Genomic DNA, 57671 nt, shown 5'->3' with positions numbered 1-57671 from the left:
GATTGGAGAAGTGGTAATAGAAACACCAGGAGGCTTTATTGACGAAGACGAAGACTTTGAGCAGGGCATGAGACGTGAGCTTCTCGAAGAAACCGGCTACGAATTTTCGCACATTGAACATCTTAATAAAACGGCCGCCAATCCCGGTGTGTTAAATAATTTCACACATTTGTTCCTGGCAACCGGTGGTAAAAAAGTGGGAGAACAACAACTCGATCACAATGAGGAAATAGACATCATGCTGGTAGCGATCGATGAAGTAATTGATCTGTTAATGCGCGGGCAGTTCAAACAATCCATGCACAGCAACTGCGTATTTTATGCATTGTTGAAGATGGGAAAATTGAAGTTTACAGACGACGAAAAACAGTAGGGGCGAATCGCATTCGCCCTCATGCACATTCAGCATGCAGGCAAAACATCCCGCCTTCACCCCGCATTTGCGCGTAACCCTTTCTGGACAAGTGTTTCGTGCCTGTAATGACAAGGGCGTTTGTGATGCGCCAATACGAATGCCCATACAATTAAAAAAATAGTATTAGTTTTACTTTAATGGGTAACATCAATATAATTAAGCTGGCGGAAGAACTGAACTTATCCAAATCCACCGTTTCGAGAGCGTTCAGAGGAGGAAGTGATATCAATCCACAAACCCGCGAGAAGATTCTTGCGAGAGCGAAGGAGCTTAATTTTTTGCCAAACCACCACGCCAGCAATCTCCGCAATCAAAAGAGCAAAACGATCGCCGTAATCGTTCCTGAGATTGCCAATAACTTCTTTTCAAAAGCAATTAACGGTATAGAAAAAGTTGCAAAAGACAAGAGCTATCACGTTTTGATCTATCTCACCGATGATGATTTTCAAAAAGAAGTAGCCTTTGTTACCAACCTCAGCAATGGAAGGGTAGATGGCATTATCATGTCTGTATCAGGTGAGGATCAGGACCACAGCTATTTGCAGGTTTTGAAAAGAAAAAAGATACCACTTGTTTTCTTTGACAGAACATACGAAGACGTTGAAACTGCGAGAGTCACCACAAATGATTACCAAAGCAGCTTCGAAGCAACGGAACATCTCATTAAGAGTGGATGTAAAAAGGTTGCTTATCTTGTTGTGAACAAAAATCTTTCCATCGGTAAAACCCGCATGCAGGGCTACATTGATGCGCTGAAGAAGAATAATATTCCTTTCGATGATCATCTTGTTATCGACTGCAGCAATGAGCTGGAAAAAAACAAAGTCATTCTTCGCAACCTATTTGAAACGTTGAAGCCCGATGGAGTGTTTGCATCGGTTGAACGCCTAGCAATAGCGTCTTACTATGTTTGTCACGCAATGAATATTTCCATTCCTGATGATGTAAAAGTCATTGGCTTTTCAAGTCTTGAAATATCTCCACTACTCAACCCTTCGTTGTCTACCATCACGCAGCCGGCTTATAAAATGGGAGAGCGGGCCGCCGAGCTTTTGTTTGAAATTTTAGAAAAACACGAAGAAGAAAAAGAATTCATCACGAGGAACATTGTGTTGGATTCCGAACTCATCCAGCGTCAATCGTCGTCACTCGAGCCAGTAGCAATCAGATAATTTTTTTTAACTCAATAACTTATACGAATCACAACATCTTTGGATTCATACTAACGACCGTTTGTTTGTGTTCCGGGAACATTCCCGGAAATTTACGTTTTCAACTATCTATTAACCAATTATTTATTAATAATAAATAAAAATATATATATAAAATTTTCAAAAAATTTGTTTTTGGGAACGTTCCCGATTATTTTTGGCGAAGCTTTCACAATTGATTGCTAAACCAAAAAATTGGGCCAATGAAAAGTTTACACATGGGGAGACTACTGCTTCTCTCGCTCTTCACTTTAATCTATTCTGTTATTTATGCGCAAGACGGAAGCATTTCCGGACAAGTGGTTGATGAAACAAATCAGCCTGTGGCCTTTGCTTCTGTAACCATTAAAGGCGGCACAAGAGGTGCATCTGCCGATGACAATGGTCGTTTCAAAATTCCTGTTTCCAACGGTACTTACACAGTTGTTGTAAATGCAGTTGGCTTTTTACAAACCTCACAAAATGTAACTGTGAAAGGCAATGATGCAGCAGTTCATTTTGCTCTTAAACGTGCAACAACTGATCTTACAGAGGCGGTTGTAATTGGTTATGGTACTGCAAAGAAGAAAGATCTTACGGGATCGGTAACTGCCATAAACGCGAAAGATTTTCAAAAAGGAGCCATCTCAACTCCTGATCAGTTGATCTCAGGTAAAGTAGCCGGTGTGCAAATTAGCCCGGATGGCGGTGCGCCAGGCGGGGCAAGTACTATCCGTATTCGTGGTGGTTCTTCTTTGAATGCAAGCAATGATCCTCTCTTCGTGATCGATGGAGTTCCCGTTGACAACTCAAAAAAGAGCGACGGAACATCATCTATCTCCGGCTCTCCAAACCCACTAAGTCTTATCAACCCCAACGATATTGAATCCATCAACGTACTGAAAGATGCTTCTGCGACTGCTATTTATGGTAACAGAGCGTCTAATGGTGTAATCATCATTACTACCAAGAAAGGTAAAAAAGGTGGTCCTCTTCGTGTAAACTTCAACACCGTAAACTCTGTTGCAGTAAAGGTTAAAAACCTGGACGTATTAACTGCTGATCAATTCAGAAAAGTAGTTAAAGATCAGGCCGCTATTCAGAACAAACCTTATGCGGTAGATTCTTTAGGAAAGGCAAACACTAACTGGCAAGATGAAATATACCATCCTGCTTTCACTACAGATAACAATCTAAGTTTTAGTGGTGGTGTGAAAAATCTTCCATACCGTTTGTCTTTGGGCTATCTTCATCAGGACGGTATTTTGAAAACAGGTTACCTCGAGCGCGGAAGTGCCGCTCTTAATATAAGCCCAACTTTCTTTGACAACCATCTTCGTGTAGATTTAAATCTTAAAGGCGTAGTAAACGGAAACCGTTTTGCCAATTCAGGTGCTGTAGGTGATGCCATCAGATTTGACCCAACCAAGCCTGTGTATGACAGTAAATCACCTTACGGCGGATATTATGAGTGGCAGGATGGTGGTGTTCCTAATACACAGTCAACAAGAAATCCTGTAGCAGATTTGTATCTAAAGAACGACAAGGCCACCGTTTACAGAAGCATCGGCAATTTGCAATTGGATTATAAATTCCATTTTCTTCCTGATCTGCGTGCAAACCTGAATTTGGGATACGATATCTCAAAGAGCAATGGCTCTGTGCGTGAAGATCCAACCTGGGCCGCTGCTTATACAACAGGTGGTCGGTATCACGAGTATGAACAACGCACTCGCAACAAACTGTTGGATTTTTATCTGAACTACGTTAAAGAAATTAAAAGTATCAAGAGCCGCATTGATGTAATGGGTGGTTATTCTTACCAGGACTTCCTTCGCGGTGCGCCGGGATTTTGGACAACAAGTATAACCAAGAACAACCCCGGTAATCCTCCAACCTATACTAAGCCGGATTCTACACAACATACACTTGTTTCTTTTTACGGCAGGTTGAATTACACTTACAACAACAAATACTTATTGACCGCGACCATACGTCGAGATGGTTCTTCACGCTTCAGTCCTGACACACGTTGGGGTAACTTCCCATCCATCGCATTGGCATGGAGAATTAGCGAAGAAGATTTTCTTAAGTCTTCCAAAACCATCTCTAACCTGAAACTAAGATTGGGTTATGGTACAACCGGCCAGCAGGATATTACGGCTAGCGATTACCCTTATCTTGCTTCTTACAGCATAAGCACAGGTACTACAAGATATCTGTTTGGAGATAGCGCCTACTACATGTATCGTGGTGCTCCTTACGATCAGAATATTAAATGGGAAACAACAACTACTTCAAACATCGGGTTGGATTTTGGATTGCTTAAAGACAGGATCAGCGGTAGCATTGATGTTTACTACAAAAAAACCAACAACCTGATTTCTGATATTCCGGTTGCAGCAGGTTCAAACCTAAGTAACCACGTATTAACCAACGTAGGTAATATTGAAAACAAAGGAGTTGAATTTGTAGTGAACGCGATACCGGTTACCAACAAGGATTTTCAATGGAACCTTGGTTTTAACTTTACTTACAACGAAAGCAAAATCACAAAGCTTTCAACTGTTGATGATCCATCTTCTCCGGGTGTAATTGTAGGTGGCATCTCCGGTGGTACTGGTAACAAAATCCAAATACATTCTGTTGACTATGCGCCATATACTTTCTGGGTATACAAACAAGTTTACGACCAAACAGGCAAACCAATTGAAGGCGTTTATGCAGATGTAAACCATAAAGGCAACGGTAATCTTTTCTATCACTACAAATCTCCAGCGCCAAAATATATGCTGGGTTTCAATTCTCAGTTTAGCTACAAAGACTGGAACCTGAGCTTTGTATTAAGATCTAACATTGGCAACTATGTTTACAACAACGTTAAATCAAACCGTGCTGCATACTCAGTAGTTATTGATGCAAATAAATATTTAGGAAACACAATACCGGATGTGCTTTTTACCGGATTTAACAACACGCAGTTCTATTCTGACTATTATGTAGAAAACGCATCTTTCTTGCGTATGGACAATCTACAGGTTGGTTACAACTTTGGTAAAATAGGCAAAAATGTAAGCCTGCGTTTGTCAGCAATTGCCCAAAATCTTTTTGTGATTACGAAGTATACAGGTATAGATCCTGAAATATACAGTGGCATTGACAATAATATTTATCCTAAAACGAGAATCTTTTCTCTTGGTGCAAGTGTTGATTTTTAATCCTGAAAATTTAGAAAAATCATGACAAACAAAAACATATATAAACTCATAATAGCGGGAGCCATAGCGTTTTCATCCTGCACAAAAGATCTGGATCGTAAGCCTATTGTAGACGTTACATCCGACGTGGTTTACAGTAGCCCCGCAACTATTAAAGAAGCGCTCGCAAAATTATATGGCGGCCTTTCATTAAGTGGACAAGATGGTACCAATCCTGTGCCTGTTGCAGATATTGATGCACAGGACGTAGGTTCAAATGGATATCTCAGAAACTATTGGGAAGTGGAAGAGCTTACAACAGATGAAGCTATAATAGCATGGAACGACGGTGACTTGCAGAATTACAATACAAATAACTGGAACTCTAACAATACGTACATCAAGCTCACCTATAACCGTATTTACTTTAACATCAGCCAGTGTAATGAGTTCCTGCGCCAATTGCCTGATTCTAAAGTAAGCGGTTTCCCCGCTGCCGATGCTGCAAATATCAACGGATACAAACTAGAGGCACGTTTCCTTCGCGCATTGTTTTACTGGAACGCGTTGGATCTGTTTGGAGATGTTCCTGTTACCACAGAAAAAGATGCGGTGGGTAACTTCTCTCCAAAACAAATGTCAAGAGCCGATCTGTTCAAATTTGTAGAAACTGAATTGTTGGACATTCAGAATACATTACCCGATGCAGGAAAAAATGAATACGGACGTGCAGACAAAGGAACAGCGTGGATGCTGCTGGCAAAATTGTATTTGAATGCAAAAGTATATACCGGAACAGACCGTAGTACAGATGCGATTACTTATGCAAACAAAATAACTTCATCAGGAGCATATTCATTGGCTGCTACTTACAGGAATTTGTTTTTGACAGACAGCCGCGCAACTTCTAAAGAAATTATTTTCCCTATTCGCGCAAATGGATTGACCTCACAATCATACAGCAATACAACTTTTATAATTCACGGTTCTACGGGCGGAAAAATGAGCCCTCCAGACTATGGTATAAATGGATCATGGTCAGGTTTAAGAACAAGAAAGGAAATGGTTACCAAATTTCCTGATCTCGATTCAAGAGCGATGTTCTTTACAGAAGGACAAACAATAGACATCAACAACATTACAGATTTTACAAACGGCTATGCGGTAGTAAAGTATAAAAACGTTAGTTCAACAGGAGCTGCAGGCTCTGATAAAAACGGCACTTTCGTAGATACCGACTTCCCATTGTTCCGTCTTGCAGATGTTTACTTAATATATGCTGAAGCAGTATTGAGAGGCGGTGCCGGTGGAGACAGGGCTACAGCATTGGGTTATATCAATGCCCTTAGAAACAGAGCATATGGAGGCACATCTGGAAATATTACAGATGCGGCAATGACATTGGATCTGATATTAGACGAAAGAGTAAGAGAACTATATTGGGAAGCTCACAGACGAACTGACCTCGTTCGTTTTGGAAAATATACAGGCGGAACTTATTTATGGCAGTGGAAAGGCGGCGTACAGGCAGGAACAAGCATTGACAACAGATTCAATCTGTTTCCAATTCCAACAACTGACTTAACAGCTAACCCAACTTTAAAACCGACCCCTGGATACTAATTTAATTGCCAAAACAAAAAAATATACAGATGAAACTGATATATAAATTACTAAGTGTTGTTGTCGCTGCACTCGTGTTATTTGCCTCCTGCAAAAAGGATGAAGACAGAAGTGTGTTGACACTGCCAAAAGGTGCAGCAACAAAGCTCACCGCCAGTTCAACAAGTCTTGTGCTCACAGAAGCCAATGCCAAGGATACAGTAGTTACTTTCACCTGGCCTGCTGTGAACTATGGCTACAATGCACTAGCCACATACACACTCGAATTTTCTTTGCCGGCCGATACATTTAAGAAAGCCAACAAAGTGCTTGTTGGAGCCAATGTTTTGAAACAACAATTTTCAGGAGCAGATTTCAACCAGATCGCACTTTTGCTGGGCATGACTCCTGCAGTGCAGGGAACGATTTGGGCAAGACTAAGAAGCGATTTGAAAACAGATAAAGACGCTAACTCAAATGTGCCATCTTCTTTTTCTGACACAATTAAAATAACAGTAACTCCATACTCAACAAAGCCGGTGCCTAAGTATCCTGTGCCAGATGATCTGTTCATAGTTGGAAGTGCTACAGACGGTGAATGGAACAATCCTGTTCCTGTACCGAATCAACAGTTTACAAAACTCGATGATAACACGTTTGGTATTATTGTGCACTTAACCGGTGGACAAGAATATGTTTTCTTGCCTAAGAATGGCGATTGGGGCCACAAGTACAACGTAACAAGTAACACCGACCCTGCATTAAAGCATGGTGGACCTTTTGCTCCAGATGCCGGCGATAAGAATATCCCTGGCCCTGATGCAACAGGCAACTACAAAATAATAGTTGATTTCGTAGCGGGAACTTACACCGTTACACCATTTGATGTAAGTACGATCCCTGCAAATCTTTTCATCATTGGTGATGCTACTGCAGGAGGATGGACGAATCCTGTTCCTGCGGCTACACAGCAGTTTACCAAAGTAGGATTGTCAACATTCCAGATCACAGTGGGCCTTACTTCCGGTGGTGGCAAAGGTTACTTGCTCATTCCGGTGAATGGTAGCTGGGATCACAAGTATGCAGTTGCAGATGGCAAAAATGCAGCCTACAAAGCAGGTGGACCTTTCACCACAGATTCTGGTGACAACATTCCACCTCCTGATGAAAGTGGTAGTTACAAGATCACCGTAAGTTTTGTAAACAACACTTACACTGTTAGCAAATAAGCATGCCTGATTAATACTTCACAAGAAGCGCCGGCTGTCATCAATTGGTTTGCCGGTGCTTCTTAACAGAGTTTTATTTTTCAGCATCGTCAATAGCGATATTCAAACTACTTCCAAAAAGGTTTAATTCAAGAAGGACGCTAAGGATTGAACGCCGCTATTACGCTCAATTTTTATTGTCCGAATGTTAACTCTTCCTGGTGAAACAACAATAAAGCAATGAACAGACAGATCGTTTTTATTACATTCCTTACTTTTTTTGTTAGTCATTTAGCAGCTCAGACAATTGCGCCTCTTGATCGTGTGGAACCTATGAATTGGTGGACCGGCATGCAAAATCCGAAATTGCAATTGCTCATTCATGGAAATAACATCGCTGCACGGGAAGTGCAGTTGAGCAATTATCCCGGCGTAACACTTGAGAAAATAAACAAAGTCGAAAATGCCAACTACCTCTTCGTCGATCTTGCGATAGCTGCTAACACACAGCCAGGAAGTTTTACCATCACATTCTTATCCAAAAACAAAAAAGATAAAAAGCTCACATACAATTACGAACTGAAAGCAAAAAACACAGGTGCAGTAAGAGCACAGGGTGTTACCAACAAGGATTTGATCTACTTAATCATGCCCGATCGTTTTGCAAACGGCGATAAAGCAAATGATATTGTTAAGGGCATGCGCGAGACGATTATTAATCGCGACTCAATGTTTTACAGGCATGGAGGTGATATCCAGGGTGTAATTGATCATTTGGACTACATCAAGGACCTTGGTATCACAACCATTTGGATGACCCCAGAAATTGAAAATGATATGCCGCATGCTTCCTATCACGGATATGCTGCTACAGATTTCTACAAAATTGATCCCCGCTATGGCTCCAACGATTTGTACAAAACATACGTTGACAAATGCCATGAAAAAGGACTTAAAGTAATTAAAGACGTTGTGCCCAATCACTGCGGCAGTGAAAGCTGGTTCATGCATGACCTACCAATGAAAGACTGGGTGCATGTATGGCCAACATACACACAAACAACTTATAAAGATCAGCCGGCAATGGACCCGCACAGAGCTGAGATGGACTGGAAGTTACAGGTTGACGGATGGTTTGTTCCCTCAATGCCGGACATGAACGAAAGCAACCCATATGTTGCAAACTACCTTACACAAAACTATATCTGGTGGATAGAGTATGCAGGAGTAGATGGTTTTAGAATAGACACTTATGCATACAATGATCTGCAGTTTATGGCAAACTGGATGACAGCGGTAAAGAACGAGTATCCTAAGTTTACCATCTTTGGTGAAACGCTTGTGCACTCAATCCCCAGCCAGGCTTTTTATTGCGAAGGAAATGTAATCAACCAGGGATTTGATACGAAACTTCCCGGTGTTACAGATGTGGCTGTTAAAGACGGCATCTATGAATCTTTAAATGGAAAATTCGGATGGATGGAAGGCGTGTCAAGCATTTACAACGTGCTTTCACAGGATTTTCTTTACAAAGATCCTACACGCAACCTCGTGTTCATGGACAACCACGACATGAGCCGTTATTACTCCATGGTAAAAGAGGACCTTAATAAATACAAAGCAGGATTGGCCATGCTGTTTACCACACGTGGCATTCCGGAAATATATTATGGCACAGAGGTACTGATGAAAAATTTCTCTGACCCCGATGGTAAAGTGCGTGAAGATTTTAAGGGCGGATGGTCCGAAGACAAGGTAAACAAATTCACAGCGCAGGGAAGAGACGAAAAAGAAAACGAAGCTTTCAACTTCATAAAAAAACTGGCAAACTACAGAAAAACAAGTGAGGCATTGCAAACAGGAAAGCTAATGCAGTATGTGCCTGAAAATAGCGTGTACGTTTACTTCCGTTATACAGATAACAAAACAGTTATGATCGTTTTCAACAGCAACGATAAAGAAGTGTCTTTAGCAACAAAACGCTTTGAAGAAAGGATTGGCAATCATAAAAGTGCAATGAACGTAGTTACCGATGCGACTATATCGAATATCGAAACGGTGAATGTGCCTGCAATGACGACGTTGGTGTTGGAGCTTAATTGAAGATTCCTGCCCGACTAAGTCATTCAGGCGGGGAAAGTTGAAAATTGAAAATGCTTTGGGTGTTAAATTCCTGAACAGCTTCAGTTATTCAGTTAATCAGTTATTCAGTTATTAAAACAGCCTTTGCGTGAAACAAAAAAATAGACATACATGAGTGAAACAGTAGCGAACGGAAAATATCCGATTTCAAATTTTAAATCCCAAAACATTACTGCGTGCATTTTTGATCTTGACGGTGTATTGGTAGATACGGCAGGTTATCACTACCAGGCATGGCGCGTAATGGCAAATGATTTAGGATTTGATTTCACAGAATTACAAAATGAAAAATTGAAAGGAGTAAGCAGGATCGATTCTTTGAAACTCATATTGGGTTGGGGAAATGTTACAAAAAGTGAAGAAGAGATGCTGTTTTTGGCGCAGAAAAAAAATGATGACTACCTGAAAATGATCGAGCAGATGACGCCTGAAAATTTGTTGCCGGGTGCATCTGACTTGTTGAAATATCTGAAAGCGAATAGTTACAAAGTGGCATTGGGATCAGCAAGCAAAAATGCAAAACTGATTCTTGATAAAACGGGTGTTCTGCCTTTATTCGATGCCATTGTTGATGGCAATATCGTAACAAGCTCAAAGCCCGATCCACAGGTGTTTTTGAAAGCAGCAGAATTACTAAATGAGCAACCTGAAAACTGTGTGGTATTTGAAGATGCGGAAGCGGGTGTGGAAGCGGCGCTCAGAGGTAAGATGCATGTGATCGGAATAGGCGATAAGGAGATACTTGGCGATGCAGACTTTGTTGTAAAATCTCTTGAAGAAATAGAATACAATAATTAAAAAGTAAAAAATCAAAAGTCAAAAACTGAGGTCCGCTCATTTTTTACGGTAGCTCCATTTTTAACTTTTGACTTTTAAATTTTGAATTTATAGCGCATGAAAGACTATATCATAAAAGACGAGTGGAATATTATTGAAGAAGGGTTTGATCCGGCTTTAAATAAGATATCAGAAAGTTTATTTAGCCTGGGCAATGGCCGCATGGGACAGAGAGGAAATTTTGAAGAAAAATATTCCGGTGAAACGTTGCAGGGAAATTATATAGCAGGCGTTTATTACCCCGATAAAACACGTGTGGGCTGGTGGAAAAATGGCTATCCTGAATACTTTGCAAAAGTATTGAATGCTGCTAACTGGATAGGCATAGATGTAGCAGTGGAAGGAGAAACACTCGATCTGCATACAAGCGCGGTTAAAGATTTTAAACGTGTGTTGAATATGAAGGAAGGCTATTTGCAAAGAAGCTTTGTAGCAACATTGCAAAGCGGAAAACAGATTGCTGTTGAAGCAACCCGTTTCTGCAGCATCATTAATGATGAAGCAGGAGTGATCAAATATGCAGTAACGCCACTCAACTTCAATGGCACCATAACTTTCAAACCTTTTATTGACGGAGACATTGCAAACCAGGATTCCAACTACGACGAAAAATTTTGGGATGAGGTAAACAAGGAAGTGTTGGCAGATAGTGCCTATGTCACATTACGCACAAAGAAAACAGCGTTTGAAGTTTGTACAGGCTCGAAGTTTGCCGTGGTGCAAAATGGTAATTCGATAAATGTACAGGTACATCAAATCAGTAAAGAAAAATTCGTTGGTCATTCATTTGATGTAGCTGTTAAAGCAAATGAAGAGACAGTTTTGTATAAATATGCAGCGAACGTTTCTTCACAGAATTATGCGAAAGAGAAACTGGTAGACCGTTGTAAAGAAGTTGTAGAAGATGTGTTTGCGCATGGTTTTGATAAAATGCTTGCACAACAAAAAGAAGCATGGGCGTACAAATGGAGCGAAAGTGACATTGTGATCGAAGGTGATGTGGCCGCACAACAAGCCATCCGGTTCAATATTTTTCAGTTAAATCAAACTTACACCGGTGAAGATGCTAGATTGAACATCGGGCCGAAAGGCTTTACAGGTGAGAAATACGGCGGTTCTACATATTGGGATACAGAAGCATATTGCGTTCCGTTTTATTTATCAACGGCAGACGCACAGGTTGCGAGGAACCTGTTGTATTACCGTTACCAGCAGCTTGGCAAAGCAATTGAAAATGCCGAAAAACTTGGCTTTACCAACGGTGCGGCGTTGTTTCCGATGGTAACGATCAATGGTGAAGAGTGTCACAACGAGTGGGAAATTACTTTTGAGGAAATTCACCGTAACGGTGCCATCGTCTATGCCATTTACAATTACACCCGTTATACCGGTGATACAACTTACATTAAAGATTACGGACTGGAAGTGTTGATTGGCATTGCTCGTTTCTGGGCACAGCGTGTAAACTGGAGCACAGACAAACTGCAATACGTAATGCTTGGTGTAACCGGGCCAAACGAATACGAAAACAATATCAACAACAACTGGTACACAAATTACCTTGCCAGCTGGTGTTTGCAATATGCAATCGAATCTATTGACACTGTAAAAAGTGCAGATGCAAGTCATTTCAATAACCTGGCTAAGCGTTTGCAGTTTAACGAATCAGCTGAAAAAGAAAAATGGTCGCATATTATCGATCACATGTATTATCCAGAAGACAAGCGCCTGGGCATTTACCTGCAACAGGACGGATACATGGACAAAGAACAAGTGCTGGTGAGGGATATTCCTGCATCACAAAGACCGATCAACCAAAAGTGGAGCTGGGACAGGATTCTGCGTTCATGCTTTATCAAACAGGCAGATGTTTTGCAAGGCATCTATTTCTTCGAAGAGAAGTTTGACGAGGAAGCCATTCGCCGCAATTTTGATTTCTACGAAGCGAGGACGGTACATGAAAGTTCATTGTCGCCTTGTGTGCATGCTATTCTTGCAGCAAAACTTGGTTATGAAGAAAAGGCTTATGAAATGTACCTGCGAACATCCAGACTTGATCTTGATGACTATAACAACGATACAGAAGACGGTTTGCACATCACATCGATGGCGGGTACGTGGATGAGCGTGGTGCAGGGCTTTGCGGGCATGCGCGTGTATGACGGGAAGCTTCATTTTAATCCGTTTATTCCAGGCAAATGGAAGTCATTCAGCTTCAATATTAATTTCCGTGGGGCTGTGTTGAGTGTTGAGATTAAGAAAGAGTATGTAAGAATAATAAACAGATCGGGCGTCGAGGTGTCTATTGTAGTACTTAAAAATGAGTATGTGTTGAAAGGCAATGATACAGTGGAAATTCAAGTGAGAGAGGAGGAAGTCATTAGGAATTGAAGTTCAAAATTTACCACTAAGACACTAAGTCTCACTAAGGGGACTCTGACCATGAAATCAGTGTAGATCCCTGCCCGAATAAATTCATTTCAGGCGGGAGTAAAATCAGCGTCATCTGCGTGCCAATAAAAAAATGAAACGAATCAGCTCCATATTATTATTGATTGTAGTGCTTACTGCATGCAATACGCCCGCTTCGAAAAACGAAAAGCAAGATGCTGCAAAAGATAGCTTACACAACAACAAGCTTATTGTTTATCAAATGTTCACCCGTTTGTTTGGTAATAAAAATACCACCAACAAATACTACGGTTCGGCAGAAGAAAATGGTGTAGGTAAGTTTAGCGACATAAACGACAAGGCGCTGGATTCTTTGAAAACACTGGGCATTACACATGTTTGGTATACAGGAGTAATTGAACATCCTTCCATGCAGGATTATTCTTCAGCCGGCATTCGGCAGGATGATCCTGATGTCGTGAAAGGCAAAGCCGGCTCTCCTTATGCGATCAAAGATTGTTATGATGTTGACCCCGATCTCGCAATTGACGTAAAAAACAGGATGCAGGAATTTGAATCGCTGGTGAAGCGTACACATGATCATGGTTTGAAAGTGATCATTGATTTTGTTCCGAATCATGTGGCACGTACTTATCATTCAGATGCTAAACCCGCTAATGCTGCTGATTTTGGAGCGAATGATGATGTTACAAAAACATTTTCTACACAAAATGATTTTTACTACATCACGGGAAAATCATTTATCGTACCCAAAGGTGTAAATGCCGGCGGTAGTGATTTCAAGAGCCCGCTTAAGGACAATAAGTTTGCAGAAACACCGGCAAAAGCAACAGGTAATAATGTGTTTAGCGAAGCGCCATCAATCGACGACTGGTATGAAACCATAAAATTAAACTATGGTGTTGACTATAAGAACGGCGAAGCAAAACATTTCGATCCGCAGCCTTCAGTATGGCTAAAAATGCGCGATATACTGGTGTTTTGGGCAAATAAGCATGTTGATGGATTCCGCTGCGATATGGCCGAAATGGTGCCGGTTGAGTTTTGGGAATGGGTAATTCCACAAGTGAAAAAAGTGAATCCTCAAATCGTTTTCATTGCAGAAATATACAATCCGAAAGTATATCAGCAATACCTCACCCAGGGAAAATTTGATTATTTATACGACAAGGTTGGTTTGTACGACGCCGTGAAAAGGCTCATTAAAAATGATTCACTCGCAAACACAGAGGACATTGTAAACCTTGCCAACGCTGACAGTGCGATTTCAAACAACCTGCTGCGCTTCCTTGAAAATCACGACGAAGAAAGAATTGCGTCAAAAGGATTTGCCCAAAAAGGAGAGAGCGGAATACCAGGAATGATAGTGGCTGCAACACTTTCCGGTGGTCCTGCCATGATTTATTTCGGACAGGAAGTAGGAGAGCATGGTGATGGTAAAGAGGGGTTTGGTGGCGAAGATAGCCGTACAACATTGTATGATTATTGGGGCGTTCCAGCCCACCAGGCATGGATGAACAATGGGGCATTTGATGGCAAAGGTTTGTCGGAGGATCAAAAGAAATTGCGGTCATTTTACGCTACACTACTCAACTATAGCAAAAACAGTGATGCTATTAAATACGGCAAGTTATCAGTAGTTACAAGTGAAGGGCTTGACAAGAAATCGATCGCTTACGTTCGCAACGCGGGAGATAAAATTGTTTTGGTAGTCGTGAATTTTAACCGCGACAAAGCCCTCAGTCTGAATGTGCAGCTGCCAGCCAATTTGCTTGACAAAAAAAGCGGCAAAAGCACTATTCTAAAAGAAGTTTTGACTCATCAAAATATTGAAATAAATGATTTCTCAAAAGGAATTCCCGTAAAGGTTTCGCCGATGAATGGAGTTATATTTGAAGTAGAATAAAATCATTTAACGAAAAGCGCCGTATGAAACGAAGCATAACAATTTCTCACAACTTGAAATGTCTATGCGTAGTTCCATCCGACTAAAGTAATCGCCGCGACAGCGGCAATAAAAAAGATACGGATGAAAAATATAACAGAGAAACCGTTGCTAACAACCCGCCAGATATTCAACATGAGCGTTGGATTTTTGGGAATACAATTTGGGTTTGCCTTGCAAAATGGAAATGCCTCACGCATTCTTCAAACCTTTGGTGCCGATGTAGAACACCTTTCATTATTTTGGCTGGCAGCGCCGGTTACAGGCATGATCGTTCAACCCATCATTGGCCACTACAGCGACAGAACGTGGAACAGGTTGGGAAGAAGACGACCTTATTTTTTAGTCGGTGCAATTCTAACAGCATTGGCATTGATATTAATGCCCAATTCTTCTGTGCTCGCAACCTTTATGCCTGCAATATTCGTAGGGGCGGGTTTGCTTATGATCATGGATGCTTCTATCAACGTAGCGATGGAACCATTCAGAGCCCTGGTGGCAGACAATCTTCCAGATAGTCAGCGCAGTGTAGGCTTCTCGATTCAAACATTTCTTATCGGTATAGGCGCGATCGTTGGATCTGCGCTGCCTTATATTCTGGCAAAATATTTCCATGTTCCTGAAACGGACAATCCCGGCGTAGTGCCCACCAATGTTAAGTTGTCATTTTACATTGGTGCCGCTGTTTTGATCTCTGCTATACTCTGGACAATTTTTACCACTAAAGAATATTCTCCTGAAGAACACGCAAAGTTTTTTCCAGAAGAAGAAACACAACATGCTCAAGGGTTGTCTGCCATCTTCACGGATTTTAAACTGATGCCAAAAACCATGAAGCAACTTGGCCTCGTTCAATTCTTTTCATGGTTTGCATTGTTCTCTATGTGGGTGTACACAACACCTGCAATTGCGCAGCATTTCTACAATGTACAGCCGGGCGACACTTCTTCGAAAGCCTATGCAGATGCCGGCAATTGGGTGGGCGTATTGTTCAGCGTGTACAATGGAGTGGCAGCGGGTTACGCCTTGTTGTTGCCCGCCATTGCCAAAAGAACAAGCAGAAAAAAAACACACGCGTTTTCACTATTGATGGGTGGATTTGGGTTGCTTTCATTTTTCATTATAAAAGACCCCAAGTTTCTTGTTGTTCCGATGGTGGGAATCGGCCTTGCATGGGGAAGTATCCTTGCCATGCCTTATGCCATCTTAGCGGGTTCGTTGCCAGCGAAAAAGATTGGTGTTTACATGGGCATCTTCAATTTCTTTATCACGTTTCCTCAAATTATAAATGGATTTTTTGGCGGCTGGCTCGTAAAACACATTTACGGTGGACATGCAATTTATTCAATCATCATAGCCGGTGTGTCGCTGGTGCTGGGCGCTATTTCTGTGTTGTATGTAAAGGATGAAAAGAAGAAGATGACGGTAGTGCCGGGTGTGGTGCCGATTGAGATTAATTAAGAATTAAGAATTAAGAATTAAGAATGCAAGTATATCGCACCTAATTCATCACCATTGGTTTCTTTCAAGTGGATGAAGAAAAAACAATAACGATCAATTGCCAGCCTAACAACCAACAACTGCTAACGAACAACGAACAACGAACAACTAACAACTACGAACTCAAAACTTATAACTCACAACTCATCTGCCATGAAGAAATTTTATCTGCTCCTGTTAGTGTTTGTTCTTGCATATGCACCGGCTTGTAAAAAGTCGGATGCAGGTGGAGGCGGCAATCCGTCCGATACAACACATCCTTCGAACCCGGTAACGGAAACGGGTTTGCTTACTTGGACTCCGCCATTTCCAACTGATACGGGAGCCATTACCATAACATTGGATGCTTCAAAAGGCAATGCAGGTTTAAAGGGGTATGGTGGCGACGTTTACATCTATACGGGGGTAGTTACTGATCAAAGCAATGGCGGGTGGAAATACGTTGCAAGCTCTTCATTCAATACGGCAGATCCAAAATCAAAAACGACATCTCTTGGCAATGATAAGTACCAGATAACTTTAAGGCCACGCAGTTTTTACAACGTACCTTCAGGTGAAAAAATCTTAAAGCTGGCATTGTTGTTCCGCAATGCAGATGGCAGCCTTGTAGCACGCAATACGGATGGCAGCGACATGTTCATCAACATCTACGACGCCAGTAAGTTGCAGGTAAGATTTACTTCACCGGAATTTGCACCGAAATTTACACCAGAGCCCGTATTGCAGACGCAAATGACGGGCGATGAAATCAGTGTGTCTGCTGTTTCCTCTCAGGCTTCCAGTTTAACCATTTCATTAAACGGCGCAAGCTTTGCGACAGCCAGCAATACAACTACTGTAAGTGGCAAGACAAAGTTGACATTAGGAGGTACGCAAACGGTAAAAGTTACTGCGACTGCGAACGGACAAACTGCCGAAACAACCTATACATTTGTAAGTGCAGGAACAGTTGAGATAGCTGCGCTGCCTTCAGGCGCAAAGGATGGCGTTACCTTCATTAACAACGGAACCTCTGCAATTTTAAATATTTATGCACCTGATAGAAAGTTTGGCTACGTAATTGGTGACTTCAATAACTGGCAGGCAGATCCAAAATATTTCATGAAGAAAACACCCGATGGCACACGCTGGTGGGTGCAGGTTGATAACCTTGATGCAAACAAATATTACACCTATCAATACCTCGTAGATGGTACGCTGAAAGTGGCAGATCCTTATTGCGAGTTGATCCTGGATCCCGATAATGATAAATACATTAGTTCGGAAACGTTTCCCAATATGCCGTCTTACCCTACTGGAAAAGCAACTGGCATTGTAAGTGTGATGCAGGCAACTCCGCAGCAATACAACTGGCAGGTTTCCAACTTTACAAGACCCGATAAAAAAGACCTGGTTATTTATGAACTGCATGTGCGTGATTTTATTGGGGCACATAATTACCAGACGTTGAAGGATACACTGACTTATCTTACAAGGTTGGGTGTAAACGCAGTAGAATTGATGCCTGTTACAGAGTTTGAAGGCAACTCAAGCTGGGGGTATAATCCTGATTTTTATTTTGCTGCCGATAAATACTATGGACCCAAAACAGCGCTGAAAGCTTTTATTGATGAGTGTCACAAAAAGGGAATTGCCGTAATTCTCGACATGGTGTTGAATCATTCATTTGGTCAATCTCCAATGGTGCAATTGTATTTTGATGGTACTGCACAAAAGCCTGCAGCTAACAGTCCCTGGTTCAATGTAAACCCAACGCACCCGTACAACGTGGGTTACGACTTTAACCATGAAAGTGCGGCCACGAAATATTTTGTAAAAAATGTATTGCAGTTCTGGATGCAGCAATACAAAGTGGACGGATTCAGGTTTGACCTTTCGAAAGGCTTTACCGAAAACATGAGCTCCAATGATGCCGATTTTGCCAAGTATGACGCAAGCCGCGTAGCCATTTGGAAAGAATACAACAATTTTATAAAAAACATCGATCCAAACTTTTATGTAATTCTTGAACACTTTGCAGTTGATATGGAGGAGCAGGCTCTTTCCGCTGAGGGCATGATGTTGTGGAACAATACGAATTACAATTTTAACCAGGCAACAATGGGTTATACTACAGACTGGGATTTTTCACGCATCTTTTACGACAAGCATGGATTTACCCAACCATATAATCTTGTAACGTACATGGAAAGTCATGATGAAGAAAGACTGCAGTATAAGAACGAACAATATGGTAATTCTTCCGGCGCATACAGCACTAAAGATCTTGCAACAGGTTTGAAGCGCCAGCAAATGGCCGCAGCATTTTTGTTCTCCTCTCCAGGCCCTAAAATGATTTGGGAGTTTGGAGAAGTAGGCTACGATGTTTCTATCAACCAGGGTGACAGAACAGGAGAGAAGCCACCGCATTGGGAATACCAAGGTAATCCGGACAGGCAAGCATTGTACAATGTGTTTGCAAAAATGATACGATTGAAAACAAAGAACGCCGTATTTGCGACAAGCAATTTTCAATATGATTTGAGCGGAGCGGTTAAAAATATTAAACTCAATGGCACCGACGCCAATGTGGTTGTAGTGGGGAATTTTGACGTGAATCCACAAACAGCGAATATCACGTTCCCTTCATCTGGCACATGGTATGATTGCTTAACTGGTGCAACAATCACATTGGGCAGTACATCATATACCGCAACGTTAACGCCCGGCGAATATCATGTATACAGCAGCAAGGTACTGAACCAGTAAAATATTTGTCCCTATCTGGTTAGCTATTACCGTAGATCATTGGATCAGGTAATAGCTTTTTTGTTTTGAAGATAGGCACACAGATAACACTGATTAAACTGATTTACAGAGATTTTTGGTGTGCGTGTCTAACTCTCCACTCTCCACTCTCAATTCTCAATTCTCAACTCCCTTAAGAGTTTCCTCTTATTAATTAATCACTACGCCGGGAATATATTTGCAAATATTATTTGATGGCATGAGCAGAAAGCTTCTCAGGGAATTTTCGATCGTTGATTATTTTTTAAGTATCCTATACAGAGTAATGTTGGTGGGTGTTATGATATTGTCATCTATGCATTATGATGAAAATCCCACCGCGTTTTGGATAATTGGTTTTTTGTGTTTTCTGCCATTAATTGTCATTGGTAGCGATGAAATAATAGTGTATGAAAATAAGGTAGTGCAAAAGAAGAATTCGTTAGTGTCCTTGCTCAAAATACAGGAGAGGGTTTACTATATCGATGATATGAGTTTCGCCACATTAAGCGTTCCAAAAGAATCGACAACCGGCGAAATAGCTGGAGCCGTTGTAATGACGCTGCTCTTGCCCATGAATCGTGTGAGCAATAAAACCAGAAATCCGATCATATTCAGACTTGTCAACGGAAGAACCGTATACTTTTTGACCCGCATTTCTCCCGCACGGATGCAGAAGGTTGTAGACACCGTAAATGAACTCATCTATCAAAAAGAAAATGGATCCAGCCGCTGGGGAAATGTGGATGAGTATTTGAAAGATATAAATTGAATGCTAAAAATCTTGCATCACGCAACACTTTCTTTTTTTTAGCTGTCCTGCCTGAAATATCTCTAAACCATTTGCTGCAAAGCGCCCATGAAGTATATACAAATTGTTCTCTGTCTCATATTGTCGACAAGTGCCTTTTCTCAGAAACCGATTCAGTTAAAATTTTGTCCGCTTGCACTCGTGGATGACGTAAGTTTTCCAACGATTCAAGCAGGTGTAGAATACCGGTTGTCAAACACAATGAGTTGGTACAATGAACTGGGAGTAAAGTATCGTGAGAGTTACATTAACAAAACTGACACAACCTTTATTAACCCTCGAGGTTTTAAACTGAAAACCGAGCTGCGGTATTATTTTCCGGCGACAAAGCAACGGAGGTTAAAAAACGCTTATCTGGCAGTAAATGCATTTTATACAAACGATCACCACAACACACAAGTCGAATATGTTGTCGATAGCTTGAAAGAAGCCACTGATGTTTTTGCAGTTAAGAAAAACGTACTTGGACTTAATCTGGTTTTTGGACAACAAAAGATGCTCTCCAGGCGATTCGGCTGGGATTTTTATTGCGGTGTTGGTTTTCGTTACAGAATGATTAAAACCGAAAACCAGGAATTCAACAAAGATTACTATTCCATTATTACCCCGGTTGATGTCAATATTCCTTCGTTAAAGGAAGAGATAGACGCAAACGGCGGCAATACCTTTGCGCCCAATATCACGGCTGGAATCAGGTTGATTTATGTATTGAAATAAGTGCGTTCAACAATGAGTTTAAAGTAAGGTCACCTGTATCTTCGTTCCCACAACTTATACCAGTGTTTGTTCTTAGGGTATTTTCTATGACTCGTAAGGTTATTAAAAATCATGGCGACGGTAAACAGGATCAGAACACCTGTTAGAACAGGGCTCAACACATACAGGTAGCCAAGGCTGTGAATTTTATCGGAACCAATGTTTGCAATAAGTGCCGTAGCACCTCCGGGCGGATGCAGTGTTTTGGTGATCTGCATTAAAATAATGGCGAACGAAACCGACAAGCCTGCCGACAACCAAAGAGAATCCGGAAGCAATTTGTGAAAAGTAACGCCCACCAACGCAGAGACTACATGCCCCCCAATTAAATTTCGCGGTTGAGAAAACGGGCTATTGATGATGCCGTAGATCAGCACAGCAGAAGCTCCAAACGAACCGATAAGGAAGACGTTATCGTTGAGAGTGAAGTATTTACTGTGGATCAATCCAATCAAGCCTATTGCTGTAAAAGAGCCAAGAAATGTCCATAAGTGCTCCTTAAAATCAACCAGGGTTTCTTTGTAAACAATAAATCTCGCGAGCCTGTAATGTTTTTTTAATTTCTTTTTCATCTTTGGTAATGGGCACAAAAATAAATAAAGCCGGGAGTTTTATGATCAAAATCATGTTTTCTCTTTTACAACAAAGGCACAGCTTGAAAACTGTGCCTTTGAATGTTGCCTGTAAAAAAGGTTTATCAATGTTTTGAAGGATCATTTACGGCACCAGCGAATAAGATGCTGCCTGTTTGTTTTTCCATTATCAGGTACAGGAATGGATGATCCAACTTGAATTCCTGCGGCGGGCCGGCAGACATTATACCTGCACCTGCTGCTGTCACCGCTGCGGCCTCCGTTCCATCTTCGCTTACCTTGATATACGTTTTATGAACTACGCGAGTGAGCTGCACCGGTATGGGATACATTTTTGAAAAATCTGCACTGCTGGAAAATGCATTACCCATTCCCATGTCGCTTAAAATGTATTTGAAATTTTTCACTTGATACGAGTACTCCCATTTTGGTACGGTAATAAGAAGCTTCCAGCTTGGTGCGGTCTTCAAATTTTCGGCAAATGCATCCAGGTCGAAAGAAGCAGCAAAATTCTGGATGGATTGCTGGGGATCATGTGGCATTAATACAAACATACTAAAGCCTTTACCAGAACCGTAGGGTAACTCCAGGCCAGAGTATGTGTCTGAATGAAGGTAATTAGTTGTAAACTCGGCAGACATAAAAGGAACGGATGGTTTGCTTTTATCCGCGGCATAAAAAATATCGTTATGGGTGCTTGATGACTTAAAGCCATTTTTCCATGTGCCATAAAAGTAAATCGCGTTAATGAGGAACATCACCTCGCCAGCGTCTATTTGATCTATGATTTTGTTGATTTTGCCTTTTGTATTGCTTGAAACCCAATCATTAATTGTAGAGATAGCGGAAGGCGAAGAGAAATCAAGCCCTTTTGAAGTAGCCTTGTAATAAGTGGATGTTGCATCCAGGAACGAATTTAAAGGAGCAACCGTGCTATTTGTGTACCACACTGAGTTGGCAATGCTAAGAGCAACTTTGCCGTCTTCCTGGGGCATTTGTGTAACAACGGCCTGGCAAACTTTATTTACGTCATCAATAGTTATTCCTTTAATGGCGAGTGCTTGTTCAATTGCCGCTTTTGTTTGTCCGTCTGCGCCGTTGTACGCCATCGCAAGGCACAGGTAAACGCTCAGAGGAGAAATAAGTGTATTGGAATTGCTGTTTTCCGCTTGTAGCTGCCTGTTGAAAAGATTGAAGGCAAATTCGTTTTGCCCGGTCACAACGGTGGTTGTGTTTTCAGGCAGTTTCAGGTCATTGAAATAATCGGAAGAATCATCCTTTTTACATGCGGTAACCGCAACGACTGCAAATAGCAGGAGGGTAATTTTTAGGAGACTTTTTTTCATAACAAGGGCGTATTTGGGGCATGACCACGTTTTTGTCGAAAACGTTGCGCAGGTAAATTGAATCTTTGTTACACCCGAGTTTAATTTTCAACCAAGCCCATGATGCGGAAAAGGGCGAATTCGAATCGCCCCTAACCAATTTCATGTTTCATTTCGGCGGTGCAAAAGTCTGTTCATCCGCCGATGGGCCATAGATCGAAGGCACGGCGATATCGTTCAAACGCATGTACACAGTGAGTTGCCCGCGGTGGTGCACCCAGTGGTTGAGCGTGGTACTAACGTCTACAATTTTCGGCGCCGTGTATAACACGTTTCCATTTGTCTTTAGTGAAAAATTGGTTGAATTCAACTCTTCATCATTTGTGCCTTGCAATGCGCTTCTTGCCGCTTCCATATTCTTCTCGAAAAAATTTACCACTTCCTCTGTCGTTTTGGGAGATTCATGTTTGAAAGTAGCGAAATCAATTTCGCTGTCTACGATCATATGTTTGATCCACAAAGGAATTTCTGCTACCAGCAAAGTAAGGTAGCCTAACTGCATTGATTTAGGATGAGGTTTGAATTCAAACAAAGATTCAGGAATCCTTTCGAGGCAGGCGCGTGTTGCCTTATACTCACTGTTGAGCTCCTGCAAAAAGCCTTCTGTTCTTATCTTGCTCATACGTTTTTTCTTACAAAATAGAAAAAGGGCAAGAGAAATAAAAAGGCTATTTATACACCAAAACCTGATGTCGAAATGAAAATGTATGTGTTTGAAAATCAGTTTACTTCTTCCCTTAGCATTTTTTTTATCAAGGCAATTTGCCCTAAGTGGTAGTGGCAGTGCTCGATGATGCCATGAATATTTCTATAATAGTTTCCATACTTTTCATCTTCGAAAGCTTCGCCAAGTTTTTGCTCTGGCAATTGTTCAATTGCGGCCGCAAAATTCTCAGCGTCTTCAAAAGCTTTGCTCATCAGTTTTGCCCAATCTTCCGGCGAAGCAATAGGAGGGCAGTCAAAACTGAATTTATCGCTGGCATTTAATTTTTCTCCCTGAAAAACCTTCAGCACAACGTCTACATAATAGTTTGTGTGAAACACGAGTGTGGCAATGGTATTGAGAGAATTGAATTTGGTAATGGCTTCCTCCCAGGAAACGTCCGCAAGTGTGTCCTTGAAGTTTACCGAGGTCCAGTTACCTCCAAAATATACGTCTTTAAAGTGTTTGGCAATTTGTTGTGTAAAGTTCATAAGGCTAATGTTGAGCAATTTTTCGAGATTGTCAACAGTGATAATTTAAAAATGTAGAGACGCATTGAATGCGTCTCAGCAACGTTTTGCTGTAGCATTTTTGCGAACAGCATTTTGTGCAGGGAGACGCGTTCAACGCGTCTCTACAGCGAGCGTGGCTGTTACGCATTTAACAACGTCGCGATATCAAATTTAGACATCTTCATAAACGCCTCCACAACTCTTGGCGATTTTTCAGGATCGGCCATGAGCTTATGAAGCACCGTTGGCACTATTTGCCATGACACACCATATTTGTCATCCAACCAACCACATTGGTCGTATCTTCCGTCCTTGCCTAATTTTTCCCAGTAATGATCTATCTCTTCCTGTGTGTCGCATTCAACAACAAATGAAGTTGCAGGAGTGAATTTGTATTTCGGGCCGCCATTCAGTGCCATAAATTTATTGCCATTCAATTCAAACAAACTCACGAAAGGATTTTCAGAAATGATTTTGGAGTCTTTGAAAATAGAGCAATAATATTTTGCCGCTTCAGATGCTTTGCCATCGAACCAAAGACATGGATACATTTTGTTTGTCATTGTGTGTTGTTTTATTAATGCCAAAATTAGAACTGGCCGTAAAATAAAAATAGAACAAAGCCGACAAAATCAGATGAGTCAATCTGCTGTGCCGAAGTTCAAATATTCCTTTGGTGTAAGATTGGTAAATTCTTTGAATGCGCGGATAAAGTGGCTTTGATCCGAATAGTTGTTTCTGAAAACAATGTCTGACAAGCTTCTAAATTGTCTTTTGTTAAGTTGCTCAAATGCTGTGTTGAATTGGGCAATGCGGCGGTATTGATTAGGTGAAACACCAATGTTATTTTCAAACATTCGCTGAAAAGTCCGCTCGGTTATATACAACTCTTTTTGCACTTTGATCAACGCGTCCTTATTGGGATTTTGAGCAATTTTTTCGGTAACGTATTTTATAATCTGAGCATCTTTTTTTGATTTTGCAGCAAGGCCGAGCACATACTTGTTTATCAAGGCAAGCATTTCTTTAGTGGTAGTAGCGTTTAGCAATTGCTCTTGCAGATTATTTGCCACGGAAGATGTAAGGGATCGTAAATCGCCTGGTTTATCAGTAAGCTCGTTTGCTTCAATGTTAAATAAAGAAGTTAGTACAAATGGTTTAAAAAAATAAGCGATCAGCGTGAAATTTTCGGTAAGCGTAATAGTATCTGGCAATACTGTTTGCCCAAACAGGGTAAGATAATTTGAGTGGTTGTTTATTTTTCCTTTTGCAGATTGAAACAGCAGCGTAGGCATACCGTTGGCAAACAATGGTAAAATGAAAGGCGTCTTTACTTCATAATTTTCAATTACGAGAATGCTTTGCACATACTCCGCAATTTCTCTATCAGGTAAAAGATAGGCGACTTTCATGAAGACGAAGGTAGTGCGAATAGTCGAATAACTGAGTAACTGAGTAACTGAATAACTGAGAGGCTGTAGCGTCATGATGATAATGAATAAAGACAACTTTTAATTCAAAGCCTTTCTAATATCACTAAGGCACTAAGGGCACCAAGCTGCACTGAGAGAAACCCTTAGTGAAACTTGTGCCCTTAGTGCCTTAGTGGTGAAAGAAAATCTTAAGCATTGTGGCGTTCTTATTTCTCCAAAAACATTGCCGTCTGCTTTCGCAAAACGGCAATGTTTGTATTATTTCTCAAACTAATAGAAGATCCAATCTAGCAGTACATCTTCCCCTCTCAAGTTCAGTTATTCAGTTACTCAGTCATTCAGTTATTAATAATAGAACTGTTCCGAAATAATCTGCCCATCCCTTACTTCGTACATCATTAATTCATCGATAACAATTCTGCCAAATCCTTTTACTGTAATATCAACTTTACGTCCTACTACAAAATGATTCTCTGCAACAATAGGAGCGGTGGTGTAACGATGATGTGCCTGTTCCACTCTCGAAACCCAATCCATTCCTTTTTTGCGAACGGCTTCCTTGCCTTCCGCATAGCCAAAGTAAGGTGAGTTTTCCGGATCAATGCTTATCACATCATCGGAAAAAAGTTCCGTCTGAATTTCAAACCATTTCTCCTGTTGCGCCAGTTCATTGAACCTGGCTGCTATTTCTTTCGTAGTCATTGCTACGCCTATTTCTTCTTTCATAAAATTTGTTTGATGCTGGTTAATGGTGTTGTTATGTTTTCGTTTATTGTTGTGACTCCCATTTTTCAGTCAGCTCTGCATTAAAGCCACCTTCTTTGGGATTAGGTTCTCCCTTGCCTGCAGTGATCAGGTCATGCAGGCTCTCCTGTACATAGTGCGTCCATGCTTCCTGGCAAATGTCATAGCATTCACAGGCAGGCACCAGGCCCTCGTGCGTGAACGTAAGCTGTGTTTGATTACCTTTTGATGCAATGTCAAAGATGACCCTTGAGTCCGTTAACTCGCTTGTATCCTTTGTGAATTTGAAATAGTTTTTCAGCATATGCCAAACCACTCTTTTGTTGGGAACTACTTCTTCGAGTTTTATTTTAGCAGTGTGTGCATCTTCGTAATGATAGTCGAAAACATCATTCTGTTTTTCTGTACCTCCATTGATGTTTTCTGACCACCAGCCGCGAACATTGTTCACTGCATTGAAAACCTCTTTTGGCGTTTGTTCCACAAGAATTGTTGTGGTGAAATCTTTTGGTGTCATGGTTGTTATTTGTTGTTATTAAACTGGATAAGATTGAAGTGCCAGACGTGTAAAACCTAGTGTTGTGTTTGTTTTTCAGCTTCTTTCTTTTCTGGCTGGCCCTTGCCTGTGGTAATGAGGTTGTACAAGCTTCCATTGATGTACATGCCCCAGGCATTAGAGCAATCTTTGTAGCACTCTGCACCCGGCATCAGTCCAACGTGTGTGAACAGCAATTGTGTTTTGTCGCCGTGTTTAGAAATCTCAAAAATGATCTGTGTGTTTGTCCATTCTTGTTTATCGTGCACAAAACTGAGTTTGCTTTCTGTTACAAGCCATACAACTTTTTTGTCAGGAACAACTTCAATCAGTTTTTGTTTTGAATAATGAACGTCTTCGAACTGTACAGTGAACTCGTCGTTCAATTTAGAAGAGCTGCCTTTCAAGTTTTCCGTCCACCACTTGGTAACGGCGTTCACTGCATTGAAAACTTCATTCGGAGATTGATTGACCTCAATTGAAACGCTAAAATTTTTATTGTTCATATAGTGTTGATTTGTTGTTCCCAGTAGTATTGTCGGGAACGAAGTGATTAAATAAAGGATGTTGAATAATGTTATCATGATGATGAATTTTAATCCACAATCATTCCTGCTGTGAGGTTAAAAATGGTGCCGGTAATGGCGCCGCCTTCATCCGAAGCTGCGAATACTGCAGCATTGGTAAATTCGTCGAGTGTTGTTAGACGTTTTCTGTGCGTTGATCCAGACATCACTGCGTGAAACTGCTCAAAGCTGATGCCGTGTGATTTTCCCTGGATGTCCCACACTTCATCGATCAATGGCGTTTCGGGAATGGCAGTTGTGTGAAGGCAAACGGCACGCACACCTTGCTCTCCGAGCTCAACCGACAATGAACGACACAACGCTTCAATTGCGGCCCACGCAGGAATCATGCCGCCAACAAAAGGCCAGCTGATGCGGCTTGCATTTGGCGTGTGCATCAAGATAACTCCGCTGTTTTGTTTGACCATACGACGAGCCGCGACTTTTGAAGTGATGAAGTGTGATTGTGTGTAAGTGGAGATAGGCAAAAAGAAACTCTCTGCGGAAAGCTCCATCAGAGGAATGCCTTGTATGCCTCTTTGTGGAATACCAATTGCGTTGAATGAAATGTCGATGCGGCCATCAATTTTGATTACTTCGTTCATATGATCTTCTACAGCTTCTTCATCTAGGGCATCGAGTAACGCCGTTTTAATAAGTCCGCCCTCTGCTTTGACTTCCTGCGCAATTGCTTCCAGTTTTTTTGCAGTACGTCCGGTTAAAAAAACTCTGACGCCCTCACGGGCAAAGGCTTTTGCAACGGCGCTTCCCACGCCTCCGTCGCCGTAAATAACGGCCACTTTGTTTTCCAGTTTTTTCATTTTGTTTTTTGGTTTTTTGTTAATGTTGTTTAATCAGATTTCATCGGATAGTCACAGCAGGGAAGGAGTTGTTGGTTGATAGTTGATAGTTGATAGTTGTTGGTTGGTAGACATTATGTGCGACAGTGAGATAAGCTACCATCTTGTTTTGTCTGTTGCATCTTTAGCCAAACACCTAACAACAATCAACTAACAACTTTTCTCACATCAAAGCTATTGTCTTAACCAGAAACAAGCAGGGTGTGAAATAGACTTTCTGAGGGGTTGATTTGGCCAGTGCTTTTGTCTACATTTACGGAAATCTTTTTTATGAAACACATTACAATAGTTGTCCCGGATTGTGAGCTCAATCTAAACAGCATAGCGGGCGCGTGGGAAATTTTGACGAGGGCAAATGACTATTGGCAAAGTATTGGCAACCGGTCAAAACTTGATATTTGTATTGCGGGCTTTGTAAAAGAATCTGTGATAAGCAAAGGGTATTTCACTGTTCATCCAACCGACATTACAACGATCAAAAAGACTGATTTGCTCCTTATTCCATCCATATTTGGCGATTACAAAGAAACAATTGATAAGAACGACGCTTTAATCGATTGGATAGGCACGCAATACAAGAGTGGCGCAGAGATTGCAAGCATGTGCTCCGGTGCTTTCCTGCTTGCTGCTACGGGATTACTCGAAGGCAAAACCTGCTCAACACATTGGAACTCGACTGCTGCATTCAAAGAAATGTATCCCAATGTTAAGATTGCACAAGATAAGATCATCACTGATGAAAATGGTATTTACACTAATGGCGGCGGTTATTCATTTTTGAATTTAATGTTGTATCTCGTTGAAAAATTGTTTGACAGATCAGTAGCCATCTTTTGCTCAAAGATTTTTCAGATTGACATAGAGAGAACAACGCAATCGCAGTTCTCTATTTTTCACATACAAAAAGGGCATGGCGACGAATTGATTAACGAAGCGCAGAAATATATAGAAGACAACATCGATGAAAAAATTTCGTTTGAAAAACTCGCATCTCAACTCGCCATCAGCCGTCGCAACTTTGACAGACGATTTATCAAAGCCACCGGCAATACACCCGTTGAGTATTTGCAACGCGTAAAAGTGGAAGCCGCGAAAAAAGAATTGGAGAAAGGCCGCAAATCAATTTTCGAAATCATGAATGATGTAGGGTATGCGGATGATAAGGCTTTCAGAGAAGTATTTAAAAAAGTAACAGGCTTATCTCCACTGGATTACAAGAGCAAGTATAGTAAGGATAGGGTTGCTGTGTGAGCGAAATAACTGAATAACGGAGTAACTGAATAAACTGAAAGACGAATAATTTTATTGAGTGTAATATACAATTACGATGGTCAAAGTTCAACCACTCAGTTATTCAATTATTCAGTTATTCAGTTACTCAAATAACTTTCTACCTTTACATCGCTTAACATAAAAAAGCTAAACACCATGAAATCTTTATTGTTACTGTTAATCTTTCCCGTTTTGTTCGGCAGTTTTACTACTTACAACAAAAAGGGGCTTACCGACGCCGAAAGAAAGTTTGCTGTTGATCTTCTCAGCAAAACTAAAAATGATCTTGTTAGTGCAGTGCAGGGTTTGTCCGATGCACAATTGAATTTTAAACAAGCGCCTGATCGCTGGTCAGTGTTGGAATGTGTGCAGCACATCACACTCTCTTCGAAAGGAATTTTCGATTCTCAGCAAAAACTTGCAAAGGCGCCAAACGACAGCGCATTTAAATCAAGCTTTACTGATGAGCAATTTGTCGGAATGATTGAAGACAGAAGCCACAAAGCGCAAGCTCCCGAACCTTTCAAACCTGTGAATTCTCCTTACAAAACTTTAGATGCAACACTTGCCGAGTTTAATAAGGACAGGGATGATCTTATAAAATACGTGCAAGGCACCGATGAAGATTTAAGGAACCATGTTGCTAAACTGCCCTTTGGCAAAGCAGATGCATATCAAATGGTATTGCTGATAGCAGCACACACCAACAGGCACACGCAACAACTGAATGAAGTAAAAGCTGATCCTAATTTTCCAAAACAATAAGTTATTATTCTTACCTGCAGAGCCGCTCGAAAGAGCGGCTTTTTTGTTTCGGTGTTGAATTATTAGTTGTTGGTGTTTATGCTTTGATATGTACATCGTCCCTCTTATACTGCAGGCAGGTAAGAAAATTTCTAGTTCCTAATTCCTGATTTCTAATTCCTAAGTTTGCAGCATGATCCAAACCAACGAAACATTTACCATCATCGGCGGCGGTATTGCCGGACTTACAGCTGCCATAGCACTTGCACAGAAGGGGATAAAAGCGACCATTTTTGAAGCAGCACCGGAGGTGAAACCTGTAGGAGCGGGCATATTGCTTGCTGCAAATGCAATGCTGGCCTATCGGAGGCTGGGTATCGATTCGGACATCATTCCCTTGGGGAAACAATTGTCAGGATTTGATATTCTTTCTTCCGCTGGTAAATTGATCACTAGAACTGATACAACGTTTTTATCTGTTGACGATGCGCCGGATAATTTTACCATACATCGCGCCGTACTGCATAATGTATTATTGTCAAAAATTCCTGCCACTTCTATACACACCAGTAAAAGACTCAAATCTTTTGAGCAAAAGGAAAAGGAAATCGTATTGCATTTTGAAGACGGCACTTCACATGTAACCAATTACCTGATCGCTGCAGATGGCATTCATTCTCCTGTGAGAAAACAGCTTGTTGCTGAATCTGTGCCAAGATATGCGGGCTATACCTGCTGGCGTGCCGTTGTGAACACAAACCAATTCAACAAGGCGGGAAACTCGGAAACATGGGGCCCAAAAGGAAGGTTTGGTATTGCGCCACTTGCCGGTGATAAAGTTTTTTGGTTTGCATGTATAAACGCGCCACAAAATGATGCAAAGATGCGATCATTCAAAGTCGCTGACCTGCGGCGCGAGTTTGCATCCTATCATCAGGACATAAAGGCGCTGCTTGATCAAACTCCTGACGATGCACTGATATGGAGCGACATTAACGACATCCGGCCGTTGCAGCATTTCGCTTTTAACAACATTGTTCTCATTGGAGATGCGGCACATGCCACCACACCAAACATGGGTCAGGGAGCCTGCCAGGCTATCGAAGACGCGATTGTGCTAGCCGATGAACTATCCCGGCATACAGCACCTCAGGAAGCTTTTAAATGCTTTGAAAAAAGACGCTTGGCCCGTACCCGCGACATTACAAACACTTCATGGGTATTAGGAAGAATGGCCCAAATGGAAAACAGTTTACTGTGCCGCCTGAGAAATATCTTCCTGCGTTCGCTACCCGAAAAGTTCAAACAAACCCAGGTGCGGAGAGTGCTGAAGGTGGACTTTTGAGAGACTGAATAACTGAGTAACTGAATAACTGAATAACTGAAGGTTTCTGTGCAGCATACTTTTCGACTTCAGGCCTTCAATAATTCAATTATTCAACACGTCAGTTATTCAGTTACTCGGTTATTCAGTTATTCGACGTTGCTACCGCATGTGTTTTTGAGCTTGACTAAACAATTACGCACCCTGTTTGTTGTATCATTTCGGATGAGCTTATTCGTCATAAGTAACCCGCTCCGATATGAACGCAGTTGGCAAAAAAATTCAGTCACTCTGGGCCCAGGAAGCAAGCCTTACCGTTTTGCTTTGTATTCTTTTTGTACACATTTTCATCGTTATTCCGTTAGGGCAGGGTACTACATTTGGCAGGCTGATCTTCTTTGCTTTCTACATTTGTTTACTTGTAACCGGCATATTGATCTTTTTCGAGAATTTCATCTTAAAGCTAATTGTCTCTGTCCTGGTGGTCTTGATTATTCTCGGCGCAATATTCCGGTCGCCTTCGCTGGATGTTGTAAATAACTTGCTTACCGTTTTGTATTGCATGCTGCTTAGCTGGGTAGTATTGCTTCGCACGTTCCACGATGGCCCCGTAACCGTGCACAGAGTGTTGGGTGCAGTGGTGGTTTATCTTCTCATCAGTTTCATATTTGCTTTATTGTACCAAACAATTTACTTAATTGAGGGGGGTGTTGCTTTTAAAGGATTGGCCTCATCGGATAGAAAAGAGTTCATGTATTTCAGCCTTACAACATTGACAACGGCGGGTTACGGTGATATTAACCCGGCACTGCCTTTCAGCAGATCGTTTGCAAATATGGAAGCGTTGATAGGACAGCTGTATCCGGCGGTATTGATAGCGCGGCTGGTGTCCATGGAATTTGAATCGTCAAAAGAAAGAAAACAAAAATGAATCAATCTGATACCAACTCACCATTCAATAATAACTCCCCAACTTTATGAACCAGTTTGTAAAAGACATCAAATCAAAACCCATCTTTTGGATGGGCATTGCGATACCCATTGTATTGACACTGCATTGGACACATAGCGGATCAGATACGTTAATGTTCCTTCTTTCTTTAGTTGCCATTATTCCGCTGGCGGCCTTTCTATCACACGCCACTGAAGGCATTGCGGCCAAAACCGGCGACACCATTGGCGGCCTGCTCAATGCAACACTGGGCAACCTTACAGAAATGGTGATCTTCATTGCGGCGCTCAACCAGGGATTGATCGAACTTGTAAAAGCCTCCATCGCCGGTGCAGTGGTAACCAATTCTTTGTTTATGCTCGGCGTGTCTTTTTTGCAGGGAGGTTTAAAATACAAGGTCCAAAACTTTAACCGGCTGAATGCATTCATTCAATCATCGCTGTTGTTTGTTGTGTGTATCGCTTTAATGATACCCACCATTGTAACAAAAGTTTCCGAAGGTGAAAAAGCTGTGCCTTTGGATAAAATCAGCCTCGGCATTGCTGTTTTGTTAATGGTCGTTTATCTGCTGAGTTTATTTTTTTCATTGAAAACCCATTCCGATTTCTTTAAGTCGGAAGAACCAGAAGGCGGACATGGAGAAGAACATGTCTGGCCCGTGAAAACTGCTGTGATCGTGCTCATCATATCTGCTACCTGCATCGCCATAGTAAGTGAAATTTTTGTAGAAGGGGTGCAGGATGCTTCCGAAAAAATGGGATTGTCACAGGGTTTCGTAGGGTTCATAATTATCCCGATCGTTGGTGCAGCCGCTGAAATGATGTCTGCTTTTTCAGCCGCCAAGAAAAACAAATTGGACATCAGCGTAGGCATAGCCATGGGCAGTTCTGCACAGATCGCTTTATTTGTAACCCCGCTTATGGTGTTGCTCAGTTACTTCATAGCACCGGTTCCCATGGATCTCAGCTTTAAAGGCGGACTGATCTTTATGCTGCTGTTTGGCACGCTAACGGTGGTGCTAACGTCAAATCATGGCAAGTCAACATGGTACCTTGGTGTACTGTTGCTGTCGGTGTATGCGATCTTTGGAATCACGCTATATTTTCTGGGGTAGGAAACGAGGCTCTGGGCTTATTCCTATCTTTAGGAAAACTTTGATTCATGAAAAATGAAGGGCCTGTATTCTTTGAAAAGAAATCTGATTTCAGAAAATGGCTGCAGAAAAATCATAAAAAGGAAACTGAATTATTGGTAGGATTTTATAAAGTGGGCAGCGGCAAACCCAGCATTACCTGGCCGGAGTCTGTTGATGAAGCGCTTTGTTTTGGGTGGATCGATGCCGTGCGAAGATCTATTGACGATGAAAGTTATCAGATTCGTTTTACGCAGCGAAAACCTGACAGCATATGGAGTGCCATTAATATTAAAAAAGTGGAAGAGCTGACAAAACAAGGATTGATGCAGCCCGCCGGAATGGAAAGCTTTGCCAAAAGAACAGAAAAAAAGTCGCGCATATATGTGCATGAAAATGAAGAAATAGAACTGGCTTCCGAATATAAAAAGCTATTCACTGCAAATAAAAAAGCTTGGAAATACTTTCAATCTCTGGCTCCCTCATACAGGAAGTTATCTGCAAGTTGGGTAATGACAGCAAAACAAAATGACACGCAACTAAAACGACTGCAACAATTGATTACTGATAGTGAAGCTGGAACGAATAGGTGGAAAGACAACAAGTACAAAAAATAATCACGTAAATCGATCCGACATGGTATTCAAGTAAAAGCTTAACTTTGCGTAGCTTTTAAATCTCCATTGAACACATTGCCAATTTCCAGCTTATTAAGCCGGCATTTTGTATCTCATAATCGAAACCTAAAGTCATTTAGTTAAGCAATTGCGCATATTTCAGATTAATGTCCTACGGACAATGGTTCTATCTGTTAGATTTTCTACTGATATTAATGCCCTACGGGCAATAAAACCTTTCCCGTAGGGGAAAAACATCAATAGAAGTCAGTACAGTGGCCATTTTGCCCGTAGGGCATTAATCCTGGAGTGTTTCCTTAACTAAATGACATTGAATTTGAAACCCTTAAATCACTGGAGTATATGCTATTTAATTTTTATCGAAATTTTGGCAAATTGATGATTCTTTGTTTTATCAGTGTGTTCTTTATTAGTTGTAAAAAAGAAAAATCAAAAGTTAATATAGAAGGGGTGACTGGCTATACATGGAATGTTTTAATGCTGACGGCGAAAGTTCCTGATCTGAATACCTTTTACATTGTGTCATTCGCAGGGCCGGCAGAATTTCAACTGAACGATGATCAAAGTTTTAAACTGAAAGTTGGCAGCAATGAATCTGTGGGAACCTATACATGGGCCGCAATAGATTCGATTCATGCAAATGTGGCTTTTACTTTCAAACCCGGAAGCGGAGCAGGAAAATTTGAAACTGTATTAAGTGCCGTTAATACTTGCGAGCCTTCTGGGTTTCCATCAGAGCTGACAGGCATATCACGGCCGCTTTATACAAAGATTTTATATTTCAAAGGCAGCGAAGGTGAGTTTTATATTTACAGGTAGGAGGTCGGCCAAATGCTTGTCTGTCTTTTAATTTCTAAGTGAAGCTAAGCCGCGATCACCTATCCGCTTACTTCAATCACTTTCACGGGACAAGCTTCGGCAGCTCGCCTGTTTGCTTCAACATCTGCCTCAGTTATGCGAAGATTCCAACGGCCACTTTTTTCAACGGAGTTAAGCAATACACTTTTACCGTCCTTCTTCGACATGCGCCAAAATTCAGGAGCGTGTTCCGTGCAGTAATTGCAACCAATGCATTTGTTCCTTCTATAAACGATGATGGGCATGATTAATAATTTTCAACTCTCAATTCTCAACTCTCAACTCACTACGTATTCGCACTAACGATTTTATACAATTTGTCAGAAGTCCTGATTGGCCTATCAACCGGAAACGCGCATCTGTCGCCTTTTACAGCAATATCTTTTGCGCCGTCGTCATTCACATGCAGCGACGTGATGGTACTTTCGTACGCGCCTGTAGTCGGCCCCGTGATCAATATGCGGTCGCCCACATTTAGTTGATATGTTTCAATTTCAAACTCTGCGATCTGTGTTTTCGAAAAATAATGTTTGCCTTTGCCGAGATAGATCTTTTGTGTGGTAGCCTTTGATCCGGAGGTGTTGCTCCATTCACCCATTTCTTTTCCAAGAAAATATCCTCCCCAAAAATCGCGGTTGTACACTTCTTTCAGGCGCTCATTCCATTGATTGAGTTTTTCTTCACCGAAAGAATTTTGCGCTACAGCATCGATGGCTTCCCGATAGCAAGCCGTTACGTTACTCACGTATTCAGGGCTGCGGCCACGACCTTCAAGCTTCAATACATCTACACCGGCCAGCAGAAGCTGATCAAGAAAATCAATTGTCTTAAGATCTTTGGATGCCATAATGTATTCGTTGTCTATTTCCAGTTCCACATCATCTTCAATATCGGTTACCTTATAGCGATGGCGGCAGTTTTGAATACATGCGCCGCGGTTTGCAGAAGCATTATGACTATGTAGGCTCAGGTAACATTTTCCTGAAACGGCCATGCACAAAGCGCCATGCGCAAAGACCTCTATTTTTATTGGCTTGCCGGATACTCCACAAATATTTTGACGTTTTATTTCTTTGCAGATTGTTTCCACTTGTTTCAAACTTAGCTCTCTTGCCAGCACAACTACATCTGCAAATGGAGCAAAAAATTTCACTGTTTCTATGTTAGAAACATTTGCCTGGGTGGAAATGTGGATCGGCATTCTAACTGATGCAGCATAGGCGATAACTGCATGATCCGCTGCTATAACTGCATCAATACCTGCTGCCTTGGCTTTGTTGATGATTGTTTTAATAAGCGAAAGGTCGTGGTCGTAAATGATTGTGTTCAGCGTAAGGTAAGCTTTTACATTCTTTGCATGGCATTGAAGTGCGATACTAAGCAGGTCATCCAATGTAAAATTCATTGTTGCTCTCGCCCGCATGTTAAGTTGGTCCACTCCAAAATATACTGCGTTTGCGCCACTATGAATTGCCGCCGTCAGCGACTCGAAATTTCCCGCAGGTGCCAATAGTTCCACTGTTTTGTTCTGCTGCATTGCTTACGCTTTTAAAAAAAATGAAACGCAAATTGCAAGCATTTATCATAAAAATGGATGACGAAAATCAGTTAGGGGAAGTTTTGAGTTATGAGTTGTGAGTCATGGGTAATGAGTGGTCTGCAATATTTGAAAGTGCTCAGATGTGAACTTCTGTTGTTCAGTTAATCAGTTATTCTGTTTTCGAAAATTAGCAAATCATTAAACAAAGCCTAAAAGCATGATTTACTTCATGTTCTGCAAAAAAATGCCCCTATACCTTTGCGCCCGGGTTTATCTGGTGCAGCTGCCTACAGTATTTCTGCGACTTAACTTACAATCAGTAAACACTAAACTCATTTCTATGTTTAAGAAAAGAGCCCTGCAAATGCACGAACAATGGGCGGGAAAAATTGAAATTGTTTGCAATGCTAAAATCACTAACCGCGAAGAATTGAGTATAGCCTATACTCCCGGTGTGGCCGCACCCTGTTTGGCAATATCGGAGGATGTGGATCTATCATATAAGTATACAAGACGCAACAATCTCGTAGCAGTTATTACAGATGGTACAGCTGTGCTCGGTCTTGGAGACATCGGTCCTGAGGCCGGAATGCCTGTAATGGAAGGCAAATGCGCCTTGTTTAAAACCTTTGCCAATGTGGATGCTTTTCCTTTATGCCTGCGTACCAAGAGTGTTGACGAAATAGTAAACACTGTTAAACTTTTGGAAGGCAATTTTGCTGGTATCAATCTCGAAGATATATCTGCGCCACGTTGTTTTGAAATAGAAAGAAGATTACGTGCAGAGTGCGACATCCCTGTGTTTCATGATGATCAGCATGGCACCGCGATCGTTACGCTTGCTGGTATGCTCAATGCATTGAAAATAGTTGACAAAGACATTCACGATATCAATGTGGTTATAAACGGGTGTGGTGCTGCGGGCATTGCCATCGCCAAACTGCTGATGAGCATGGGACTTGAAAAAGTAATTCTCTGCGACAGGGCAGGAGCGGTGTATGATGGAAGAGAAAGTTTGAATCGCGAGAAAATGGAAGTTGCCCAAGTTTCAAATCTTGACAAGAAATGCGGCAAGCTTTCCGATGTGATAATAGGCGCCGATGTATTTATAGGCGTTTCTGCACCTAATGCATTAACCGAAGAAGATGTGCAATCAATGGCAAAAGATGCTATCATTTTTGCAATGGCAAATCCGGTTCCTGAAATTATGCCCGATGTAGCAATAAGGGCAGGGGCGAAGATAGTTGGAACCGGCAGATCAGACTTTGCAAATCAAATCAATAATGTGCTCGCATTCCCCGGTATTTTCAGAGGGGCGCTTGATGTGCGCGCAAGCGACATTAACGATGAAATGAAAATTGCAGCAGCAAGGGCTATTGCAGAGATCATTGCAGACGATGAATTGAGCCCTGACTATATTGTGCCCGATGTGTTTGATAAAAGAGTAGCGATTGAAGTAGCCAGAGCAGTGGCAGATGCTGCGATGGCAACGGGCGTGGCAAGACTTGAAAGTGTGTGTGTTTAAATATAACGCCTGCTTCGGGGAGATCCTGGGGCAGGCTTATTTTTTAAATTAAAAGTAAAAAGGGAAAAAGTAAAAAGTTAGAACCGCTGCTCCGAGCCTTTATTAAAGGTGCTTGCACCAATATAGCATTGATTCCAATCGCCCAAACTCACACACAACTTCCCATAAAAAAAAATTCACTCTCAACTCTCAACTCTCAATTCTCAAAACCTCAGTTGCAACTGCAAATACATTAAGCTCTGACTATACGAATTTGTCAACGGCACATTGTGTTTGAATAGTTCAATATTGGTGCCTACTTGCAAGGCTGCATACATATCGTCTGCAAATAGAAAGGAAATATTCGGTGTGATGGTTTGATAAGGATTGTCTCCCAGTTTAGCGTTTTCGTTGAGGTATTCATAACGGGAAGAAAATTCAAGAGCCCTTAAGCGCGGATGATTGTAGTTATATCGCAACAGTGGGAAAAAATACACTCCCCACATTTTACAATCGTTCAGTTGCGGTTTGATAGATGTGGCAGCGTTGTACAAATTAAAATTGGTACCAGTTTTGCCTTCAGCAGTTAGAAACAATTCCCATTTCTTGTCAGCACCTAAGTTTATTTTCCCCGTTACATCTCCGCCCCATGCGAAGCCCGTGCCAGCACCAAAACTACCCGACGCTGCATTGACTCCCATCTTAAAATTTTCAGACATAGAAGTCTCTAATCGTCCGTAGATGTTTTTGGTATTATCGTTGTCCGAAGGTTGGTTTCGATTATTGCCATTATAAATGCCGGCATAGTATTTAACAAACTTTGTATCGTCGCCTGTAATGTTGCCGAATACTGAAACGCCCAGCTGAAACCCTTGCCAGCCGCTGGCTGCGAATGCTGTGTATTGATTGGAGTAGTCCAGCGTTCTGATCAGCTCGGCTGGAATCAGGTCTTCAATGCCGAAGAAAGGCCTGAATTGTCCCGCCTGGATATTGAAATGTTTGTTCGCAGAGTATTTAATAAATGCGTTTTCCACCACTTTGTTTGCAGTGTTACCGCAGAACTCCGCGAAGTTGAGCATAAAGTTTGTAGAGAACCTGTCGTTCACCGCAGCCTTCACCATGAGGCGGGCCCTGCGCAACGAGAAAGTATTTATAACCCCCTTGCTAACAGCCGGGTCGAAATTTTTGCCGCTAACATCTACATTGTGAGTGAGCGAAGCTGTGTAGCGCATTTGCAGCAGTGCATTAAAAGTGATGGCCCGCTTAATGGCTGAGTAATTGGAGCAGGTATCTTTCTTTTCCTGCGCATACAGAGGCTGCCTGAAAAATGCAACTATAACGGTTATCGTAAACAGTACTTTGAGCCTTTGCTTAAGAACAGCGCATTGATTCATAATATCGGTGATTTAGTGGTGCCATTTTTCTAAAAAAGAGTGGCTTCATGTGGTGATCAATTGCTACAAAAAACCTGCGCAAGATGGGAATATTTGTACTGGAGATAAATGATGAAAATCGCGACTGCAAATGATTTAATTCATTTGCACAAAAGTCTGTTATTTTAAAACTCATCACTCAAAACCCACAACTCAAAACAGCGTAATTTTAATAGAGATTTATTTGGTTAAAAACTAAAACCAAAGATTATGGCACAAGAATTCATGCTTTACATTCGAAATGCCGGGGATGCTAAAGCTGCGTTGTCTGCTGACGAGCATTTAGCATTCATCAAACAATGTGAAGTGTACATTGGCGAGCTAAAGGCAAAAGGTAAACTAATAGCAGCCCAGCCTATTGTGAGAGAAGGTTTTCTTATTGCCAAAAACGGCAACAACTGGGTATCCAAACCGATCGATCCTGGTAAAGAAGTGCATGTAGGCTATTACCACATATCGGCAAACAACATTGACGAAGCTATAGAAATTGCAAAGCAAAACCCTGAGTTTGCCTTTGTTCCTTCCGCAACGATAGAAGTGAGACCGATTAAGACTAAAGAAATGGAAACGAATTTTGTGTATCCGAAGTGAGCACACAGATGACGCAGATTAGACTGATTTACACTGAACTTTTTTTAATAACAGAATAACTGAGTAACTGAATAACTGAATGATTGCTATTCGAAAAAATCCGTGTAAATCAGTCCAATCCGTGTCATCCGTGTGCTATCAATGTTGCTGCGCCAAGAAATAAATCGCAATACCAAGTGCAATAACAGCCAATACCGTTAATGCTATTTTTAGAGCGCTATATGGTCTTTCTCCCACTACTTCACCGGTGCAGGCGTTGACAGTAAAATGATAGAGCTTGTTTTTGTAGTTATAGGCACACATCCACACTGGCAATAACACATACTTCAACATGGTGTTGAAATACTGCGTGTCGTAGTCGGTGATCTGTTGTTCATCTCCGCCGATATCTCTGCGGATTTCATCTTCGATGGTGCCAACCATTAGCTGTTTTGCTATATCGAAACCTCTTTGTGCATTTACCTGGTAAAGCTCTGCACGGAAACCGCTTAAATAACGTTCATCATAAGCTACGAGTTGCGACAATTCCCATGGCTCCAGTTTGTCTGCTATTTTTTGCGGCAAAGATGTGCTGGCCGATATTAAGAGGTCGCTGAATGGACAATCAACTTCGCCGCTTGCAGGGTACCACGCGGTATGCCTTACCTGTCTTGTTCTTGTTTCTGATCTGCCATTGACCGTTTCGGTATATGTTTCTGTGGTATAGTAGTATTCGCCTCTTCTGCCTGTGTACTCCGTTTCGGTATCTGTATCATACACCCAATAAGGTATGTAAATACCGCGCAGCGTTCCGGCCGTTCTTTCTTCTACCACACGCTGTAAATCCGATGGTGCAAACCATAATTTTTTCATCCACGCACCGAAATTTTTTTTAGCCTGCTGATCGTTTACAAAAAAGGGCAGCACATAGTGCGGCTTCACAACTTCCTGTTGCTGCTGATTGATTGTTAGCAACGGGCTACCGCAGAAAGTACAATTTCCGGCAACGGTTTTATTATCCAGTGTAGTGACGGCTCCGCAGCTATTACATTTCGTAACGGTTATGACATTGGTAACAGCAGTTGCATGATCGTTGATGAAAGCGTTGTAATCATAGGCCCGAACGGGCTGATGCGCATCCGGAATTTCATTTACTGTTTTGCAGAAATCACATTTCATGGAATGTGTTCCCGGCGCAAAATGCATTACAGCGCCGCAATTCTCGCACTTGAAAGTATTGCCATGTATTTCGGCGGTGTTATTTTCTTCGATCATTGTGCCCGGTATTAGGTTAGGGAAAGGATTATAATCAATTGGCAACAGTATATTTCTTACAGATGCCAATTGCTTTTTTCAAGTTATTAGTGGCGTCAAGTCAGGCTTTATAGTTTTGACTTTTTCCTTTTGACTTGACATTAGTTACCTGGCAAAGGAGGTGGCGCACTATTTAATATTGAGGCTAACTCAGGAAGTGTATTTGCAGCGGCCCATCCGTTCATTCCTTTTTTCCACACAAGTGTCTGTGCCTGCAATGAGTTGTTGGATACCAACTGCGTTAGCTGCTGCTGATTAAACGGCCCGGCCTGCTTGCCATCAATAGCCACGAAAAATTCGGTTTCCGTTTGCAGGGGAGGAGGCATATTACTATTCGCTGCCTGGTTGTTTTGAAACATGCCAGCGATTTGTCCTGCAATGCCCAAACCAATGCCTGCGCCAACACCTGCGCCAACCGTTCCGCCACCGCCAGGATTTTCTGCAGATTTTTCCAAAGAGTTTGCTACCTGGAATTGCGTATATGCATTTAAGTTACCAACAATGCCAATGCTGCTTCTTTTATCCAGCGCGGCTTCTACTTCAGGTGGAAGAGAAACATTTTCAATTAAAAATTTAGTCAGCTCCAGGCCGAGTTCTTCAAATTCTGATTTTATTTTCCCGGTAATAATTGTTGATACTTCTTCATATTGTGAAGCAATATCCAGCACCGGAATTTTAGCTTCAGCAATGGCTTCCATGCCACGTGACACGGCAAGATTGCGCAATTGTGTAGAAATGGCCTCGGTACTAAAATCAGGATTTGTTGCGGACACTTCTTTTAAGAAAACACCCGCATCCTTCACCCTGAAAGCAAAGCTGCCAAATGCCCTCAATCGAACGGGGCCAAATTCGGCATCACGCATCATAACCGGATTCATTGTGCCCCATTTCTGGTTAACGAATTGCCTGGTGCTCACGAAATAAACATCTGCTTTAAACGGGCTGTTGAAGCCATAGGCCCAACCTTTCAGTGTGGACAGAATAGGCATGTTTTGCGTAGTAAGTGAATACATGCCGGGTGGAAATATGTCGGCCACTTTTCCTTCGTTCATAAACACAGCTACCTGCGATTCTCTCACAGTAAGCTTTGAGTTCATTTTTATTTCATTCTGGTAGCGTGGAAATTTCCACACGATCGAGTCCTGGGTACTATCCACCCATTCAATTATATCTACAAATTCGTTCCGGAGTTTATCAAAAAGTCCCATGGGAAGTTTTTTAATTAAGATAAGAGGTTATTTGTGTAATGCAAGATATTAAACTGTGGGTATTCAGTTGGGGAATTTAGCTTTTTTTTGATGAAAGGAGAGGGAGCTGGTGATCACGCATCAACCAGGGAAAAGCTAAGAATATTCGCTTCGCGATATTTAACATATCGCCCCTCCGGGGCTGGCATTTGGATCGCCGCAATGTAATGTTGGCTACTAACGTGTAGCCCCGCTGGGGCCGTTTGCAATTTCCGGAATGTATTGAATAGCCCCAGAGGGGCAACACGTTAGTAGCAGCAAAGGGAAAAAAAATTGGGACAATAGAGCCAGCCCCGGAGGGGCGACATTTTATCGCGAAGCGAAAAATCTTTTCTGTGAGGTACATTGACCGCTATGGCATTTTCACAAACACTGCATCCAGAGTAGTGGGTTTCTCCCTCCGTCGGAAATTTTGTTGAGTTAAAACATGAATTATTTTTCCGTGTAATAACCTATTGTTTGTGTAACGACAGTCAGTCCCGCTAATATGATGGCCATATTCTTTTGCCCCGCTTTAAAAAGCAGGAAGGCTGAAATTAGAAATACACTAGTCCTGAAAATTGCCAGGTATGGCATTTTAAGTCTGCGTGCGGACTTTGGTGCCGCGAATATTCCCCATAACACAATAACCGTTGCCACTAAAAATATTGTAAACAAAAGCCGTGGCAAGAAATTCCAGGAGCCGCTCATTCCGTAATATCCATATGCAACAAGCATTGCAATTTCAAGCAGAAAAGTAACTGCCTGATTAATCGTTTTGAGTATAATATTCATCCTGTTTTTTGTTTTGATGGTTATACGAATGGAAACCTATTTTTTTCGATCCTTTTGTATTCAAATAACTTTTGCTCCATTGCCTGGTAGCCAACCAAAAGATTTGGTATCCTTAGAAGGGTTCCGTTTTTCAATGCTATATCTACAACTGCGAATGCGTTGATTGAACTTCGCGACCCGCGTGTTCTGAATATCGTGTATTGTAATATTTCTTTCTTATTGTATTCTATAAGGTTTTCCGCGGTGCCAAAGTAAAATGTGTCATTTCCTTTTGACATGATCAAAACTTTGTCCTTTGCATAGTTATAGTAATTGAAAAAAAGAATCAAGTTCATTCCGCCGCCTATTAAAAACATTACCAACAGAAGAACAAATAGTTCAGCAATGTTTGTTGAATACAAATGGTTCAGGAGGATAATAATTAGAAATATAATACCAACAAGAAAGCTTGTTCCACTTGTTGACAGAAGGAAAGTTCTTGTTGATTTTGGCGATACCTCATATCTAAAATCATGCGTTGTAAAATGCTGCAGATTGTGTTGCAGCCAGGTATTTTCTTTTCTGAAATCAGTAGTGTCAAATGTTGGCTGTTCGAAATAGTTTTTAATGTATTGGAATCCTTCGTTTAAATTGAAAAAGCTTTTAGTGTATAGCGTTTGCGTTTCATCGAAGTAGTGAAGGACATATTTTCGATTAAAAAACAAAGCGAATTTTAAGAAGTCATTATTCTTTCCTTCAATGGTGATGGATGGATTGGTTAAGTCGACAACAATTTTTTCGCGTTGATCGTTCCATGGAAATTTTTCAATCAGTTCAATGGTTTCCTCGTAGCTACGTTCCTGCACATCCACAAATTCTCCTGTCTCGAAGTTTTTGTATTGAACTTTTGAAATAAGCGTTGTCTTCGTCATGATTGATCAGGATTTTTTTGCCCACACCCACCGGCTGAAACGGTTCGAACACAGATGACACAGATTAGGCTGATTTGCACTGATTTTTTTTCGAACAATGAACAGGGAATGAATCGTCCGGTATTCGTTCTGGCAACCATTCAGATACTCAGTTATTAAAGCTTTAAAAAAGATCCGTGCAAATCAGTCTAATCTGTGTCATCTGTGTGCTCATGCCCATCAGGGATCGCTTACCAGCTATCACTTGCTCCGGCACCGCCAATGCCCCATGTGCGGAAAAGTTTGTTGGCATAATCTTCCAGGTTTTGTCCGTCAAGCGTGGGAATCAGCACAACTGCAATTTGGTTGGATGTTGAATCGTTGAGCGCTTTAAGTCTTCTTTCCAATAGTTGAATTTCATCGCGTGAAAGCACATTGGCTTTGTCTGTTACAAAGGCGTTGGATTTTGGCAAAACATTCTGCGCAAAGCTGGCAACACTGAGGATGAAGGCAAGAATAGCAAGGGATATAGTTTTCATTTAGTAAAGAATGAGCAAACAATATAAACATCTTTTCAAATAGTGCAACGGCGTGCGTGATTTTTTTGGTGAGCAGTATTTTTTACGGGTGAAGAAAATAGAATGAGCACCTTTGGCTCAACTTCACTGCAACGCTGCTTATATCAGTAAACAAAGACCGCTTGTCGTCCCGAATTGCGGGGTAACATTCAGGACTGTTTTGCTCATCCTGATGTCAAATTCAATTGTTATGTTTGCTTCATTAAACTCTGCGGAGTTCCCTGTTAAAATAGAAAAGTATGAAGTTTTTTAGGTCGCTTTTATTGCTTGCCCTGCCATTATTTGCTTTGTGCAACGCCTCCGCACAGGACAAGCTAAGTAAAACTGAGCGTACGCTTTTAGATCAGGCGTTAAACAACGCTGGTAAAAACAAACCTGAATTGTCAAAAGCGCTGAAAGCCGTTCCTGCCAATGAATTGCGCGCCATGGCATTTTTAATAACCTATATGCCGCAGACGGACAGGGAAACGTTGACCGCAAATTTTTTATTAGACAATGTTAGTCAAGCCTATAAGGCCCGTGAAAATTTTTCCTGGTGCAAATCATTGCCCGATTCCGTTTTCTTTAACGAAGTGCTTCCGTATGCCGTGTTGGATGAACACCGCGATGACTGGCGAAAGGATTTTTACAACCGGTTTACTCCGCTGGTTACCAATTGTACCAATATATATGCTGCCATTGATTCAGTAAACAGAAAAATTGCCAAGCTGTTAAAAACAGATTATAACGTAAAACGAAAAAAAGTTAATCAAAGCCCTTATGAATCCATTGACCAGGGGATGGCTACCTGCACCGGTTTATCCATTCTTTTGGTAGATGCATTCAGGGCGGTTGGCATTCCGTCGAGGCTGGCAGGCATTCCCAACTGGACCACTAAAAAAGGCAATCACAATTGGGTGGAAGTTTTGATTGACGGCAAATGGTATTTTACAGAATACTACCCTGATGCATTGAATAAAAGCTGGTTTGTTGCCGATGCCGGAAAAGCTGATCCCGCGCGGCCTGAGTATAGTATTTATGCCTCTTCATTTAAACCCACGCAAACCTATTTTCCTCTTATCTGGGATAGTACGCAGAGAAATATTCACGGATATAATGTTACCAAAAGATATATCGACATTTATAACGAGCAGCTTCGCCAGCAACAACTTCCGGGCGATGAAATGATTTTAAATGTAGTGCTGTTCAAAGATGAATCATGCACGCCAGACGGCAACAACAGAATTCATTCGAAGATTACACTTCTTAAAGATGGCAAAGAAACTGACTTTGGTTTTTCGCCTTCACCCACCGATGACATGAACAAGTTTCTTGTGTTCAAGGTAAAAAAGAACAGCAAATACACTTTGGAATTTGCAGCGCTCGACAAAACAATTTCCACAGAAATACAAACAACCGCAGACGGCGAAATGATACAAAGATTGTACGTAGAAAAGCAACCGGTGGCGGAAAAGAAGTAGTAGAAAAATAATAAACCAAAGGCCTTTTTCCTGATTGCACAATAACGCCGGATGCCGTGGTTCGTGGAGACGCGAACAACGGCATCCGCAATGAGCTTCCTTTCGTTAACCGCGCCACAACGCTGTTCATACCAATAAACAAAGACCACTTGTCATACCGACGAAGGAGGGATCTGAGTGTTATTTACGCGGCATGTCCGCTAGTATTAAACCCAGATCCCTCGTTCCTCGGGATGACAAGTAGCAAGCCGTATTCTCGGGCGCCATGGTTCGTGTCCCCACGAACCACCATGGTTAATTGCTATGGTTCGTGAAGACACGAACCACGGCACCCGGACTGCTTGTCATCACGAGGAACGAGGGATCCGGTTGTATAAATGCACTTACTATTTATATTCCCGATCCGGCCCCCGAACCTCGGGATGACATGCCAGACCTCTCACGCGGAGCAATGTCGAAAAAAAATCAGCGTAAATCAGTCTAATCCCTGCCCGTTCGATCAGGCGGGAGCGTCATCCCCGTCCGACCGGTCATCCGGGCGGGTGCGTGCCAACTGCTTAAAACGCTTTCTTCTGCCATTTCTCCATCCAGTACTTTACATATTCATCCTGCCACTTGCGGTGCATATCAATAAACTTTTTTTCCGCTCCGCTCGGCCAGAGATCGCAAATAGCCTGCGCCTCTCTAAACATTTGGCGCATATCATCTTCGGTAAAATTGGACTGCCTGTGCGTCATGGCAATGAAGTAGTCTACCAGCAACATCTGCGGCTTTTCGGCCTTGCGAGATGAAATAGACTGATGGGCGAGTACCTCCATAAAATCTTTCAGTATTTGTTCCGGCGAGATCCTCACCAGTTTGCACACAAGCTGCAGGGACAGGGGTAAGACGAGATTGTATTCTACTAAACGTGAATCTATAGACGTTTGCTCCTCTTTGCGCGATGCCACACGTAGGGAAGGCTTTGCTTCCTGGAAGACTTTCTTTTTCATGAGTAAGGTTTAGAGGTGAATTAAGAAAGAGCAAAACTGCCGCAAGAGCTTTTACTATTTATTTTTCTTCGCCCGTTTTTTATGCAACCAAAGCAGGTAAAATACCAACTATAATACCTACCTGATTTATTATATTTGTAATTGAACCTCAAATAATTGTAATATGGAAAAGATCATACACCATGGAAGAAACGTTAAGCGCTTTAGAGAAATGATGGGCCTCAAACAAGAAGGCTTAGCAATGGCTCTTGGTGATGATTGGAACCAGCGCAAAATATCTCTGCTTGAACAAAAAGATGTGATAGAAGATGATTTGTTGGAATTAGTCGCTGTGGCGTTGAAAGTGCCGACCGAAGCAATAAGAAACTTTGACGAAGAAGCTGCTGTAAATCTTATTGGCAATACATTTCATGACAGTGCCGTTGCTAATCAATTTCACGATACATCCTATGCCAACTTTCATTGCACCTTTAATCCCATTGATAAGATAGTTGAATTGTATGAGGCTTTGATACAAAGTGAGAAGGAGAAGGTGGAGATGTTGAAGGGGTTGTTGGAGAAAAAATAAAATTGTTTAAAATGGTAAACAATTTTGATACGCCCTGGGATTTTCAGCCGATTTACAGGAATGAAAAGTATGAGGTTGTTTATTCGCAATTGAATGAGATAAACCAAGGAAGTCCTTTAATTGGAAAGCTTATCATTAATAATGTTGGCTTCGGAAAAGATATGTATTTCGGCGGCCCTTTTTTAATAGATAATGACAAGCTATACATTCCTTTGTTTGTCAGAAAGTTTTGTATAACTGGATTTCGGTTGTGCGAAATTGAATTGCAGACTATGAATTATAATCTTATTGGTAGGATACTTCCCTTAATTTTTTTAGATCGTATTGAGAATAAGAAAATCTTCTATTGGATAAATGCAGAAAAACAGAATGCTGATTTTTTTGTGCTGTAATTTATTCGTTGATTGAGTGCCACTGTTGGTGTGAAGCATAGGCAAGTGACTAGCTCACCAACAGCAAGGGAGGAAGTGCGGCAACAGTTGTTGGTACGTCATCGCACAAGGCTAAGCTTCGATACCAACAATGACAAGCTCGAGTGTCATTGTTTGGCTAAGTTTGCTGCGCAGTCCAGGTCTGTGATTCATTTCAATCATCGAACTCTCAGTAAGGTCAATACATCTGTTGTTTCTTTGTCTCTGTTATCTAGCGGTTTCTTTGCGAGGGCCGACACTTCGAACTTAGCCACCAAACTTTCTTTGTAGAAAATTCGTAAAATCAATGGTTTTCCGTCGAGCACCTCATATGTAAAAAAGTCATCGTCTTTTATTGCTGTTGCAGTTGTCGGTTCTTTGCAGAGTTGTATACGTTGCACATAGAAGGCTCCTTTTTTATAGAAATTCCAGTCAATAAAATTGCAGATTAACTTTCCATTTCTATAGTTTTCGTTGTTATAAAATAGAAGTGTGTCCGCATTCCAATATGTGCTGTCGTCTCCGATAGTATACCAAGTTGTTGATTCATTTATTTTGTTTTTGATTTTTGTTTTCTGCGTTAACGACTTTAGCAGTTGCGATTTGGTTGGGTATTTATTTTGTCCAAATGCAATGTGTCCGAAGAAAAGCAGAATGTATATGGGAATTCTAGCCATCGATACTTATTTTGAAGAGTTTCAACTTGAAGCCCCTCAAATATATACACGAAATGCTAAGGGGATAAAATTTTGTTTAACGTTTGATGTCGAAAAAAACAACAACTGTTTTCTCAAAAAGTATAAAAACAAAAAAAGCCGTTAGATCATCTAACGGCTTCGTATATATTAAACCTTTCGGTCTTCTTAAATATGAGCTTCGATTTTTTTAACAAAGTTGGCTGTAGGTTGTGCATCTACTAAATCGTCAACCAAACCAACTTATCTCTTTTTGCTTGGTCGATCGCGGTCTTCTCTGATCAATATAGTTGGAGGCGAAATGACTTTGCTAGGGTCAATTCCTGGAAGCTTTGTTGTAATACCAATTTTGTAAGACGAATCTGTACTTTTAGTGGTATTTGTGCTTTGATTGTTGCCAGGAGGAATTTGCTTACCCATGCTATCTATTTGAGGCAATGTACGACTAATTATGGAATTCATGATTTGCACTTTTTGAATTTTATCGTCCTTCTTAGAAATGTGGAACCCTAGACAAATCAAATAAGGAATTGTGGAAAGTAACGCAAGCATTAGCGCCTTATAATAGAATGAGCTTTTTCTTCTATAAACCTTGATATTTGCTTCAAGTACGTTCTGCAGGTCTTCAATGTAAGAGGCTTTCAAAAGTTTGGAAATAGTAGAAATCCTCATTAGTTCAGAACCGCTGTGATTCTTAGGATAATCTTCTTCATATCTTAACCGATATTCTTCATAATATGGTTTTGGATTTTCCAGATAGCCAACATCAACAGGTATAATCAGCTTCACAGTAAAAAATAGCGACAGTCCCAAAAGCAAAGCGAACAATATAAAGCATGCTTTCATTAACCAGTGACAACCATCTTCTAAAAAAACTTCTTGAATAATTGTGAATAGAAAGAAAGTTAAAGCTGAATATATAAGGATAATATTCGTCAACCTTTCCAAAACTTTTTGATAGGCAGACATGTACTGTTCAACTCTTTTTTCATTGATTTCAATGATGTAATCTAAATCATAGAAAGATTTTTCAGCCATGCTAGAATGAATTGTGAACTGGTTTTCAGCACAGCAAAACAACATAACAGTAACGATTAAGTGTTTTTGAAAGAGTCTTTTCTTTTATTTAAAGCGTCTTTTTTACGCGCACAAAAAAGCCGTTAGATCACTCTAACGGCTTCGTATATATTAAACCTTTTGGTCTTCTTAAATATGAGCTTCGATTTTTTTAACGAAGTTGGCTTTAGGTTGTGCACCTACCAATTTGTCAACCACTTTACCACCTTTTACGAAAAGGATCGCAGGGATAGAAGTGATGCCATAGTTTACAGAGATCTGAGGGTTTTGGTCAACGTTTACTTTACCAATGTTTACCTTGCCATCATATTCTTTAGACAATTCGTCGATAACTGGTCCGATTGCGCGGCAAGGTCCACACCATTCTGCCCAAAAATCTATCACTGATAATTTATCTGAAGACAATACCTCTTGCTCGAAGTTTGCGTCTGTGAATGTTGCTGCCATAAGTATTCTTTAAGTTTGATTTAAATAATGTTTAAACTAGTATGCAAAAATAACTCCATTCGGCGAATCTAGCTATTCTGACATATCCACACCTGTTAATTGGTCACAACCTGCACACCCAGTTCAGGTAGCTGTTGCAGCCATCCGGCCAATTCGTCATTCATCTGGAAGGCGCCATCCATTGAATAAAGTCCTATTTTTAAACGACTTTTGGGTTCCAGTATGTTGAAGCGGATGCTCGATCTGCCAGGATATTTTTTAACATTCTTTTCCAGGAAATCGATCATTTCACGGCTCAAATGTCGCGCTTCTACGTCAAGAACCAGTTGTTTTGTCAGGTTCGGTTTAATGCTTTCCAAGAGCACAATGCTGTCTATCTTAAACTCAAATCCTTTATACCCCTGTTTGAATTGTCCGGTGAGGAAAAGGTTCTTTCCCTTCTCCAAAAAGTTCTTAAATCGCACATAATCATTGCTCCACAACATGAACTCGCATTTGCCGCTGTAATCCTCTATCGCCAGCACGCCAAACTCACGACCGGTTTTGGTAACGCGGTGCTGCGCATCCACCACCAATCCGGCAAGTCTGAACACGCGGCTGGTATTCGGCGTCGCCATGTCCTTCACTTCTATAAAGTCGGAAAGCTGGGTGATGCCATAGTTGCGCATTTCAAACTTAAAGTTGTCCAGCGGGTGGCCACTCAGGAAGATGCCCGTTACTTCTTTTTCATAATCAAGCATTTCCGTTAATCCCCACGGCTCGCAAACGGTCAATTTAGGCGTAGGCACATCCAGCGCTGTTCCCAGATCGCCAAAGAGCGTATTGGTGGTATTGGCAGTTTGCAGTTGCATGGCATTGCCAAACCTGATCACCCGTTCAAGGCCGCTCATATTGTCGTCGCCCACATGAAAATATTGTGCACGGTGCAGATCGGTAAAGCAATCAAAAGTACCCGAGTAGGCAAGGCTCTCCAGCGATTTTTTGTTTACCGTTCTCTGATTCACACGTTTGATCAAATCAAATATGGAGGAAAAAGGGCCGTTCTTTTTACGTTCTTCGAGAAGGCTTTCTATCGCCGCTTCACCCACACCTTTCAAACCACCGAGACCAAAGCGGACCTCGCCTTTGGCGTTTACGGCAAAACCTTTTTTCGATTCGTTTACATCTGGTCCCAATACTTTTAGGCCCATGCGTTTACACTCCTCCATGAAGAAGGTGATCTTCTCAATGGCGCCCGCGTGGTTGAGTACCGCGGCCATGTATTCGCTTGGGTAGTGCGCCTTCAGGTAAGCCGTTTGGTAGGCTACGAACGCATAACAGGTGGAGTGCGATTTGTTGAACGCGTATTGCGCAAACGCCTCCCAGTCGGTCCAGATCTTTTCGAGCTTTTGGGCGTCGTGACCTTTCTCTTTCGCTTTTTCAACGAACTGGGGTTTCAGTTTGTCCAGCGTTTTACGGTCCTTTTTACCCATCGCCTTGCGAAGCACATCAGCGTCACCTTTTGTAAAGCCCGCCAGTTTCTGACTCAGCAACATCACCTGCTCCTGATACACAGTGATACCGTAGGTTTCCTGCAGGTATTCTTCCATGTCGGGCAAGTCATAAGTAATGGCTTCACGTCCGTGCTTACGGTCGATAAAGTTCGGGATGTAAGCAATAGGACCTGGGCGGTACAAGGCGTTCATGGCGATCAAATCACCGAACTGATCCGGTTTCAGGTCGCGGAGGTATTTCTGCATCCCGGGACTTTCAAACTGGAACGTACCAATGGTATCGCCACGCTGGTAAAGCTCATACGTTGGCATATCATCCAGCGGCACATCATCTATCACAATGTCTACACCGTGGTTTTGCTTGATCAAATCCAGCGCTGTTTTTATAATACTAAGGGTTTTCAAACCCAAAAAGTCCATCTTGATTACGCCGGCATCCTCAATGATCTTTCCTTCAAATTGCGTTACCCACAAATCAGAATCTTTCGCTGCGCAAACGGGAAGGATGTTTGTCAGATCCTCCGGCGCAATGATGATGCCCGCGGCGTGTATACCCGTGTTGCGCACAGAACCCTCGAGCCTTTCTGCTTCCTTCAATACCTGTGCACGTAAATCGGTTCCGTTGTAGATGGCACGTAATTGCTTTACGTTTTCAATATCCTCGGGGCTCAGGCCTTCTTTTTCTTCGAGCGATTTCGGGCCTTCTTTGGTCGTAATAGGCGCGGTGAGTACGCGGCCAAGATCGGTGCCGGGCTTATCCGGAACGAGTTTCGCCAATGCATTCGATTCCGGCAACGGAAGGTCAAGCGCACGGGCAACGTCCTTGATACTCATTTTCGCGGCCATCGTACCATAAGTAACGATCTGCGCCACCTGGTTCTGGCCGTATTTTTTTACTACATAATCGATAACCCTCTGGCGGCCATCATCATCAAAGTCAGTATCGATATCGGGCATCGACTTACGATCCGGGTTAAGGAAACGCTCAAACAGCAGGTTGTACTTGATCGGGTCAATGTTCGTGATGCCGATACAATAGGCCACGGCGCTTCCCGCCGCAGAACCACGACCCGGGCCGATGAATACGCCCATATCGCGACCGGCCTTGATAAAGTCACTCACGATAAGGAAGTAACCCGCAAATCCCATTGTTTTAATGGTAAACAATTCGAAGTCTATACGTTCCTGTATGTCCGGTGTAATATCGTTGTAGCGCATTTTTGCGCCCTCATAAGTAATGTGTTTTAAAAACTCCCACTGGTTCAGGTTAGAATCGTTGTGCACCTGGAACTCTTTTGGAATAGGGAAGGCGGGAAGCAGGATGTCCTTCTTCAGCTTCAATACGTCCACACGATCCACGATCATGTTGGTATTGTCGATCGCTTCCGGGATGTCCTGGAACAGCTCGATCATTTCCTTTTGCGTTTTAAAATAAAACTTGTCATTGGGAAATTTGAATCGGCGGTTCTTTACCTGCGCATCATCGTTTACAAAGTCATCAAAACCTGGAGTGCTTTGCTTTTCGCCGGTGTTGATACAAAGCAGAATGTCGTGGGCGTTGTAATCTTCGCGGTCCACGTAATGGCTATCGTTGGTCGCAATTACGGGAACATTGTATTTTTTAGAAAACTTGATCAGCGTTTGGTTGATCAGTTCCTGTTCTTTCATATCGTGGCGCTGCAGCTCGATGAAATAATCTTCACCAAAAATATCCAGCCACCATTTGAATTCTTTTTCCGCTTCCTCCTCACTTTTGTTCAGGATCATTTGCGGCACATAGGCACCGATGCAACAAGTAGTGGCGATCAATCCTTCATGGTGCTGCATGATCAGCTCCTTATCGATACGCGGATATTTGGAGTACATCCCTTCGATATAGCCTTTGGAAGTTAGCTTAACGAGGTTTTGGTAACCCACCGTATTTTTTGCCAGCAATACCTGATGGTAGCGGTCATCACGCTGCTCCTTGGAAAATTGTTTCTGGTGACGATCCTTTACCACATAAAATTCGCAACCTACAATTGGTTTTACTTTGAGTGAGCCATCTGGATTTTTATGTTTGCCCGCTTCGTTTACAAAATCGAATGCGCCAAACATATTACCATGGTCCGTAATAGCAATAGCGGGCATGCCGTCGTCAGCCGCTTTTTTGAACAAAGAAGAAATCGGCGAAGCCCCATCCAATAAGGAAAACTGTGTATGTGTATGTAAGTGAGAAAATTTCATGGTAGAGGCAAAAATACAAATTAGTGGAGAGTTGAAAGTTGAAAGTTGAGAACATAGAGTGCATAAGTTTTTTATGGCACACAGGTGACACGTTTATTGCACGCAGATGACACTGATTTGGCGGATTTACACTGATTTTTTGGTTGCCAGCATTTGTTCTTTGATGGGGCTTTCGTTGCGTCGCACACTTGAGCGGCAGGAATTCTTATCAGCCAACTAATCAGCGCAAATCCGCCAAATCAGTGTCATCTGTGTACCATAGTACTATCTTTTGGACACTATACCAATTCTTGGTACTTTTATTGAAAAGAAAGTTATGCCTCGTAATACATCCATTTTATTGGGGGAGCATTTTGAAAAATTTATTTCTAAGGAAGTTTCATCAGGACGATATAATTCCGCCAGTGAAGTCATCAGATCTGCGTTGAGACTGTTGGAAGCAGAAGAAACAAAAAAGAAGAATATCAATAAAGCTTTGGCGGAAGGTGAGAAAAGTGGGTTTGAGAAAGATTTTGATCCGAAAGCTCACTTAAAAAAGTTGCATAATAAATTTCTATGAAGCCCTTTCCTTACGTAATAAGCAAGGACGCCTTATCCGATCTCAATGAAATCTGGCTCTATACCACGGAAAGATGGTCGGCTGAACAAGCGGACCGTTACTACAATCTCATATTTGATGAAATTAATTTCATTTGTAAAAATCCCAATGCCGGCAAATCAAAAGAACACATTCGAAAAGGATACCGTGCATCTAAAGTTAAATCCCATCTTATATTTTACAGAGTGGTGAATGAGGTAATCGAAGTAATTAGAATACTGCACGAAAACATGGATATTGAAAACAGGTTGAGTGACTGAATGACTGAGTAACTGAAACCAATTTTGCTACTCGAAATTCAGGAAAAAAATCCGTGTAAATCAGCTCAATCCGTGTCATCTGTGTGCTCTCTTGCTCCGCTGAGCGAAATTGCCTATTATAGTGCATCAAATCTTAACCCGATGACCCGGATAGTTTTTGTCCTTGTTTTTTGTTTTTCATTCAAGTTTGGCTATTCCCAGTTTAGCCAGGACACTGCATATCGCCAGATAAAGAAACTTCAAAGTGAAGGAGTTGATACCATTCTTAGTTATTGGCAAGGTGTGCCAAGATACGGCTGGACGGAACGATCAAAACAGCTAGGGGAAATAGTCGTGGAAGAATATACTTTTATTTTCGACAAGACAAAGGGAAAATCATACGTATTGAGAAGTATGACTTACACTGATTCTTCTGGACTGATGGGACGCACAGCCACCTCCAAACCAAAGTTGATTGAAGCGAACCTGCTTTTACAATGGGCGGCTGGAAATGCTGAAGACATAAATATTCATCCCGTTTGCAATCACATTGTCCTGCAGGAAATTGATAGTGCCAATACTGTATATGATTACGAATATCCTTCGCATTGTACCGGTGTAAACTTTCATATTTACCTTGGAGAAAGACAGATAGGGCAGGCCTTTTCTTTAGAAGATTTTGAATATAAATACAATGAATATTCTCTTGCAAATTTGAATTATTCATACAACCTGAAAACGCCTTCTTACAAGCTGTTACAAATACTCCAGGCAATTACCAAATCAGTTGAAAACGATCTTATATATTAGCCCCATGAAAAAAATAATCATTCTATTATTTTCCTTTTTTTCATTTTCTGCCCATAGTCAATCGATAGACGACAAAGTAGCAAGTGAAGTAACCGCGCTTCGCAGGAAAGGTGTAAGCATGGTTGTTCGGTTTGATAATGATCGTCACGGCGTTCCAGCAGTGTACAAAATTCAAGGTTTAGGCGAAGTGATGGTTGACCAGGAAATCTATCTTTTTTATAAGTTCAACCAGCAGGACATGGTGATGAAATGCATTAACTACTACGATTCAACTGGTTCAAATAGTTATGTTGCAACATTGCCGCCGCTTACAATAAGTTGTGATTCTTTGCTTGGTTATGCGTCCCGCAATCTTGGTAAATTCAAAGGTGAAAAAATATATCCCTTTATTTATAAATGGAAGCATGACGGAGATTCTTCTTATAGTTGGTTATGGGGATCACATCCAACCGACCTGGTTATAGAAATATATCTTGAAGCAGACTATTTCAGAAATAATCTGCGGCTGGATGATGTTGATCAATTTGGTCCTAAAAAAGAAGTCGAAAATCTGAACTATGCTCACAATTCAAATACAGCCACTTACAAAATTTTTCTCATGATCAAGGATTTGGTAGAACCGATAGAAAGAAAGTTCAGCTATAAAGAAACTAATGACTGAATGATTGAGTAACTGAATAACTGAGTAACTGAAACCAATTTTGCTACTCGAAATGCAGGAAAAAAAATCAGTGCAAATCAGCCCAATCAGCGTCATCTGTGTGCTCCCTTTTTTACCAATTCTTTTAAACTCTTTTATCTAAATTCAGTCATAGACAGGCGAAAGAAAAGCGGCTTTGTTTGTTATGATTTCCTCCAACAAAAACGACTCATAAAATTGAACAATTTTTAAATTATTTTTGTTAGAGAAAGCAATCCTGATTTTCATTTTTCCCTTACGTATATCTTTCTGGAAAAACCTCCCTTTCGCGAGCCAACACATGATTAAGTAAATCTGATCCGTAGCAATAACTTTTAAATGTGTCCCTATGCGATTATTTACAACGCTCATCATTGTTGCAGTTATATTTAGCTGTTGTCATGCGAGAACGCAGAACGACAAGGGAGAGAATTTGGTTGTGCAAATTCAGCCTTTCGGAAATTTTCCGGAAGAGGACCTGCAATATGTTTACAATGGCATCAAAAAACATTACCCATACGTTACGCTAACCAAAGCATTGCCTTTGCCAAAGAAGGCTTACTACGCTAAACGCAACCGCTACAAGGCAGATTCTCTGTTAACATTTCTTTCTTCCCGCACCGGCGAAGGTGAAGTGATCATTGGCCTCACTGAAAAAGATATCAGCACTACCAAAGACAAAGTGAAAGACTGGGGCATCCTGGGCTTGGGCCTGTGTCCCGGAAAGGCCTGTGTTGCCTCCACTTACAGGCTTTCCAAAACAAAAAGGCAGGAGCAATTATTTAAGGTATGCATTCATGAACTCGGCCACACGCAAGGGCTGAAACATTGTCCCGTTGTGTACTGCTTTATGCACGACGCCGAGGGCCGCAACACCACGGATGAAGAAACTGATTTTTGCCCAGATTGCAAAGCAGTGCTGGTATCAAAAGGTTGGCGGTTTTGGGTGCCACGCTCTATTTCACCACTTAGGCACTAAGGACACTAAGTTTCACTAAGAAGGCATGTATAAATTCACAGGTTTCCCTTAGTGTGGCTTAGTGTCCTTAGTGCCTCCTATGTTTGTAAAACGGGAAAAGATCTTTGAGAAATAGT

General features: G+C 41.6%; 53 protein-coding genes (1 of these 53 running past the window's edge). 30 read left to right on the top strand and 23 right to left on the bottom strand.

All coding sequences use genetic code 11. The annotated features are described in order from the left end of the window. The 13 genes from KTO63_RS14685 to KTO63_RS14625 form a co-directional block, all read left to right on the top strand. Positions 1–373, top strand: the 3' portion of a protein-coding gene (locus KTO63_RS14685) for an NUDIX hydrolase (RefSeq protein WP_232373191.1). Its footprint begins 191 nt before the window's first position; 373 of the gene's 564 nt are visible here — the last part of the coding sequence; its start codon lies off the left edge, out of view; it ends in the stop codon at positions 371–373. 179 nt (positions 374–552) lie between these two features. After that, entirely contained in the window at positions 553–1587 is a 1035-nt protein-coding gene (locus tag KTO63_RS14680; protein ID WP_217792091.1) for a LacI family DNA-binding transcriptional regulator, read from the top strand. A 242-nt stretch (positions 1588–1829) separates the two neighbouring features. Next, positions 1830–4823, top strand: a complete 2994-nt coding sequence (locus KTO63_RS14675) for a SusC/RagA family TonB-linked outer membrane protein (protein WP_232373190.1) — start codon at positions 1830–1832, stop codon at positions 4821–4823. Between the two features lie 21 nt (positions 4824–4844). Continuing rightward, on the top strand, positions 4845–6425 hold the full coding sequence (locus KTO63_RS14670; protein ID WP_217792090.1) for a RagB/SusD family nutrient uptake outer membrane protein: 1581 nt from the start codon (positions 4845–4847) through the stop codon (positions 6423–6425). A 29-nt stretch (positions 6426–6454) separates the two neighbouring features. Further along, on the top strand, positions 6455–7633 hold the full coding sequence (locus tag KTO63_RS14665) for a SusE domain-containing protein (RefSeq protein WP_217792089.1): 1179 nt from the start codon (positions 6455–6457) through the stop codon (positions 7631–7633). A gap of 219 nt (positions 7634–7852) precedes the next feature. Beyond that, complete coding sequence (locus tag KTO63_RS14660) at positions 7853–9715, top strand: glycoside hydrolase family 13 protein (protein WP_217792088.1); 1863 nt, start codon at positions 7853–7855, stop codon at positions 9713–9715. A 150-nt stretch (positions 9716–9865) separates the two neighbouring features. After that, entirely contained in the window at positions 9866–10552 is a 687-nt protein-coding gene (gene pgmB, locus KTO63_RS14655) for a beta-phosphoglucomutase (RefSeq protein ID WP_217792087.1), read from the top strand. 96 nt (positions 10553–10648) lie between these two features. Further along, positions 10649–12982, top strand: coding sequence for a glycoside hydrolase family 65 protein (locus KTO63_RS14650; protein WP_217792086.1), 2334 nt, complete (start codon positions 10649–10651; stop codon positions 12980–12982). Positions 12983–13115: 133 nt separating this feature from the next. Continuing rightward, positions 13116–14909 carry an alpha-amylase family protein gene (locus KTO63_RS14645; RefSeq protein ID WP_217792085.1) on the top strand — a complete coding sequence of 598 codons (1794 nt, stop codon included), beginning with the start codon at positions 13116–13118 and terminating at the stop codon, positions 14907–14909. 123 nt (positions 14910–15032) lie between these two features. Continuing rightward, positions 15033–16409 (top strand): MFS transporter, encoded by a 1377-nt coding sequence (locus KTO63_RS14640; protein WP_217792084.1) that lies wholly within the window; start codon positions 15033–15035, stop codon positions 16407–16409. 192 nt (positions 16410–16601) lie between these two features. After that, entirely contained in the window at positions 16602–19196 is a 2595-nt protein-coding gene (locus KTO63_RS14635) for a DUF4961 domain-containing protein (RefSeq protein WP_232373189.1), read from the top strand. Between the two features lie 238 nt (positions 19197–19434). Next, entirely contained in the window at positions 19435–19986 is a 552-nt protein-coding gene (locus KTO63_RS14630; RefSeq protein WP_217792083.1) for a hypothetical protein, read from the top strand. 87 nt (positions 19987–20073) lie between these two features. After that, positions 20074–20742 carry a DUF3575 domain-containing protein gene (locus KTO63_RS14625; protein ID WP_217792082.1) on the top strand — a complete coding sequence of 223 codons (669 nt, stop codon included), beginning with the start codon at positions 20074–20076 and terminating at the stop codon, positions 20740–20742. Between the two features lie 29 nt (positions 20743–20771). Here KTO63_RS14625 and KTO63_RS14620 read toward each other — a convergent pair whose 3' ends face one another. The 10 genes from KTO63_RS14620 to KTO63_RS14575 form a co-directional block, all read right to left on the bottom strand. Next, on the bottom strand, positions 20772–21353 hold the full coding sequence (locus KTO63_RS14620) for an HPP family protein (RefSeq protein WP_217792081.1): 582 nt from the start codon (positions 21351–21353) through the stop codon (positions 20772–20774). A gap of 125 nt (positions 21354–21478) precedes the next feature. After that, positions 21479–22720: a serpin family protein gene (locus KTO63_RS14615; RefSeq protein ID WP_217792080.1), complete on the bottom strand. Its 1242-nt coding sequence runs from the start codon at positions 22718–22720 to the stop codon at positions 21479–21481. Positions 22721–22868: 148 nt separating this feature from the next. Beyond that, positions 22869–23381 (bottom strand): DinB family protein, encoded by a 513-nt coding sequence (locus tag KTO63_RS14610; protein WP_217792079.1) that lies wholly within the window; start codon positions 23379–23381, stop codon positions 22869–22871. A gap of 98 nt (positions 23382–23479) precedes the next feature. Further along, positions 23480–23953 carry a DinB family protein gene (locus KTO63_RS14605; RefSeq protein ID WP_217792078.1) on the bottom strand — a complete coding sequence of 158 codons (474 nt, stop codon included), beginning with the start codon at positions 23951–23953 and terminating at the stop codon, positions 23480–23482. 161 nt (positions 23954–24114) lie between these two features. Beyond that, entirely contained in the window at positions 24115–24537 is a 423-nt protein-coding gene (locus KTO63_RS14600; RefSeq protein WP_217792077.1) for a VOC family protein, read from the bottom strand. Between the two features lie 78 nt (positions 24538–24615). Next, positions 24616–25386, bottom strand: coding sequence for a helix-turn-helix domain-containing protein (locus KTO63_RS14595; protein WP_232373187.1), 771 nt, complete (start codon positions 25384–25386; stop codon positions 24616–24618). A gap of 366 nt (positions 25387–25752) precedes the next feature. Beyond that, positions 25753–26133 (bottom strand): SnoaL-like domain-containing protein, encoded by a 381-nt coding sequence (locus tag KTO63_RS14590; RefSeq protein WP_232373186.1) that lies wholly within the window; start codon positions 26131–26133, stop codon positions 25753–25755. A gap of 43 nt (positions 26134–26176) precedes the next feature. Beyond that, the gene (locus tag KTO63_RS14585; protein ID WP_217792075.1) at positions 26177–26668 is read right to left on the bottom strand and encodes an SRPBCC family protein; all 492 of its coding nucleotides are present in this window, start codon (positions 26666–26668) and stop codon (positions 26177–26179) included. A gap of 56 nt (positions 26669–26724) precedes the next feature. Then, positions 26725–27270: an SRPBCC family protein gene (locus KTO63_RS14580; protein WP_232373185.1), complete on the bottom strand. Its 546-nt coding sequence runs from the start codon at positions 27268–27270 to the stop codon at positions 26725–26727. A gap of 11 nt (positions 27271–27281) precedes the next feature. Then, positions 27282–28073 (bottom strand): SDR family NAD(P)-dependent oxidoreductase, encoded by a 792-nt coding sequence (locus tag KTO63_RS14575; protein WP_217792074.1) that lies wholly within the window; start codon positions 28071–28073, stop codon positions 27282–27284. A 309-nt stretch (positions 28074–28382) separates the two neighbouring features. Here KTO63_RS14575 and KTO63_RS14570 point away from each other — a divergent pair, with 309 nt between their 5' ends. From KTO63_RS14570 to KTO63_RS14540, 7 genes are all read left to right on the top strand, one after another. Beyond that, positions 28383–29363: a GlxA family transcriptional regulator gene (locus KTO63_RS14570; protein WP_217792073.1), complete on the top strand. Its 981-nt coding sequence runs from the start codon at positions 28383–28385 to the stop codon at positions 29361–29363. A gap of 177 nt (positions 29364–29540) precedes the next feature. Then, on the top strand, positions 29541–30149 hold the full coding sequence (locus tag KTO63_RS14565; RefSeq protein ID WP_217792072.1) for a DinB family protein: 609 nt from the start codon (positions 29541–29543) through the stop codon (positions 30147–30149). A gap of 172 nt (positions 30150–30321) precedes the next feature. Next, positions 30322–31473, top strand: a complete 1152-nt coding sequence (locus KTO63_RS14560) for an FAD-dependent monooxygenase (RefSeq protein ID WP_217792071.1) — start codon at positions 30322–30324, stop codon at positions 31471–31473. 238 nt (positions 31474–31711) lie between these two features. Further along, a complete protein-coding gene (locus KTO63_RS14555; protein WP_217792070.1) occupies positions 31712–32383 on the top strand; it encodes an ion channel in 672 nt (223 codons plus the stop codon). 46 nt (positions 32384–32429) lie between these two features. After that, entirely contained in the window at positions 32430–33518 is a 1089-nt protein-coding gene (cax, locus tag KTO63_RS14550; RefSeq protein WP_217792069.1) for a calcium/proton exchanger, read from the top strand. Between the two features lie 47 nt (positions 33519–33565). Then, positions 33566–34153, top strand: a complete 588-nt coding sequence (locus KTO63_RS14545; RefSeq protein WP_217792068.1) for a YdeI/OmpD-associated family protein — start codon at positions 33566–33568, stop codon at positions 34151–34153. A 363-nt stretch (positions 34154–34516) separates the two neighbouring features. Then, positions 34517–34993: a hypothetical protein gene (locus KTO63_RS14540; protein ID WP_217792067.1), complete on the top strand. Its 477-nt coding sequence runs from the start codon at positions 34517–34519 to the stop codon at positions 34991–34993. Positions 34994–35052: 59 nt separating this feature from the next. On the opposite strand, the gene KTO63_RS14535 is transcribed toward KTO63_RS14540, so the two are convergent. Together KTO63_RS14535 and KTO63_RS14530 are read right to left on the bottom strand one after the other, a co-directional pair. Beyond that, the gene (locus KTO63_RS14535) at positions 35053–35277 is read right to left on the bottom strand and encodes a ferredoxin (protein WP_217792066.1); all 225 of its coding nucleotides are present in this window, start codon (positions 35275–35277) and stop codon (positions 35053–35055) included. Positions 35278–35318: 41 nt separating this feature from the next. Beyond that, entirely contained in the window at positions 35319–36569 is a 1251-nt protein-coding gene (locus KTO63_RS14530; RefSeq protein WP_217792065.1) for a peptidase U32 family protein, read from the bottom strand. Positions 36570–36912: 343 nt separating this feature from the next. On the opposite strand from KTO63_RS14530, the gene KTO63_RS14525 reads away from it, so the two are divergent. After that, complete coding sequence (locus tag KTO63_RS14525; protein WP_217792064.1) at positions 36913–38097, top strand: NAD(P)-dependent malic enzyme; 1185 nt, start codon at positions 36913–36915, stop codon at positions 38095–38097. Positions 38098–38300: 203 nt separating this feature from the next. Here KTO63_RS14525 and KTO63_RS14520 read toward each other — a convergent pair whose 3' ends face one another. Next, complete coding sequence (locus tag KTO63_RS14520) at positions 38301–39470, bottom strand: porin (RefSeq protein ID WP_217792063.1); 1170 nt, start codon at positions 39468–39470, stop codon at positions 38301–38303. 249 nt (positions 39471–39719) lie between these two features. Between KTO63_RS14520 and KTO63_RS14515 the strand changes: the two genes are divergently transcribed. Then, positions 39720–40100, top strand: coding sequence for a YciI family protein (locus KTO63_RS14515; RefSeq protein WP_217792062.1), 381 nt, complete (start codon positions 39720–39722; stop codon positions 40098–40100). A 138-nt stretch (positions 40101–40238) separates the two neighbouring features. Here KTO63_RS14515 and KTO63_RS14510 read toward each other — a convergent pair whose 3' ends face one another. The 5 genes from KTO63_RS14510 to KTO63_RS14490 form a co-directional block, all read right to left on the bottom strand. Next, positions 40239–41423 carry a zinc finger domain-containing protein gene (locus KTO63_RS14510; protein ID WP_217792061.1) on the bottom strand — a complete coding sequence of 395 codons (1185 nt, stop codon included), beginning with the start codon at positions 41421–41423 and terminating at the stop codon, positions 40239–40241. A gap of 71 nt (positions 41424–41494) precedes the next feature. After that, the gene (locus KTO63_RS14505) at positions 41495–42601 is read right to left on the bottom strand and encodes an SPFH domain-containing protein (RefSeq protein WP_217792060.1); all 1107 of its coding nucleotides are present in this window, start codon (positions 42599–42601) and stop codon (positions 41495–41497) included. 471 nt (positions 42602–43072) lie between these two features. Continuing rightward, positions 43073–43414, bottom strand: coding sequence for a YrdB family protein (locus KTO63_RS14500; RefSeq protein ID WP_217792059.1), 342 nt, complete (start codon positions 43412–43414; stop codon positions 43073–43075). 20 nt (positions 43415–43434) lie between these two features. Continuing rightward, positions 43435–44325, bottom strand: a complete 891-nt coding sequence (locus tag KTO63_RS14495) for a hypothetical protein (RefSeq protein WP_217792058.1) — start codon at positions 44323–44325, stop codon at positions 43435–43437. A gap of 230 nt (positions 44326–44555) precedes the next feature. After that, positions 44556–44843, bottom strand: coding sequence for a TPM domain-containing protein (locus tag KTO63_RS14490; protein WP_217792057.1), 288 nt, complete (start codon positions 44841–44843; stop codon positions 44556–44558). 278 nt (positions 44844–45121) lie between these two features. Here KTO63_RS14490 and KTO63_RS14485 point away from each other — a divergent pair, with 278 nt between their 5' ends. Continuing rightward, the gene (locus tag KTO63_RS14485; protein ID WP_217792056.1) at positions 45122–46342 is read left to right on the top strand and encodes a transglutaminase-like domain-containing protein; all 1221 of its coding nucleotides are present in this window, start codon (positions 45122–45124) and stop codon (positions 46340–46342) included. Between the two features lie 557 nt (positions 46343–46899). On the opposite strand, the gene KTO63_RS14480 is transcribed toward KTO63_RS14485, so the two are convergent. Continuing rightward, positions 46900–47334 carry a hypothetical protein gene (locus tag KTO63_RS14480; RefSeq protein ID WP_217792055.1) on the bottom strand — a complete coding sequence of 145 codons (435 nt, stop codon included), beginning with the start codon at positions 47332–47334 and terminating at the stop codon, positions 46900–46902. A gap of 163 nt (positions 47335–47497) precedes the next feature. Between KTO63_RS14480 and KTO63_RS14475 the strand changes: the two genes are divergently transcribed. Together KTO63_RS14475 and KTO63_RS14470 are read left to right on the top strand one after the other, a co-directional pair. Beyond that, positions 47498–47902, top strand: a complete 405-nt coding sequence (locus KTO63_RS14475) for a helix-turn-helix domain-containing protein (RefSeq protein ID WP_217792054.1) — start codon at positions 47498–47500, stop codon at positions 47900–47902. Positions 47903–47913: 11 nt separating this feature from the next. After that, positions 47914–48294 carry a hypothetical protein gene (locus KTO63_RS14470; protein WP_217792053.1) on the top strand — a complete coding sequence of 127 codons (381 nt, stop codon included), beginning with the start codon at positions 47914–47916 and terminating at the stop codon, positions 48292–48294. Between the two features lie 197 nt (positions 48295–48491). Here the strand turns inward: KTO63_RS14470 and KTO63_RS14465 are convergent, their stop codons facing one another. The 4 genes from KTO63_RS14465 to dnaE all read right to left on the bottom strand — a co-directional run bounded on the left by KTO63_RS14465 (position 48492) and on the right by dnaE (position 54250). Next, positions 48492–48989 (bottom strand): hypothetical protein, encoded by a 498-nt coding sequence (locus KTO63_RS14465; protein WP_217792052.1) that lies wholly within the window; start codon positions 48987–48989, stop codon positions 48492–48494. Positions 48990–49250: 261 nt separating this feature from the next. Continuing rightward, complete coding sequence (locus tag KTO63_RS14460) at positions 49251–50045, bottom strand: hypothetical protein (protein WP_217792051.1); 795 nt, start codon at positions 50043–50045, stop codon at positions 49251–49253. A gap of 168 nt (positions 50046–50213) precedes the next feature. Then, complete coding sequence (gene trxA / locus KTO63_RS14455; RefSeq protein WP_217792050.1) at positions 50214–50531, bottom strand: thioredoxin; 318 nt, start codon at positions 50529–50531, stop codon at positions 50214–50216. Between the two features lie 95 nt (positions 50532–50626). Further along, the gene (gene dnaE, locus KTO63_RS14450; protein ID WP_217792049.1) at positions 50627–54250 is read right to left on the bottom strand and encodes a DNA polymerase III subunit alpha; all 3624 of its coding nucleotides are present in this window, start codon (positions 54248–54250) and stop codon (positions 50627–50629) included. Between the two features lie 316 nt (positions 54251–54566). Between dnaE and KTO63_RS14445 the strand changes: the two genes are divergently transcribed. The 5 genes from KTO63_RS14445 (at position 54567) to KTO63_RS14425 (ending at position 57555) form a co-directional block, all read left to right on the top strand. Next, positions 54567–54809, top strand: a complete 243-nt coding sequence (locus KTO63_RS14445; protein WP_217792048.1) for a type II toxin-antitoxin system ParD family antitoxin — start codon at positions 54567–54569, stop codon at positions 54807–54809. Then, complete coding sequence (locus tag KTO63_RS14440; protein ID WP_217792047.1) at positions 54806–55108, top strand: type II toxin-antitoxin system RelE/ParE family toxin; 303 nt, start codon at positions 54806–54808, stop codon at positions 55106–55108. The genes KTO63_RS14445 and KTO63_RS14440 overlap by 4 nt, the downstream gene beginning before the upstream one ends. 141 nt (positions 55109–55249) lie before the next feature. Beyond that, positions 55250–55897: a hypothetical protein gene (locus tag KTO63_RS14435; RefSeq protein WP_217792046.1), complete on the top strand. Its 648-nt coding sequence runs from the start codon at positions 55250–55252 to the stop codon at positions 55895–55897. A 4-nt stretch (positions 55898–55901) separates the two neighbouring features. Further along, positions 55902–56558, top strand: a complete 657-nt coding sequence (locus KTO63_RS14430) for a hypothetical protein (protein ID WP_217792045.1) — start codon at positions 55902–55904, stop codon at positions 56556–56558. 367 nt (positions 56559–56925) lie between these two features. Continuing rightward, positions 56926–57555, top strand: a complete 630-nt coding sequence (locus KTO63_RS14425; protein ID WP_217792044.1) for a matrixin family metalloprotease — start codon at positions 56926–56928, stop codon at positions 57553–57555. The last annotated feature ends 116 nt before the right edge of the window (positions 57556–57671 follow it).

This window comes from Pinibacter aurantiacus (assembly GCF_019130065.1).
Classification (GTDB): Bacteria; Bacteroidota; Bacteroidia; order Chitinophagales; family Chitinophagaceae; genus Pinibacter; species Pinibacter aurantiacus.
The sequence above is the reverse complement of the archived record's forward strand: the minus strand, read 5'-3'. Positions and strand labels throughout refer to the sequence as shown.

Excerpts from the sequence above, each read along its gene's own strand:
- KTO63_RS14680 (WP_217792091.1), top strand. The coding sequence starts at position 553 with ATGGGTAACATCAATATAATTAAGCTGGCGGAAGAACTGAACTTATCC.
- KTO63_RS14675 (WP_232373190.1), top strand. The coding sequence starts at position 1,830 with ATGAAAAGTTTACACATGGGGAGACTACTGCTTCTCTCGCTCTTCACT.
- KTO63_RS14670 (WP_217792090.1), top strand. The coding sequence starts at position 4,845 with ATGACAAACAAAAACATATATAAACTCATAATAGCGGGAGCCATAGCG.
- KTO63_RS14665 (WP_217792089.1), top strand. The coding sequence starts at position 6,455 with ATGAAACTGATATATAAATTACTAAGTGTTGTTGTCGCTGCACTCGTG.
- KTO63_RS14660 (WP_217792088.1), top strand. The coding sequence starts at position 7,853 with ATGAACAGACAGATCGTTTTTATTACATTCCTTACTTTTTTTGTTAGT.
- pgmB (WP_217792087.1), top strand. The coding sequence starts at position 9,866 with ATGAGTGAAACAGTAGCGAACGGAAAATATCCGATTTCAAATTTTAAA.
- KTO63_RS14650 (WP_217792086.1), top strand. The coding sequence starts at position 10,649 with ATGAAAGACTATATCATAAAAGACGAGTGGAATATTATTGAAGAAGGG.
- KTO63_RS14645 (WP_217792085.1), top strand. The coding sequence starts at position 13,116 with ATGAAACGAATCAGCTCCATATTATTATTGATTGTAGTGCTTACTGCA.
- KTO63_RS14640 (WP_217792084.1), top strand. The coding sequence starts at position 15,033 with ATGAAAAATATAACAGAGAAACCGTTGCTAACAACCCGCCAGATATTC.
- KTO63_RS14635 (WP_232373189.1), top strand. The coding sequence starts at position 16,602 with ATGAAGAAATTTTATCTGCTCCTGTTAGTGTTTGTTCTTGCATATGCA.
- KTO63_RS14630 (WP_217792083.1), top strand. The coding sequence starts at position 19,435 with ATGAGCAGAAAGCTTCTCAGGGAATTTTCGATCGTTGATTATTTTTTA.
- KTO63_RS14625 (WP_217792082.1), top strand. The coding sequence starts at position 20,074 with ATGAAGTATATACAAATTGTTCTCTGTCTCATATTGTCGACAAGTGCC.
- KTO63_RS14620 (WP_217792081.1), bottom strand. The coding sequence starts at position 21,353 with ATGAAAAAGAAATTAAAAAAACATTACAGGCTCGCGAGATTTATTGTT.
- KTO63_RS14615 (WP_217792080.1), bottom strand. The coding sequence starts at position 22,720 with ATGAAAAAAAGTCTCCTAAAAATTACCCTCCTGCTATTTGCAGTCGTT.
- KTO63_RS14610 (WP_217792079.1), bottom strand. The coding sequence starts at position 23,381 with ATGAGCAAGATAAGAACAGAAGGCTTTTTGCAGGAGCTCAACAGTGAG.
- KTO63_RS14605 (WP_217792078.1), bottom strand. The coding sequence starts at position 23,953 with ATGAACTTTACACAACAAATTGCCAAACACTTTAAAGACGTATATTTT.
- KTO63_RS14600 (WP_217792077.1), bottom strand. The coding sequence starts at position 24,537 with ATGACAAACAAAATGTATCCATGTCTTTGGTTCGATGGCAAAGCATCT.
- KTO63_RS14595 (WP_232373187.1), bottom strand. The coding sequence starts at position 25,386 with ATGAAAGTCGCCTATCTTTTACCTGATAGAGAAATTGCGGAGTATGTG.
- KTO63_RS14590 (WP_232373186.1), bottom strand. The coding sequence starts at position 26,133 with ATGAAAGAAGAAATAGGCGTAGCAATGACTACGAAAGAAATAGCAGCC.
- KTO63_RS14585 (WP_217792075.1), bottom strand. The coding sequence starts at position 26,668 with ATGACACCAAAAGATTTCACCACAACAATTCTTGTGGAACAAACGCCA.
- KTO63_RS14580 (WP_232373185.1), bottom strand. The coding sequence starts at position 27,270 with ATGATAACATTATTCAACATCCTTTATTTAATCACTTCGTTCCCGACA.
- KTO63_RS14575 (WP_217792074.1), bottom strand. The coding sequence starts at position 28,073 with ATGAAAAAACTGGAAAACAAAGTGGCCGTTATTTACGGCGACGGAGGC.
- KTO63_RS14570 (WP_217792073.1), top strand. The coding sequence starts at position 28,383 with ATGAAACACATTACAATAGTTGTCCCGGATTGTGAGCTCAATCTAAAC.
- KTO63_RS14565 (WP_217792072.1), top strand. The coding sequence starts at position 29,541 with ATGAAATCTTTATTGTTACTGTTAATCTTTCCCGTTTTGTTCGGCAGT.
- KTO63_RS14560 (WP_217792071.1), top strand. The coding sequence starts at position 30,322 with ATGATCCAAACCAACGAAACATTTACCATCATCGGCGGCGGTATTGCC.
- KTO63_RS14555 (WP_217792070.1), top strand. The coding sequence starts at position 31,712 with ATGAACGCAGTTGGCAAAAAAATTCAGTCACTCTGGGCCCAGGAAGCA.
- cax (WP_217792069.1), top strand. The coding sequence starts at position 32,430 with ATGAACCAGTTTGTAAAAGACATCAAATCAAAACCCATCTTTTGGATG.
- KTO63_RS14545 (WP_217792068.1), top strand. The coding sequence starts at position 33,566 with ATGAAAAATGAAGGGCCTGTATTCTTTGAAAAGAAATCTGATTTCAGA.
- KTO63_RS14540 (WP_217792067.1), top strand. The coding sequence starts at position 34,517 with ATGCTATTTAATTTTTATCGAAATTTTGGCAAATTGATGATTCTTTGT.
- KTO63_RS14535 (WP_217792066.1), bottom strand. The coding sequence starts at position 35,277 with ATGCCCATCATCGTTTATAGAAGGAACAAATGCATTGGTTGCAATTAC.
- KTO63_RS14530 (WP_217792065.1), bottom strand. The coding sequence starts at position 36,569 with ATGCAGCAGAACAAAACAGTGGAACTATTGGCACCTGCGGGAAATTTC.
- KTO63_RS14525 (WP_217792064.1), top strand. The coding sequence starts at position 36,913 with ATGTTTAAGAAAAGAGCCCTGCAAATGCACGAACAATGGGCGGGAAAA.
- KTO63_RS14520 (WP_217792063.1), bottom strand. The coding sequence starts at position 39,470 with ATGAATCAATGCGCTGTTCTTAAGCAAAGGCTCAAAGTACTGTTTACG.
- KTO63_RS14515 (WP_217792062.1), top strand. The coding sequence starts at position 39,720 with ATGGCACAAGAATTCATGCTTTACATTCGAAATGCCGGGGATGCTAAA.
- KTO63_RS14505 (WP_217792060.1), bottom strand. The coding sequence starts at position 42,601 with ATGGGACTTTTTGATAAACTCCGGAACGAATTTGTAGATATAATTGAA.
- KTO63_RS14500 (WP_217792059.1), bottom strand. The coding sequence starts at position 43,414 with ATGAATATTATACTCAAAACGATTAATCAGGCAGTTACTTTTCTGCTT.
- KTO63_RS14495 (WP_217792058.1), bottom strand. The coding sequence starts at position 44,325 with ATGACGAAGACAACGCTTATTTCAAAAGTTCAATACAAAAACTTCGAG.
- KTO63_RS14490 (WP_217792057.1), bottom strand. The coding sequence starts at position 44,843 with ATGAAAACTATATCCCTTGCTATTCTTGCCTTCATCCTCAGTGTTGCC.
- KTO63_RS14485 (WP_217792056.1), top strand. The coding sequence starts at position 45,122 with ATGAAGTTTTTTAGGTCGCTTTTATTGCTTGCCCTGCCATTATTTGCT.
- KTO63_RS14480 (WP_217792055.1), bottom strand. The coding sequence starts at position 47,334 with ATGAAAAAGAAAGTCTTCCAGGAAGCAAAGCCTTCCCTACGTGTGGCA.
- KTO63_RS14475 (WP_217792054.1), top strand. The coding sequence starts at position 47,498 with ATGGAAAAGATCATACACCATGGAAGAAACGTTAAGCGCTTTAGAGAA.
- KTO63_RS14470 (WP_217792053.1), top strand. The coding sequence starts at position 47,914 with ATGGTAAACAATTTTGATACGCCCTGGGATTTTCAGCCGATTTACAGG.
- KTO63_RS14465 (WP_217792052.1), bottom strand. The coding sequence starts at position 48,989 with ATGGCTAGAATTCCCATATACATTCTGCTTTTCTTCGGACACATTGCA.
- KTO63_RS14460 (WP_217792051.1), bottom strand. The coding sequence starts at position 50,045 with ATGGCTGAAAAATCTTTCTATGATTTAGATTACATCATTGAAATCAAT.
- trxA (WP_217792050.1), bottom strand. The coding sequence starts at position 50,531 with ATGGCAGCAACATTCACAGACGCAAACTTCGAGCAAGAGGTATTGTCT.
- dnaE (WP_217792049.1), bottom strand. The coding sequence starts at position 54,250 with ATGAAATTTTCTCACTTACATACACATACACAGTTTTCCTTATTGGAT.
- KTO63_RS14445 (WP_217792048.1), top strand. The coding sequence starts at position 54,567 with ATGCCTCGTAATACATCCATTTTATTGGGGGAGCATTTTGAAAAATTT.
- KTO63_RS14440 (WP_217792047.1), top strand. The coding sequence starts at position 54,806 with ATGAAGCCCTTTCCTTACGTAATAAGCAAGGACGCCTTATCCGATCTC.
- KTO63_RS14435 (WP_217792046.1), top strand. The coding sequence starts at position 55,250 with ATGACCCGGATAGTTTTTGTCCTTGTTTTTTGTTTTTCATTCAAGTTT.
- KTO63_RS14430 (WP_217792045.1), top strand. The coding sequence starts at position 55,902 with ATGAAAAAAATAATCATTCTATTATTTTCCTTTTTTTCATTTTCTGCC.
- KTO63_RS14425 (WP_217792044.1), top strand. The coding sequence starts at position 56,926 with ATGCGATTATTTACAACGCTCATCATTGTTGCAGTTATATTTAGCTGT.